Origin of the sequence: Sinomonas sp. ASV322, from assembly GCF_030908245.1 — a bacterium.
Taxonomy (GTDB): Bacteria; Actinomycetota; Actinomycetes; order Actinomycetales; family Micrococcaceae; genus Sinomonas.
In genome coordinates, this window is the sequence record NZ_JAVFJJ010000009.1 from 1 (window position 1) to 57671 (window position 57671).

Below are 57671 nucleotides of genomic sequence, written 5' to 3' on the forward strand. Positions count from 1 at the left end.
GCAGAGTCCCCTGCCCGGCCTATCCGACATGCGTGGGAGGCCCCGGTGTTCATTGAGCGTACGAGTGTTGGGCTGGATGTGCACGCCCGTTCGGTTGCCGCGGCGGCGATCGACGGCGTGACCGGCGAGCTGGTGCAGGCCAGGCTTGCCCCGTCGGAGCAGGCGATCAGGTCATGGCTGGCCTGCTTGCCAGGCCCGGTCGCCGTGGTCTATGAGGCCGGCCCGACGGGGTTCGGGCTTTGGCGGGCCTTGACCTCACGGGGGGTCAGGTGCGTGGTTGCGGCCCCGTCCCGGCTCCAGCGCCCGTCGGGGGACCGGGTGAAGACCGATGCCCGGGACGCGGTGCACCTGGCGAGGCTGCTGCGCCTGGACGAGGTCACCCCGGTGGCGGTCCCGACCGTGGAGCAGGAGTCCGCGCGTGACCTGGTGCGGGCGCGGGAGGACTGCCGCGGGGACCTGATGCGGGCCCGGCACCGGCTCTCGAAGCTGCTGCTGCGGCACGGGATCGTCTACGACGGAGGCGATGCCTGGACCGGGGCCCATGACACGTGGCTGCGCAGGGACGCGGCCCCGGCGCTGGGCTCGAGGGCGACCCGGATGGCGTTCGACTCCGACTACGAGGCCGTGCTGACGGTCAAAGCCCGCCGCGACCGGCTCGACCGCGCGATCGAGGAGCTCGCTGCGGGCAGCGAGTTCGCCCCGGCCGTACACCGCCTGGGCTGCCTGCGCGGGGTCAGCACGCTGACCGGGTTCGCCCTCGCGGTAGAGATCGGAGACTGGCACCGGTTCACCGGGGCCACCATCGGCTCCTTCGTCGGGCTGACCCCGTCCGAGCATTCCTCGGGCGCGTCCCGGGCGCAGGGGCCGATCACCAAGACCGGCAACGCCCACGTCCGCCGCCTCCTGGTCGAGGCCGCCTGGCACCACCGTGCCCGCTACGCGGTCGGGAAGACCCTTCGGGACCGGTGGGAGCTCGCCCCGGCCGCGGCACGGGCCCGCGGCGACGAGGGCAACCAGCGCCTGCACGCCCGGTGGGTGCGGTTCCTCGAGCGGCGCAAGCGCCCGACCGTGGCCAACGTCGCCGTCGCCCGCGAGCTGGCCGGCTGGTGCTGGTCCCTGGCAGTCATGGACGACGACTGACTCCCGAAGGCCGCTTCGCCACGGCGCAAGGTGCCGGCGGCAGCGCGTGGAGCCACCCGCGGCGCAACTATGAACAGACCCCCTCCTGGGGCCAACGTTCGCTCCTAGACACGCGGACCGACTCCAGCCGAACCACCGCCCTGCGGTAGCCAACCCGCGCATATCAGCCTGACCGCGCGTCGCCCAACGACACGCTCGCCGGCGCCCGCCACGCGAAGCACAGAGGCGCCGCCAGGACTCCCTCCCGGCGGCGCCTCGCCATGCCCACTTGACAGCGGACTACTCCATATCAGCTGCTGCGCCCTCCGGGCCGCGCGCCTTGCGCTCTGGGCCGGGCGTGCTCTAACGTGTTTTAGGCGCACCGAAACATTTGAATGAGGCATGGTAAACAATTCACGACGAGGAGTGGTGGGGCGTGAGCAGAACCTTGCGAGAGACAAGGGAACGGCCCGCCCGACGCGTCCGATGGCCGCTCGCCGTCGGTCTCCTCGGTCCCGCGTTCGTCGCCTCGATCGCGTACGTCGACCCGGGAAACGTCGCTGCGAACCTCACCGCAGGAGCGCGTTACGGCTACCTCCTGGTGTGGGTGCTCGTGCTCGCCAACGCGATGGCGATGCTCGTCCAATACCAGTCGGCGAAGCTCGGCATCGTCACGGGCCGCACGCTGCCCGAGCTGCTCGGCGAGAGGCTCAAGCCGGCCGCTCGGCGCCTCTACTGGGCGCAGGCGGAGGTCGTCGCCCTCGCGACGGATCTCGCCGAGGTGGTCGGCGGCGCCATCGCGCTCCAGCTGCTCTTCCGGGTTCCGCTGCCGCTCGGCGCGGTCATCGTCGGCGCCGTCTCGATGGCGATCCTGGCCATCCAAGACCGCAGGACCCAGCGGCGCTTCGAAATGGCGATCATCGGGCTCCTCGCGGTCATCACGATCGGCTTCCTCACGGGCATGGTCGTGAACCCGCCGTCACCCGCAGGCGTCCTCTCGGGGCTCGTCCCCCGCTTCGACGGAGCCGATACCGTCCTGCTCGCCGCGTCCATGCTCGGCGCAACGGTCATGCCCCACGCGATCTACGTCCACTCGGCCCTCTCCCGCGACCGCCACCGCGCGGATCCCCACACGCACGTGCCGCCCAGCGCCGTCGCCCGCCTCCTGCGCGGGACGCGCTTCGACGTCGTCATCGCGCTCGGCATCGCCGGCGTCGTCAATGTCGGGATGCTCCTGCTCGCAGCCTCGACCCTCGGCGGACGCGACGGGACTGACACGATCGAGGGCGCGCACGCGGCCATCGAGAGCGCACTCGGTCCGCTCGTCGGCACGGTCTTCGCGATCGGGCTGCTCGCAAGCGGCCTCGCCTCCACGGCGGTCGGCTCGTACGCGGGCGCGACGATCATGGAGGGCCTCATGCACCGGCGCATCCCCCTCGTCGCGCGACGCCTCGTGACGCTCGTACCGTCGGTCATCCTCCTCGCCCTCGGCTTCGATCCGACGATGTCCCTCGTCGTGAGCCAGGTCGTGCTGAGCTTCGGGATCCCGTTTGCCCTCATTCCGCTCATCCGGCTCGCGTCGGACCCGTCGCTCGTCGGCGAGTTCTCGATGTCCCGGCTGGTCGTCGCGGCGGCGTGGGCGAGCGCCGCCCTCGTCGTCGTGCTCAATCTCGTGCTCGTCTGGCTCACGGTGACGTGACGGCGGCGCCAACTGCCTGACAGCCGCGCGCGGGGGTGACGGTAGGCTAAAGGCGTGAAAAACCAGCCATCATCCTCGATCGAGGACTACGTGAAGGTCATCTACTCCTTCACCGAGTGGCAGGCCAAGCCCATCACCTCCTCCCAGCTCGCCGCACGCCTCGGGGTCGCGAATTCGTCGGTATCGGAGATGGTGCGCAAACTCAAGGACCAGGGCCTCGTCGACCACCGGCCGTACGGCGCCGTGCGGCTCACGGAGGAGGGCGAGCGGCTCGCCCTCACCATGGTGCGGCGGCACCGCCTCCTCGAGACGTTCCTCGTCGAGGAGCTCGGCTACAGCTGGGACGAGGTCCATGACGAGGCAGAGCAGCTCGAGCACGCGGTCTCGGACACGTTTGTCGAACGCCTTGCCGAGAAGCTCGGGCATCCCGAGCGCGATCCCCACGGGGACCCGATCCCCACGCCGACAGGTCGCGTCGAGCATCCTTCGGCGTTCCCGCTCGGCGAGCTCGACCCCGGCCACGCGGGTCGCATTACGCGGATCAGCGACGACGATCCCGAGATGCTTCGGTACCTCGCTCACGAGCGCATCGGCCTCGACACGGCGGTCCAAGTGGTGCGCCGCAAGCCCTTCGGCGGGCCGCTCGTCGTGCGGATCGGCGGCGGTGGCGCCGCGCACGAGTTCGACGTCCCAGACTCGATCGCGTCCTCGCTGTGGGTGCACAGCGACGCACCCCACGAGGGCTGCACGCTCAAGAACGCGTGACGCGCCTCAGCCCCTCCGCCTGAGCCAGAACGAGGCGACCAGGTTCGCGAAGGCGACCGCGATGAAGACCGCGCCGAGCACCGGCTGGCGGGCGACCACGACGGCGACGCCGGCCGCCGCGAACATCCCGAACGATGCGAGCGGAAGCCACGGCCAGCGGATCCGCCGGGCCGCCCGCGGTGCGAAGAACAGGCCCCACAGGACGACGACGGCAAGCGGGAGGCCGATCCCCAGCACGAAGTTCAGGGGCGGGTTGCCTCGGAAGCCCGCGTACGCCCACGCGGCGAGCATCGCGACCTCGAGCAAGAATGCGACGAGCGCTTGGACCCTAGCGAATGCGGGCCGCGCGGCGCGCGGCCGCGGCCTGCGGGCGCGCTCGTCAACGGTGTCCAATCCGTCCGGCATGAGGCGATCCTAGTCGTGCTCCTCGGTTCCGCCTACGACCGCCGAGCCCGCCCCAGCTGACGTCCCGTCCGCGGCCTTCGGGTTGCGGATCCAGGCCGCCGAGGTCGCGGCACTCGCGGCCAGCAGCACCGCCGTCGCGAGCATGCCGCGGCGGAAGCCGACGTCGTCGAGCAAGCCGCCCATGATGCCGCCGGCCGCCGCGATGCACACGAGGGAGGCGACGCGGGCGACGGCGTTGTTGACCGCCGAGGCGATGCCCGACGACGTGACCGGCACCGCGTTGAGCACCGCCGCCGTCAGCGGGGCCACCATGATGGAGAGGCCGATGCCGAAGAGGATGACGGGCGCGAGAATGTCCCTCCAGTAGTTGAGGGGCGGCGTCTCGAGGGCGATCCACGCAAACGCCGCCGCCCCGAGCCCTGGCCCGAGCGCCATGGGCAGCCGGGGCCCGATGCGCGCTCCGATGCGGGCGGCCGTCGGCGACAGGAAGAGCAGCGACAGGGTTGCGGGCAGGAGCCCGAGCCCTGCTTCGAAGGCTGTGAGGCGCATGCGCTGCTGGAGGTAGAGGCCGAGGATGAAGAACCCCACGCCGAGCGCGCCGTAGGCCCACCACGTCGAGAGGTTCCCCGCGGCGAAATTCCGCTCGCGGAAGAGGGAGAGCGGAAGCATGGGGGTCGCCGCCACGCGCTGGCGCACCGCGAACGCGATGCCCGCGACGACGCCCACCGAGAGGCATACGACGACGATCGGGTCCGCCCAGCCGCGCGCACCCTGCTCGATGAGCCCCAGCACGATTCCTCCGAGGGCGACGACGGCGAGGCCTGCCCCCAGCGCATCGAGCCTCCCCGACGGGGCCGGTGGCGGGACGGCCTTCCGGAGCTGGACGAGTGGCCGCCACATGAGCGCCGCAGGGATCACGTTGACAAGGAACACGAGACGCCACGTCGCGAGGTCCACCGCGGCACCACCGACGAACGGTGCGGCGACCGCCGCGGCCGAGGTCCACGCGGTCCACAGGCCGATCATGCGGGCGCGGACCGGGCCGTCGGAGGAGGCCGTGATAAGCGCAAGCGCGCTCGGCGTCACGACCGCGGCCGCGGTTCCCTGAAGCAGGCGGGCCGCAACGAGGACCCAGTCGTTCCAGGCGAAGCCGCACACGAGGGACGTCGCGGTGAACGCGATCACCCCGATGCCGAGCACCCGCGCGCGACCGTAGCGGTCGGCGACCGATCCGGCCGCGAGGATGAACGCGCCGAGGGTCAGAAGGTAGCCGTCCACGACCCATTGCTGGAACGCCAGCCCACCCCCGAGTTCGCGCATCATCGCGGGCAGTGCAAGGTTGACCGCGCTCGCATCGAGAATCACGAGGCAGCTCGAGCAAATGGCCACGAAGAGGACACGACGCTGCAGGGACGTCATCACCGGATTCTCAGAAGGCACGGCGGGTTGAGTCACACGCCCATCGTGCTCCCTCTGGGCCCGAAGGTCGAGGAGCGCCCGCGAGCCGTCAGGGGATCAACAGGAGTGGCGCGGACGATCGCAGTCACCTTGTTGTACGGGAAGTACCCTTCGAGAGAACTTCCCAAGCGTCAAGGGGACTTCCGATCCCATACAGCCGAAACTACGTCGGTATAACAAAACACCCCCGGTCCGAAGACCGGGGGTGGAATGTGGAGATGGGGGGAATTGAACCCCCGTCCGATGCGGCTTTGTCAGGGCTTCTCCGGGCGCAGTGCGCTTCGGGATTTCTCGGCCCCAGCCATCATGCACACAAGTGGCTGACCCGGGCCCAGTCATCTAAAAGTCCCAGCAGCCCCAATGACGAGGGCTGCCAGCAGTGGCTATCTAAACGACGCCAGGATCCGGAACGATAGCATTCCCGGGCTGACGGACTCGTTCGCTACTTAGGCAGCGAGAGCGAAGTCAGTGCGCTTAGAGTTGGCACTTATTGTTTTGCAGAGAGCGTTGACGAGATGACTCTGCATCCTCGGCCCGCTTCACCTGTCTCGACCAACACCGTCGAAACCGATCATCCCCTATTCGGTTGTCAACCGACCGGCACGCCTCGCGGCTTACCGGAACATCCAGTATAGCGCCCCTGAGGGCCTGGTGATTCCCGCGCTGGCCGCTCATCAGCGCGGGAGCAGGCCCGCCTTCCCCTTGGCCTCGAGCACGGCGAGTGCGGCAGCGTCCACCGCCCGCGCGAACGCCGGATCGGACGTCGCCCGGTCAACGATCCCCTGCCAGACGCGCGGGGCGAGCGCCTGGTCGGTGCAGAGCACCATCGTCCCGCCCGCGGCGAGGAAGTTGCTCCCGCGGTGCTCTGGCAGGAATCCGGAGAGCTGCGCGGCGTCGCACACGTCGTCCGAGACGATGATGCCGCGGAAGCCGAGGTCGCGACGGAGCATCCCCTGGATCACGGTCGGCGAGAACACCGCGTTGTTGTCTGGATCGATGGCCGGATAGAGCGCGTTCGAGACCATCATCCAGGACACGCCAGCCTCGACCGCCTTGGCGAAGGGCGCAAGGTAGGCGTCGGAGCGGGTCATGGCCGAGTCGGCAACATCCGTGCTCGTGTCGGTGTTAGCCGTGACGCGTCCGAGCCCCGGGAAATGCTTGGGGGTCGCCGCGACGCCCGAGTCGGCCATCCCCTGGGCGAACGCGACGCCGTGCGCCGCGACGGCGTCGGGCGTGAACCCGAACTCGCGCTCAAAGTGGCCGATCGGGATATTGCTCGGCGCAAACTCCGACGACGGCACGGTGTCCAGAACGGGCGCGAAGTTGACATCGACGCCCACGGACGCGAGTTCCTTCCCCCACTGCCCCGCGGCGGCCCGCAGCGCGGACGGATCCATGGATCCCTGGGCCAGCGCAGACGGCATGGTTGAGAATCCCGGGCCGCGCAGGATCTGAACCTGCCCGCCTTCCTGATCTGTCGCCACGAACTGTCCGACGCCGAGCGTCGCATCAGCGGTCGCCTCGGCGCGCACTTGCCCGACGCCGCCCGCGACGGAAGCCGCCCCCGCCGTCGTCATCCCCTTGAGGAAGACGTTGCCGATGTGGAGCCGCCGCAGGGCATCGAGCGTCGCCGGGTTCGGTCCCGCGGCTGGGGAGCTCACCATCATGACCTGGCCGACGCGCTGCTCGAGGCTCATCGACGCGAGGATCCGCTCGGCCTGGCTTTGCGGGGAGGCGCTCGGGCTCGAAGGCGAGGAGGGCGACGGCGGCGAAGCAGGCGACGGCGGGGCAGACGACGGCGAGGCGGGCGCCGTCGTCGTCGGGTCTGGCACGGCAGAAGCGGAGGACGACGGCGCCGCGCTGGGAGTCCCGGGAAGCCGTGCGACGATCACGACGGCGGCGACAACCGCCGCGAGGACAAGCGCCGCGCTGGCCGCTAGAACGGTCCTTGCCCGCGTGCTCCCGAGTGCCACGATCCTCCCTTACAGCCTTCCGCCGCTCGCGACATCGGACACGCGGCGAGCGGATCAGCGCCGGTTTCGTGCCCGCATCTCGCGCTGGGCCTCACGATGGTCCTGCTTCTCGCGGAGGGCCTGGCGCTTGTCGTATTCCTTCTTGCCTCGTGCAAGGGCGACCTCGACCTTGGCGCGCCCCTCGTTGAAGTACACCTGGAGCGGCACGACGGTGAGGCCCTGCTCGTTGACCTTGTGCTCGATCTTCACCAGTTCCTCGCGGTGGAGGAGCAGCTTGCGTCGCCGACGCGCCGAGTGGTTCGTCCAGCTTCCCTGGGTGTACTCCGGGATGTTGACGGCCTCGAGCCACAGCTCGCCGTTCGAGAAGGTGCAGAAGCCATCCGTGAGCGAGATGTGCCCCTCGCGCAGCGACTTGACCTCGGTGCCCATGAGCACGAGGCCCGCCTCCCACGTATCGAGGATGTGGTAGTCGTGCCGCGCCTTGCGATTGGTCGCGACAGCCTTGCGGCCGGTCTCCTTGGGCACGCCTATCCCTCCTCATTCCTGCGCGCTGGGTTTCGCGGTTTCCCCCGGGCCCAGCCCGGAGAACCCAAGAATTCTACCGCATTCGCTGATCAGAGCAGGGTCATCGGATCGACGGCCCTGCCATTGAGCCACGTCTCGAAGTGAGCGTGGCAGCCCGTCGAATTGCCCGTGCTGCCCGAGTAGGCGATGAGCTGTCCTTGCGCGACGTTCTGCCCCGGCCCCACGACGACACTCGAGTTGTGGTAGTAGACGGTCGTGAGCGAGTTCCCCTGGATGACGCCGTGCGAGATCATGACCGTCCACCCGCCGCCGCCGTTCGTCCAGCCGCCGACCGTGACGGTGCCGGCCGCCGCCGCGTAGACCGGGGTTCCGCACGGGGCGCCGAAGTCCACGCCCGTGTGCATGTAGCCGCCGGTGCCGAAAAAGTCGATGGTTCCGGGCGGCGTCGCGCGCCAGCCGAAGCCGGAGGTGATGGGGATGTCGGACGCGAACGGGTGCCGCAGTCCGAATGCCGACGGCGAGCCGATCTGCGTCGACTGGCCCGCGGCCGCCTGCTGCGCGAGCCATTGCTCGCGGAGGCGGCGGTCGCGATCGGCGATTTGCGCGGCAACGGCGTCCTGCTGGGATTTGAGGTCCGCGATCTGCTTCTGGATCTCGGGACGCTGCGCCGCCAGTTGCTGATTGAGCCGGTCGGTGTCCGCGACGAGCTTGTCCACCGCGGCCTTCTTCGCCGCTGCATCGTCGCGGGCCGCCTGCTCCCGGGCGAGGGCGGCATCGGCCTGGGCCTTGAGGTCGCGGATCTGCTGCTCGACGGCCGCGAGCCTCGCCTCGGCGTTGACGTTGGCCGCAGTCTGCTGCGTGAGCCGCTCGAGCGTCGCGTTCTGGGTCCGGAGGGCCTGATCGGCGAGGTCGATGCTGTCGGGGAGACTCCCGCCGCCGGCGCCTCCGAAGATGAGGCTCAGGTTCGACGGCACGCCGCCTGACTTATACGCCTGCGTCGCGATCTGCCCGATGAGCTTCCTGGTCTCCTCGGCCTTTCCGCGGTCCTCGGCGAGCTGCTGGGTGATCTTGGCCTTGTCCTGCTGCGCCGCGTCGACGCGGATCGCGAGTGCCTCGGCCTCCTTGGTCGCGGCGGCGACGCGTCCCTGCGCCTCGACGAGCGCCTGCTGGGCGCCCGGAATCTGGGCGCGATAGTTCGCAAGATCCGCCGCGGACTGCTGGATGCGGCCATCGAGGAATTCGAGCGACGACTGGACCTGCTGGGCCTGCTGGTCGAGCTGGGCCTTCTGGTTGTCGAGATCGTCGGCGCGAGCCGGGCCCGAGGCGACGAGGCTCAGAGCCAGGGCGACGACGGCGAGCGCGGCGGGGCGTCGAAAGCGAGCCGCGGCCCTGGACCCGTGCGTCGGCGTGCGATTCTCGGAAGCCATGTCAGACCTTCAGGTAGCGTCGGAGGGTCACGAGGGACGAGACGCCCGCGAGGACGACGCTCAGACCGATGAGCAGCGGCACGAGGATGAGAACCTGGGCCGGCGAGATGAAGGCCGTGTCCGGGTACTGCTTCGCGAGCACGTCGCCGAGGAAGAACTTCGCGACGGCCCACAGCGTCGCGGAGGCGAGCACCGCTCCGACGACGGCGGAGATGACGCCTTCGAGGACGAACGGCAGCTGGATCACCAACTTCGAGGCTCCCACGAGTCGCATGATGCCAGTTTCGCGCCGACGGCTGAATGCGGAAAGTCTGATGGTGGTGCCGATGAGAAGAATTGCGCACACGATCATGACGCCCGCGACGACGATCGCCACCACCGATGCCTGATTCATGACGGTGAAGAGCCGCTCGAGCAGCTGGCGCTGATCGATGACCGTCTCGACGCCAGGTCGCGACGAGAACGTCTCGCTGATGATCTGGTACTTCTCCGGGTCCTTGAGATTGATGCGGAAGGACGCGGGGAGCTGGTCCGGCGTCACCGAGTCGACGATCGGCGAATTCGCGAACTGTTCCTTGAAGTGCTGGTAGGCCTCGGTCTGGGATTCGAAGTGGTAGTCGTTGACGTATTGGGCGACGGCGGGCGACTCAAGGAGCGCCTTGATCGACTTCTGCTGATCCGGGGTGACGGGCCCGCTCGCGCAGCCCGCCGACGTCGAGCCTTGGCCGCACAGGAAGATCGCGACCTGGACCTTGTCGTACCAATAGCCCTTGAGCTGGCTGATCTGGAGCTGAAGCATTCCCGCTGCGCCCACGAACGTGAGGGACACGAATGTCACGAGGATGACCGAGACGACCATCGAGAGATTCCGACGGAGACCGCTCGTGATCTCGCCCAGGATGAAAGCGAGCCGCATCAGATTTCCTCCTCGCCGGCACCGGACGGGGAAGGCACGCGTTCACGCCGTTCTTCGGCGGCCGGCTCGCCCAGGCGGCGAGGCCGCACGGCGGGCATCATCGACGTGTAGAGGGCCTTCGCCTCGTCGCGCACGATCGTGCCCGAGCCGAGCTCGACGACGCGCTTGCGCATTGAGTTGACGATGTCGTCGTCGTGCGTCGCCATGACGACCGTCGTGCCGTTCTGGTTGATCCTGTCGAGCAGCTGCATGATGCCTTGCGAGGTGGCCGGGTCGAGGTTACCGGTCGGCTCGTCGGCGAGCAGGATTCCGGGACGATTGACGACGGCGCGCGCGATCGCCACGCGCTGCTGCTCGCCGCCCGAGAGCTCATGGGGCATGCGATGGCCCATTCCTTCGAGGCCGACCGTCTTGAGGACCTCCGGGACGGTCTCGCGGATCACGCCGCGATTCTTCCCGATGACCTGCATCGCGAACGCGACGTTCGCGAAGACGGTCTTCTGCGGCAGAAGGCGGAAGTCCTGGAACACGACGCCGATGCCGCGGCGCAGCCTCGGCACCCGCCAGCTCGAAAGCCGGGCGACGTTCTGGCCAGCGACATACACCGCCCCCGCGGTGGCGCGGTCCTCGCGCAGCACGAGTCGGAGGAAAGTCGATTTCCCGGAGCCGGACGGGCCGACGAGGAACGCGAACTCGCCGCGCTCGATCTCGATCGAGATCGAGTCCAGTGCGGGCCTGGCCTTCTTGTCGTAGACCATCGTGACGTTGTCGAAGCGGATCATGGCACTTCCGGCCCGGCGGGACGCGTCGCCGCATCCAACACCGGCGCACGGGCGCAGTCAGGGGGACGGAATGCGCCGGCTGCTCGACTATAGGCATGGAATGGGAGTTTCGTGGAGGTCCCCCGCGGCGTGTTGCCGAGTCCTTGGATAAGTCTTGGGAGAACTTTGCCGTCGCCAGCGGCGATTTGACGAATGTGACTCTTGGTGCGAGAGGGACCAAAGTTCTATCCTTCGGGAGGGGAGATACGGGGGGGAGCCTGCATGAAACGATGGGCGGCACGGGCCGCGGTCTTCTTGGCGTCGCTGGCGATGGTCACGTCATCGAGCGCTCTCCCGATCAGCTCCGGCACGCCGACTCCCCCAGCCGCCACGGCCCTGACGGCCCAGCCCGCCGACTCCGGGCCACCCGCCGTCGTCCTCGGCCCGTCGTCGTCGGCCGCCGCGGTGGCCGACACCGCGCACGCACCACTCGAAGCCTCCGTGACGAATATCCAGCCGCTCGATACGAGCCATCTGGTCCGCGACGACAATTCGCCGCAGATCACGGCAGTCTTCGACGCGATCAACGCGTATCGGGCCTCGCTCGGCCTCGGGAAGGTCTACTACCATCCGACGGTCGCTGGCATGGCCCAAGAATGGTCGGACAGCATCGCGTCGCGGGAAGTCATCGAGCACCGCGCCAACTTCTGGACCGATCCGCGCGCACTCTCGCCGAACAACGGCGCGGGAGAGGTCATCGCGGTGCGGTGGGACCGGGACGCCGCCCAACTCGTCGCGTGGTGGAAGACCTCGCCGCCCCACAACGCGATCCTGACGGATCCCCGGCTCAACGTCATGGGGATCGGGATCACGTTCACGGACGGCAACTGGGCCACCACGCCCAACCGGTACACGATGTGGGGCGTCGTCGACTTCTTCGGCTACACGAAGCTTCCGAGCGGCACGCTCGCGGCGCCGTCGTCACCCGCTCCCCCAAGCCCGCCCTCTCCCCCGACGACGCCCTCTCCCCCGACGACACCCGCGCCGCCCGGAACTGCGGCGAACCCGGGATCGATCGCCTTCACGCCGACCATGTGCGATCCGATCGCCCGGCACATGCCCCCCACTCAGGACCTTCGCCGCGCGTCCGTCCGCGGTCCTGCGGACGCGGTCGCGGTCGACGCGTCGGGCACCGTGTGGGACTACCCGGCGACCGGGGCTGGCGGCCTCGGCCCGCGCACCGCCATCGCAACTGCTCCCCCGGGGACAGTGCGCGTCCTGACGACCGACTGGGACCGGGACGGCGTCTACGATCTTCTCGCCCAAGGCCCCGACGGGCGGATCACGCTGCTTCCGGGCAAGGTCGACGGCGGATTCGGCGCCGGGATCGTCCTAGGGCAGTCCGGCTGGGCCCCGTACGGCCTGGCGGTGGGCGAATGGTGCGCCCGGAATCGCCTGCCCCAGCTCCTCGCCCGCGATTCGTCGGGCACGGTGTTCCTCTACCCGAACCGTGGCCTCGGCGACCTCGCGCAGCGCACGACGGTGACGGCCGTGTCGTCGTCGTCCACTCTTGCCATGGCCGACGTCGACGGCGACGGGTTCGCAGACCTTCTGACGCTCGACGGCGGAATCCTCACCATGCGCCGCGGCACCGGCGACGTCACCCTCGCCGCCGACGCGCCCCGGACGCTTGCGACGGACTGGGCAAACGTCCAATCGTTCCGCGTCGTCTCAGGGTTCACACCTGGAAGCGGACCCGGGATCGTGGCCGTTCGGAGTGACGGCTCGGCGTTCTACGCCGGACTTGTCGGTGGCACCCTCGGAGCCGCCGTCCCGCTCCCCGGAAACTACGCGGGGCTCACGCTCGCAGGTTAGCTCTCGGCTGCCTGGCGCTGTGACGCGCGCCAGCGGATGCCAGCGTCGATGAAGTCGTCGATCTCCCCGTCCAGCACGGACGCGGGGTTGCCGACCTCATGTTCCGTCCGGAGGTCCTTGACCATCTGGTATGGATTGAGGACGTAGGAGCGCATCTGGTCGCCCCACGACGCCTTGACGTCTCCCGCGAGCGCCTTCTTCTCGGCGTCCTCCTGCTCCTTCTTGACGAGGAGGAGCCTCGACTGGAGCACGCGCATCGCGGCGGCACGGTTCTGGATCTGCGACTTCTCGTTCTGCATCGATACGACGATGCCAGTCGGAAGGTGGGTCAGGCGCACGGCGGAGTCCGTCGTGTTGACCGACTGTCCGCCCGGGCCCGACGAGCGGAAGACGTCGACGCGGATCTCGTTGTCCGGGATCTCGATCGAGTCGGTCTGCTCGATGAGCGGGATCACCTCGACCGCGGCGAAGGACGTCTGGCGGCGACCCTGGTTGTCGAAGGGGCTGATGCGCACGAGGCGATGAGTGCCGGCCTCGACGGAGAGCGTCCCGTAGGCGAAGGGCGCATTGACCTCGAACGTGGCCGACTTGATGCCGGCCTCTTCGGCGTACGAGGTGTCCATGACCTTCGTCGAGTAGCCGTGCCGCTCGGCCCAGCGGAGGTACATGCGCATGAGCATCTCGGCGAAGTCCGCGGCGTCCACGCCGCCGGCCCCCGAGCGAATCGTCACGACGGCCTCGCGCTCGTCGTAGTCGCCGTTGAGGAGAGTCACGACCTCGAGCTCTTCGAGTGACTTGCGGATCGACTCGAGCTCCTTGGCAGCCTCCGCGAGGGAATCGGCGTCGCCCTCTTCGTTGGCGAGCTCGACGAGGACCTCGAGGTCATCGATGCGAGTTCCAAGCTTCTCGACCCGCTCGAGTTCCGACTGACGGTGCGACAGGCGCGACGTCACCTGCTGGGCCTTGCTCGGGTCGTCCCACAGGTCGGGCGCTCCGGCGGCCTCGCTGAGATCGGCGATCTCCGCGCGCAGCGCCTCGACGTCGGTCACCTGCTCGATGGACCCGTGGGTGGTGCGAAGGGCGCGGATTTCTGCGGGAAAGTCGATCTCAGCCATAACCCTCCAAGATTACGCCATCGGCTAGCGGGTCAGGCGCGCTCGGGCCGTCGACGTCGCCTCGATCTGGACGCCGTCCGGCATGAGCATGCTTACGAGGGGCACGCGAGCGACGGCGGAGAGGGTCACCTGGGCGGTGCGCGCGTCGGGCGATCCCGTTGTGCCCTCGACGGCGAGACCCTCGAACCCCGCGGCGGCCATGTCCGCCGCGAGGTACGTGTTCACGACTGCGCGCACCCGGTCGGTGCCGAGCGCTGCGGCAGGCGGCCCCTCCCCTTGGGACGCGTCGGCCAGAGTGAAGCTGTCCGCGGCCGCCTGCGCTGCGCCGTCGGCGACGGAGAGGAGCTTCTTGTGCTCGATATGGATTGCCGATACCCCCGTCACGACGCCGGCAACGAGCAGACAGAGGATCGCGTAGCCGATGATGAGGATCGTGAGCTGGCCGGATTCGTCGACTCTCGCCGTGCAGTTCAACGGAACCTCCCGACGATCTGGGTCGCGCTCGAGCTCACTCGGCCAGCCGTGAGCTGGCTGTCACCGAGCGACGGTACGAGCGGGAGCGGCGCCTCGACGACTACTGTCACCGTGACAGCTGTTCCGGATTCGAGGCACACGGCTCGGTCGCAGGAGATCTCAAGTGACGCCCTGGACTCGGCCATGCCGAAGTCCGCGACAGCCATGCGGAGCGCGGCCTCTGCGGCTGCGTGGCCGGATCTGGCGTCATGGGCCCGCACGAAGACCTTCGCTGCGTGATCGGCCGCTCCTGCCGCCGCGAACGAGGCACCTTGGAGGACCCCGACGCCGAGGACGAAATACACGATCGGAACCAAAAGGAGCCCGCCCAGCATCACGAATTCAACCGCTGCGCTCCCAGACTCGCGGTGTTCATCTGCTCTGAAGCTGGCCGACGCGCCTGCGCTGGCCGACGCACCCCCGCCGGCCGGTGTCTCACGATGCCGGCGCATGGCCAGCCACTTCGATCGCCCCACCCGGACCAAGAAGTCCGATGACCGGGAGTGGCGCACGGATTCGCACCTCTATCGCATCGATGCCCCCGATGTTCGCCTCAAGCACGGAGATGTCCGACGCATAGGAAGGGCCGATCGAAGAGCTCACGAGGTCCGCGGCCCGCTCGCGCGCGTGCTCGCGGCTCCGGTCTGCGAGCGCACCGTAGCGGGCCGCCGACGCCGCCGCGTCGACGAGGCAGTTCCGCACATGCAAGATCAGTGCCAGCTGAACGATGCCCAATGCGAGCAACGTGGCAAGGCTGCCCACGAGCACGAAGTCGGTGGCAGCCGATCCCCGCTCCCGTTCCTCTCGTTCCACCGGGGAACCCATATCCGCCTACTTGCTGACCTTGCTGATGGCCTGCCTGAACAGGCCCTCGAGCGCCGGCGAGGCAATGGCAAGGAGCCCCATCACGAGGACAGCGCTCATCAAGGTGATCATCACCCATCCCGGCACGTCGCCTCGTTCGCGTTCATTCCGCCGGGCCCAGGCTCGCTGAACAAGCGCGCCGACGATCCAGTGGTACGCGTTCGCAGCCTGCAGGCTGATCCTGTTCATTTCTCCCCCAATGTGTGTGGTGTTCTAGGTCGCAATGGTGATCGCCGCGATGCCGGGAAACACGGCGAAGAGCACGGTGAGCGGAAGGATGCCGAACACGAGCGGCGCCATCATCCCGATTTCCTTACGGCCGGCCGCCTCCATGAGCTCTCGCTTGGCGAGGTCGCGGACGTCCTGGGCCTGCGCCCTGAGGACGTCCGCGAGAGGGGTCCCGCGTTCGACGGCGACAACGAGGCCGTCCACAAAGCGCGTGATCGGCGAGAGACCGACTCGATCCGCCATGCCGTGGAGCGCGCGAGCCAGTGGCGTGCCGGAACGTACGTCGGCCAGTGCGCGACGGAATTCCTCGGCGAGGGCTCCGTGCGTGAGCCGCGACGTCCGGTCAAGAGCGCCGGCTGCAGTCTCGCCGGCCCCAACCGCGAGGGCCATCATGTCGGCAACGGCGGGAAACTCGGCGAGGATGCGCTGCCTCCGGCGTTGGATGGCTGAGCTGAGGACGTAGTCCCGCACCATAAATCCCGCGGCCGTGGAGGCCAGAATCATGAGCAGCCCTGCCAGGATGTTGATCCGCCCCGAGAGCCCGAGCCACACAACGGTCGCCGTCGAACCGGCGAAGCCCACGCCTGACCAGACAAGTTGTTCAGCACGGAAATCAAAGGGAGTCTTGACCAATCCTGCTTCGGCAAGTCGTTTCGCAAGCGCTGCGCTCCCGACGTTGAAGCGAGACAGCCACGTCACGGCCTCGCGGAGGAGCGGTTGCGCTATCCGCTCAAGCGGCCCGAAGGGCACGACGGGGCTTGTCGCTTCGCGCAGCAGTCGCGACGAGGCGTCGAGCGAACGCAGCTGGGGCGCCACCCGTTCTGTGAAGGTGGTCCGCCGCATGGCAGGTAGGCGAACGTAGACAAGCCACAAGCCAAATCCCAGCACTCCGCCAGCCAGAACGGCGAGCGCGGTGAGTCCGCTCATCCGAGAACCCTCTGTTCTTGGGGCAGGGCACCGATGCGCAGCATGAGCCGGTAGCAGACGACCGAGACGGCGAGTCCTCCGCCGAGCACGGCCATACCGAGCGGCGTGGAGTACGCCACCATGGCTTCCGGGCGTGTCGCCAGCAGGAGGAGGACCGCCCACGGGGCTGCGACGGCGAGCCTGGCCCCGTTGACGGTCCATGACTGACGGGCCTCGAGTTCGCTGCGGGTCCTTGCACTCTCTCGCAGGAACTCGGCGAGGGTGCCGAGGAGGCGCCCAAGATCCGATCCCCCGACTTCCCGCGTGAGTCGAAGGGCCTCGACGATGCGGTCGGCAACGGGATCGGCGAGCCGTTCCTTGAGGTTGTCCAAGGCTGCTCCGAAGCGTCCGCCGGCCCGGTAGTCGGCCGCGAACTCAAGGAACACCAACCGAAGCGGAACGGGCCCCTTGTCGCCGAGCTGGATGAGGGCCTCCGGAAGCGGAAGACCCGCGCGAATGGCTGAGCGAAGGTGATCAACGGCGTCGGGCCAGTGCTCGCGAAGGAGCGCCGCGCGCCGTCGTGCCTGCCATCTGACCAAGGCGACGGGAAGCCACGACGCGAACAATCCGAAGCACACAGCAACGGGCCAAGCCGACGTTGCCACGAAGAGCCCCAAGGCCACAAAGGCGCCGAGGCCAATTGCCGAGGCAACGAAGCCAACCGGCGTGACCCGATCGATGCCCGCGCGCCTCAAGAGGGCGGCGATCCTTCCGTCGCGGCGCGTCCTCCGAGCACGCGCAGGCGTATCCCAGCATGACCACCACACGAAGAACAGGCCGATCCCGCCGATGAAGCCGATAGCCGCTGCCATCAGGCCGCCTCAAGAAGAGCCGCCACGTCAACCCCTGCTCGGGCGAACTTCTCGGACTTCGGAACGCCGACCGAATGGGGCCGCAGCGTCCCTCCTTCGAGCACGAACACCGAAGCCATCTCGATGACGCCATTCTCGACCCGAGAGCCGACCGCAAGGATCTCTTCGACGTAGCGCCCACCGTCGCGGCGTCGGGCACAATGCACCACCAGATCGATGCACGCCGCAACGGTCGGAACGACGAAGGAACTCGAAATGTTCTCGCCCGCGAGAAGCGGGAGCGTGCAGAGCTTGGTCACAGCATCCCTAGCCGAGTTCGCGTGCACCGTGCACATTCCGGGCATGCCAGAGTTCAAGGCAATGAGCATGTCGAGGCTCTCGGCCTCCCGGACCTCGCCCACGACAAGCCTGTCCGGGCGCATTCGCAGCGCTTCCTTGACAAGACGCCGCAGCGGGATCTCCCCCGTGCCCTCGAGATTCGGCTGGCGGCACTGCAGCCCCACTACGTCCCTCAGAGGAAACTGGAGTTCAAAGATCTCCTCCACGGTGATAACGCGCTCCCGCGAGCCGATCGATGCTCCAAGGCAGTTGAGCATGGTGGTCTTGCCCGCTTGGGTGGCCCCGGAGACCAGGACATTGAGCCCACCGGAAACTGCTGCCGCCAAGAAGCGCGCCGACTCCGCAGTCAAGGAACCCAGCTCGACAAGATGATCGAGGCGGGACGCCCGGGCAATGAATTTCCGGATGTTCACCGCCCAATGGCGCCTCGTGACGTCTGGAATGACGACGTGGAGGCGTGACCCGTCCGGCAGTGAAGCATCGACGAACGGGCTTGAAAGATCCAGCCGTCGGCCCGAGGTCTTGAGCATCCGCTCGACCAGATTGCGAACCTGCTGGTCGGTGAGCGTCACCGACGTGAGTTCGGATTCGCCATTTCGGGCCACGAAGACCTCATGCGGGGCGTTGATCCAGATCTCCTCGATCGTCGGATCCTCGAGAAATGGCTGGAGGGGACCGTACCCGGCCACCGCGTCGAACACCTGCTTGCGTGCCCGTTCGAGAGCGCCGACCGGGGGGACGGCGCCAAGGAGAGCCCTTTCGTCGTAGTCCGCGACTGCTTCATCGATGAGCCGACGGACCTCGGCTGGATCGTGGAACGGATCGATGCCGCGCACGCGAATGAGCTCGCGCACCTCTTCTTCGACGATCTGTATGGCGTTCATGCAACCCCCAACGCAGCGCCATGCTGCTCCCCCACGCTGCGGACGGTGCAAGGCCGCGGCGTGCCGGCCCCCCCGGCCGACTCGATCAGCCTAGCGGATTGTTGGGCGGTTGTTAGGCAGGACGAGCCAGTCTGTGGATAACTCAGGTAACCCCCACGACAAGATATGAGGTGTCCAGGAGATGGCAAACGGCTCAGCCACAACGGTCCGCCGTTGCTGTCGTACGCGTTCGAGCGCGGCGTCCTCCACCGCATGCTACGGGCTCGGGTAGGACGTCGGCCATGTGTTGGGGATGACAGTGGGTCGCGCGTCGATGTTCACAACGCACGCATGGGCTTGGGCATCCGCGTCAGCGTACTTCGCCCCGACCTGGTTGAGCTGCAAGGACCAGATGTTCAAATACTTGTAATCCGTCGACGACATATAGGCCGAGAGAGTCATCGTTCGACGCTGACCGCTGGCAAATCCCACAACCGATTGCCCGGGCGCTCCGTCGAAAGAGCCCGACAGCGTTACGGGGTGGCGCTCCGGGATTCCGGGACCACTAGACAGGACGACGCCGTCAACTGTTGGGACCGGCAGGAGCACCTCTTCGCTCGTGAGGTTCGCCGCCGAACCGACAACAACAACGCGCAGCCAGCCTTCCCCGTCGGAGGTGGCCGATTCCTGTGTGATTCCAAGTCTGAATGTTCCGGTGGGGCATTGGTAAGCCGGGGGCGGCTGAGGGACCGCCTTGACCCCAGGTTGTTCAGGACTGGGTGGTGGGAGTTGGACTTCTGGTTGATCAGCAGTCGGTGGCGGCGAACTTGCATCCGGCGATACGGTTGGAGTTTCCGTCGCAGAGGTGGGCTTCACAGTCATCGGAGAACCGGGCTCCGATGAGCCCGCAAATCGCGAGGACGTGGTCCCAGGGAGCAACGGCGCCTGTGCCTGACCGACCACGAAAGTGGCTCCAAAAACGCTAGCAGCCAAGAGGAATAAGGCGACCGAGGCCACCGCGATCCAAACTAACCGTCTCCCTCGCGGTGCTTGAGGATTCGCCTTGCCCACGAGCCACCCCCCGACGTCCTACTGGTCAACGACCAAGTTCCTTGACGCCTGCTCACCGAGCGTCAGGTGCGAGCCTACCCCCCCCGACGCAACGCGACGGACAGGTGCTAATCGAATCGGAATCAGGCATGCGGGGCGTAAAGGCATAGCCGCCTTAAGGGTCCTCTCAACCACAAGACAGGTTCAGCAACAAGCCTGCGATTCTCGCCTTCGCACGCGATCAAACGGCTGTCCTCCCCGATGAAAAGTGCATGACGTGTGTGCCGGGCTCAATTTTCTCAGCTTGCCTGACCTGCATAGTCCCACGACGGAAGAGGCGCAGATGCCAGTTCCCGATAATCTTCGTCGCACCCACGGAGCGCACCGTCCTCGGCACCCAGCAGACGGACGACGTCGTCCTCCGTGACACCCCGAAGCCGAATCGAATCGATGAGCCAGAGCTCAAGCTGCCAGCAGTCATTGAGCGCCCCAAGGGCGTCTTGGCGCTGTCGCGCCGCGTCGGCGAGTTGGCTCGCGCTGTCTTCCGCCCAAGATTCAAGGGCCTCCGCCATATAGCGGAGCCTCTTGAGAGCCTTGCGCTCGAGGTGAAGATGTGTCCATCTCGCGGCCCCGGGCGAGAAGGCCTCGGCGTCCGTCCTGAGTTGCTCGCAGAGATCCCACTGGCGCCGGAGGAGTTCCACAACCGAATCGTTGCCGAAATCCGACGATTCGACCCGTAGTCCCTTGGCAGCATCACGCGAGCGACGCCGAAGCTGCTTCGGACGCAGCCGGTTGAGCCCGACGCTGGCCCGGTCAACTAGAGCCTGCTGCAAGGCAGGGAGGCTCGCGACGTCCTGCGGCAGGGGAGGCTCGGACAGCCTTTGCAGCGCAACCTGAGGATCCCGGACAGATCCAAGATGGCCGACGACGGCGCTCGCCACCTTGAGATTCTTTCTCGGCACCTCGAAGAGTTCGCCGCCGTATCCTCGGTGCACGGAAATCACCCGCCGAAGCGCCGCTCGCGCGTCGTGAACCGCATCGACGTCGCCTTGTGCCGCGGCGGGGATCAGCTCGAGGAGCTTGTCCAAATAGCGATCGACGTACTCGCGAATCGCTTCAGCGGCGGTGGAAGCCGGTTCCATACCACTAGTCTCGTCGGCTCGAGTCGCCGCGGCAATGCGTCAGAGCGTGGCGGCAAACTCCTTCAGCCAAGGCCGCAGCTCGGGCCCGAGATCTTCGCGTTCGACGGCCAAGGTCACGACTGCCTTGAGGTAGCTGAGCTTGTCCCCGGTGTCGTAGCGGCGGCCACGGAAGATCACGGCATAAACACCCCCACCGTCGCCGTCACGCGCTGAGAGGGTCTGCAGCGCATCGGTGAGCTGAATTTCGCCGCCCCGACCGGGCGCGGTCTCCTCGAGCACGTCGAAGACGGCCTGATGCAGCACGTACCGGCCGATGACAGCAAGGTTCGAAGGAGCGTCCTCCACCGCGGGCTTTTCAACCAGACCATTGACCCTCACGAAATCCTCGCCGTCGACCGGGGTCACGTCGGCGCAGCCGTAAGCCGAGATCTTCTCTGGTTCGACCTCCATGAGAGCAATCACCGAACCGCCGGTCGCCTGCTGAACCCGGATCATCTCGCTGAGGAGTTCATCGCGTGCATCGATGAGATCGTCGCCCAGAAGCACAGCAAACGGTTCGCTGCCGACGTGCCGCTTCGCACAGAGAACAGCATGTCCGAGGCCCAAGGGATCTCCCTGGCGGACGTAATGGATGTCGCCGAGATTGCTTGCTTCCTGAACCGCTGCCAGCCGGGCCGTGTCCCCCTTCTTTTCGAGAATCGTCTCGAGAGTTGGGACGCGGTCGAAATGGTCTTCAAGCGCCCTCTTGCTACGCCCCGTAATCATCAGCACGTTGTCGAGCCCGGCCTTAGCGGCCTCGGCCACCACATATTGGATCGCTGGCTCGTCGACGACGGGCAGCATTTCCTTCGGCATCGCCTTTGTCGCCGGAAGGAAGCGCGTGCCGAGGCCTGCGGCGGGGATGACCGCCTTGGTGATCCGTGAAGTCTGAGGCATGCCGGTAGCTTACGGGAGGGGACGCCAGACTCGTCCAACTCGGTTCAAGGGTTGACAAACGCGCGGAGCCTGTCCTCCCAACGTCCTGGGACGAACCCGGCTGCCTCGATCCTCCGCAAATCGAGGACCGAGCGGGCCGGACGCGGAGCCGCGTCCGGCTTGTCCGCGAAATATGCAGCACTCGTCACAGGCACGACATCGGCGGGGTGCCGGCCCATCACGGCGAATACCTCGCGGGCGACATCCGCCCAGCTCGATCGTTCCCCCGAACCGCTGAGGTTGTACACGCCGAACGGCGCATTCGTGTCCAGAAGGTGCTTGATGCCCGCCGCAATGTCGCCCGCAAAGGACAGACGCCCGATCTGGTCGTCAACGACTGACGGGCTGACTCCCCTCTCCGCCAACGCCGCGATCGTCCGGACGAAATTGTTGCCATCGCCGACGACCCACGACGTGCGCACGACGTAGTGGCGGGGCACCACCGACACAACCGCGTCGCCTGCGGCCTTCGTCTGGCCGTAAACGCCGAGCGGGGATAGCGGCTCGTCCTCCGAATGGACCTCGACCGTTCCGTCGAAGACGTAGTCGCTCGAGACGTTGACCAGGGTCATTCCGTACTCAGTCGCAATGCGGGCCAAGCGGGCCACGGCTGTCACGTTGACGGCCCAGGCCGCGCGCCGGCCCTCGGGCGTCTCGGCCTTGTCGACGGCCGTGTAGGCCGCCGCGTTGATGATTGTCGAGTAGTTCTTCCAGTTTCGGTTCTCGAACGACGCCGCGTCGGTGAGGTCGAACTCGGCGCGGGCTGCGTACTCGACGCTCGCGTCGCCGTCGTACGCCTTGCGCAGTGCCCGGCCAAGCTGCCCGTCGGCGCCGAGCACGAGCGTCTTGCGCGGGGCCATCGGGACGACGTCGGCGAGGCGAGGGTGGGCGCGGTCCTTGTCGGACAGCTCGGCCTGCTCGAGCGGGATCGGCCACGCGATCGCCGACGACTCGTCCGCGAGGTTGAGGAAGGTGTATTGGCTCTGGGCGTTGGCCGACCAGTGGTCGTTGACGAGATAGGCGTACGCCGTGCCGTCCTCGAGCGTCTGGAACGCGTTGCCCACGCCCCGCGGGATGAAGATGGCCTTCGACGGATCGAGTTCCGCGGTGAACACGGCGCCGAACGTAGGGCCTTCGCGCAGGTCGACCCACGCGCCGAAGATCCGGCCGGTCGCGATGGACACGTACTTGTCCCAGGGCTCGGCGTGGATGCCGCGCGTTGTGCCCGCCTTCTCGTTGAACGAGATGTTGTTCTGGACCGGGCCGAAGTCCGGAAGGCCCAGCGCCAGCATCTTCTCGCGCTGCCAGTTCTCCTTGAACCAGCCTCGGTTGTCGCCATGGACGGGCAGGTCGTAGAGGACGACGCCGGGGATCGGCGTCTCGTGCGCGGCGAGGGGCTTGGAGAATTCGATCCCGCTCACTGGCCCTGCTCCTTGTACTTCGCCTCGGTCGCGGCCTTCTGCGGCCGCCACCACGCCTCGTTGTCGCGGTACCACTGGATCGTCGCCTCGAGGCCGGCCTCGAAGTCCTGGAACTGCGGCTTCCAGCCGAGCTCCGTGCGGAGCTTTGTCGAGTCGATCGCGTAGCGCATGTCGTGGCCTGGGCGGTCCACCACGTGGTCGTAGGCGTCGGGGGCCAGGCCCATCGTCTTGAGGATGAGCTCGACGACCGACTTGTTGTCCTTCTCGCCGTCGGCGCCGATGAGGTAGGTCTCGCCGATGCGGCCCTTTTCGAGGATCGTGAGAACTGCCGAAGAATGGTCGTCGGCGTGGATCCAGTCGCGCACGTTCTCTCCCTTGCCGTACAGCTTGGGGCGTACGCCGTCGATGACGTTTGTGATCTGGCGCGGGATGAACTTCTCGACGTGCTGGTAGGGGCCGTAGTTGTTCGAGCAGTTGCTGATGGTGGCTTGGAGCCCGAATGAGCGAACCCACGCTCGGACGAGGAGGTCCGAGCCAGCCTTGGTCGACGAGTACGGGCTTGAGGGGCTGTACGGCGTCTGCTCCGTGAAGCGGGCGGGATCGTCGAGCTCGAGGTCACCGTAGACTTCGTCGGTCGAGATGTGGTGGAAGCGGACGCCATGCTTGCGCGCGGATTCAATGAGCGTGTACGTGCCGATGATGTTCGTGTCGAGGAACGGCCGAGGGTCGCGGAGTGAGTTGTCGTTGTGGCTTTCAGCGGCGTAATGGACGACGGCGTCTGCCGAGCCGACGAGGTCGTCGACTACTGCGGGGTCGACGATGTCGCCTTTGACAAAGCGGAAGCGCTCACGAGAAATCCCCTTGAGTGACTCAAGGTTTGCCGCATATGTCAACTTGTCAAGCACGACGACGTGGTGATCTGAATGCCGCAACACGTATCGAACGAAGTTCGAACCGATGAAACCGGCTCCGCCGGTGACGAGGAGTCGCATGATGCGAATCTATCGGCTTGTCAACCGTGTGCGAAACCCTGAAAGATGAGGGCATGAAGGGCATCATCTTGGCCGGGGGAACCGGATCCCGCCTGCACCCGATCACGCTCGGCGTGAGCAAACAGCTTGTCCCCGTGTACGACAAGCCCATGATCTACTACCCGCTCTCGACGCTGCTGCTCGCGGGGATCCGCGACATTCTCGTCATCACCACACCCAACGATGCGTCCCATTTCCATCAACTGCTCGGCGACGGCAGCCAGTTCGGCATATCTATCCGGTATGCCGAACAGCCGTCGCCCGACGGCCTCGCACAGGCCTTCCTCTTGGGCGAGGACCACATCGGCACCGACACCGTCGCCCTTGTCCTGGGGGACAACATCTTTTATGGACCCGGGCTCGGCCGACAGCTCCGCAAAAACCATTCAATTGACGGCGCATTGATCTTCGGCTATTGGGTCAAGGATCCACGCTCCTATGGCGTGGTCGAATTTGACGAGCGCGGGCGGGCGGTGTCCCTCGAAGAAAAACCGAAGGAGCCAAAGAGCAATTACGCCGTCCCCGGACTGTATTTCTACGACAACGACGTCATTGAAATTGCGAAGGGGCTCAAGCCATCGGCACGCGGAGAACTTGAGATAACCGACGTCAACCGAACTTACCTGGAGGCCAACAAACTTCAAGTCAACGTGCTTCCACGCGGAACCGCATGGCTTGACACCGGAACGTTCAGCGACCTGAATGACGCCTCGAACTTCATACGAACGGTAGAGGGCCGCCAAGGGCTCAAGATCGGCGCCCCTGAAGAGATCGCCTGGCGGCAGGGATTCCTCGACGACAATGGCCTCAGGAGGCTCGCGGAAAAGTACGAAAAGAGCGGTTACGGAGAGTATCTCCTCCACCTGCTCCCATCGTGACACTTTCGTAACCGAAATACCTCAAACCACATCAGAATCTCCAACATCACCAGTCACATCTGTGCTATGTTGGGGTGGCAGCCTGTGCCCCAATGCAGGCCGGCCCATCCCCTGGAGATTTCATGGTGTTCCACAAACTCGCCAGCAAGGCAGGGCGCGGCATCGGCGTACTGTCCGCCATTGTCGCGCTGACTGCAACGTCGTTTGCCGTCGGCACGTCCGCATCCGACGCTTCGCCCACCAGCCCTTCGCCGTCCGCAACGACGGTGTCAGGGCAGCCAACGCCTTTGCCGCCCAGCAGCGCCTCGCCCCAGAAGACGACACCCTCTCCCATGCCCTCGGCGTCTCCGTCGGTAGGCAGGAATGGCATGTCGCCCAAGCCCGGGGACGATGCTCGTCTGCGCGACCTCATGCGGCAGTCCGTCGGGCGCGGGGCCAAAATGGGCCAGGCTAATCCGGATACCCACGAGCCAACAGGCGGCCCCGGCCGAACCATGGCAGTGCGCGTCCCCCTCGCCAGTACGTGGCAGCCGTCCTGGGGCGTCAGCGGAATCGACGTCAGCGCATACCAAGCATCGCAATCGGGCAGCACCTGGACCGACACCACGAATTGGTCCAGCCTTGCCAGTCAGGGCGTTCGGTTCGCCTACATCAAGGCCAGCGAAGGCAACTACTACACAAATCAGGCGTTCTCGCAGCAGTATGGAAATTCGCAGAACGCAGGCATGATTCGCGGCGCCTATCACTTCGCAATCCCGAATTGGTCGTCGGGCGCAGACCAGGCGAACTACTTCGTCCAGAACGGCGGAGGCTGGTCCCCTGACGGAATCACGTTGCCACCGGTCCTCGATATCGAGTACAACCCGTACGCCGGCAAGATCATCAACGGCGTCAATATGGGCGACACGTGCTACAGCATGAACGCTTCCCAGATGGCCGCGTGGATCAGCGACTTCAGCAACACGATGCTGTCGCTGACAGGCCGGCGCCCGGCTATCTACTCGACGACTGACTGGTGGACACGGTGCACCGGAAACTCGAGCGCGTTCTCCGCAAATCCTCTCTGGATCGCGGCTTACAACCAGTCCGGCCCGAGCACTCTTCCGGCGAGCTGGACTCAGTTCAGCGTCTGGCAATACAGCTCGACGGGACCGTTCCCCGGTGACTCGAACGTCTGGAATGGTGATTATTCCTCGCTCCAGCGTTTCGCAACATACGGGGACACTGATCCCAGCGCCTCAATCGGAGTAGCCGCCGGCAGCGCGAATCTCGGCACCCAAACGTCGGGAATCCTGTGCACGCTGTCCAACGGAGGCTGTTACCAAGGCTTCGCGAATGGCGCGATCATCTGGTCCCGGGCCACCGGCGCCCAACCATCTCCCAACGGCCCCATCCGGACCGCCTGGGGACAGAGCGGGTACGATTCCGGGCAGTTTGGCTATCCCACCTCAGGCATTGTGTGCACGCTGACCAACGGCGGGTGCTACCAAGGCTTCCAGAACGGCGCGATCATCTGGTCGCAGGCCACAGGCGCCCAGCCATCCGCCAACGGCCCCATCCGCACCGTTTGGGGCCAGACTGGATATGATTCCGGTCCTCTCGGCTACCCCACCACGGGAATCGTGACCGGCCTCCTCAACGGGGGCACATACCAGAACTACCAAGGCGGCGCGATCATCTGGTCGCAAGCCACCGGAGCCCAGCCCTCGCCCAACGGCCCCATCCGCACCTACTGGGGCTCAACCGGCTACGAGGCCGGCTCATTTGGCTACCCAACCTCAGGGGTTGTCTGCACCCTCGCGAACGGCGGCTGCTACCAAGGCTTCCAGAGCGGGGCCATCATCTGGTCCCAGGCGACCGGAGCCCAGCCATCCCCCAACGGCCCCATCCGCACGGCCTGGGGGCAGACGGGCTACGAATCTGGTCCCCTCGGCTACCCGACCTCGGGCGTTGTCTGCACTCTCACGAACGCCGGCTGCTATCAAGGCTTCCAGAACGGCGCGATCGTCTGGTCCCAAGCCACCGGGGCCCAGGCCTCTCCCAACGGCCCCATCCGGACGTTGTGGGCCCAAACCGGCTTTGACTCGGGGCCTCTTGGCTACCCCACGGCCGGGGTCGTGTGCGGTCTCAGCAATGGCGGCTGCTACCAGAACTTCCAGAACGGTGCCATTGTCTGGACCCAGAGCACCGGCGCCGAGCTCTCCCTCAACGGGCCCATCCGAACTGCTTGGGCTCAGTCTGGCTATGAAACCGGCCCCCTCGCCTACCCGACGACGGGTATCGTGACCGGCCTCATCAACGGGGGCACATACCAGAACTACCAGAACGGCGCCATCATCTGGTCGCAAGCGACCGGCGCGCAGGTCTCCCCCAACGGACCCCTCCGCACGGCCTGGGCCCAGACCGGATACGAGACCGGCGTCATGGGATACCCGACGTCGGGCGTCACCTGCACACTCACCAACGGGGGCTGCTACCAAGGATTCCAGAACGGTGCCATCGTCTGGTCTCAGGCCACCGGCGCACAGCTTTCCCCTAACGGGCCTATTCGCACCGCTTGGGCCCAGACCGGCTTCGATGCGGGTCCTCTCGGATACCCCACGACCGGAATCGTTGGTGGCCTCATCAACGGCGGGACGTATCAGAACTACCAGAACGGCGCCATCATCTGGTCACAAGCGACCGGAGCACAGGTCTCCCCCAACGGACCCATCCGCAACTACTGGGCCTCAACCGGTTACGAAACCGGTCGATACGGTTACCCGATGGGCGGGCAGGTATGCAACGGCGCGAAAACCAACTGCTCGCAGGCATTCCAAAGGGGCACGATTTCTTGGGACAGCGTAAACGGGATCTACTGAGGAACTGACGGGAGTCGCCGTGTGCTCCACGCGTGCTCCGGTCTCCCCTCAAGCGGACGCCTCAAGCATAGACAGAGCCCTGCCTCAAGCAGTCAGGAACTTACGGAGGTCCTCTTACGCATGAGATATCCGGCTGCGAGGCCGACGAGGACGAGGCCGCCGACGAACTGCGCGGCGGCGCTCAGAATATTGATTGGCGCGAGGCCCAGCAACGAGATCACGCCCGCGTGAACCACGGACAGGGTGCATGCGAGGACAACGAGTGAAAATGCCTTCCGCCGGAATGCGACGCCGGCGGTCACAAGTCCCAGAACAACGAATCCGAGGGCGTGAACCACCGCTACTCCCTCGAGGCGGTGCGACAACGCGAATGGCAGAGCCGAAACAAACGCCAACAACAGCGTGAGCGGCGAGATCAGTCCAAGGACTCGCGTCTTGGCGACGACATAGAGCTCGTTCGAACCTACCAAGAACAGCGCGTACCCTACCGACAGGAGAGGCAGCGTTCTTGCGATCGGCCCGAGAATATCCGGGGCCGTCGACAAGACGATGCTCCCAACCGAACCCGCGCTCGAGGCAAGCACGCCGACCAAAAACCCAATCGCCACAGCACTCCGCGTGATTCGGCGCATGGTGGCATCTCTGTTTGCATGAGACGCACCCATCATGTCGGTCGTCCAGGCGTTGTTGAGGGCGTTGAGGACAGTGATGGGACCGAGGGCAAAGATCAGAACAGCGCCGTATTGCCCGGCATCCGAAACCGACGCCGACAAGGCCAGGAGCCACACGGCGCCCTGCGTGAGCAGCATGAGAGCACCGGTGTGCGGGATGAGGGGCAGGGCGATGTGAGCCGCGTGGCGGCCTATTCCAAGTGCTGATCCGAATGGCACCGGACGAACGAGCGATTGCGACCATATGGCCGTCAGCGCCACCGCAACCGTGTAGGCACCCAGATAGACGCTCGCGCTTGCGCCCCACCACACGATGGCGAGAAATCCCGCGAAGTTCGCGACGACCGACGACCCAATACTCAGGCCAACGAAAGCGGTGGGTCGCCCTTGGGCCCGAAGGACCGCTTGAGCGCCGAGAACCGAACCGGTGAGGCCAATGCAGATCAGTGCAAAGATCAGCGGAAGCGCATCGCTCGAGGCACCGCTAGCGGCCCAGAGAATTGCAGCGCCTACAATTCCGATGAGCAGCGTGGCACACGAGAGAATAGTGTGGAGCGACCGAGACCGGATCCTGCCCCCAGCTGGCTCGAACCAAAGCCGAGTGATCTCAAGAGGCAGGCCCGAGGACAGAAGGACAACGACAACCTGAATTGTGACGACAGAGGTCGACACGAGGCCCCATTGAGCAGCCGGCAAGATCCGAATAGCAAAGGGCTGGATGACAAGTAGCCCCAGACCTTGGAGCAGCGATCCAATCAAATAAAGAACGGCGTTCCTGCTGCCGGTGTCGAGCGTCCGGGTATCAGTCACTCCTGCACTGCCTATGGCCGCAAAGCGTGAACCGTGAGCTTCTTGAGACCGGGCCACATGCGCTTCTGGACGACCTTCGGGGTCAGAGAGGCGGCATTGAGACGCGAGGTGAGGTGAAGGCGGGCGGCCCGGGCCGCCTTGGTCCAGCCAAGACGCGCGAAATCGACGGCGCACTCATCAAAGAATGCCCGTTCCTCCGCGAAACGACGGCCGTCGAGGGCTCGCACCGAAGAGTCCGACTCCCGGTGACGACGGTACTGGAAGCACACAGTGTCCGAGACGAGCATCTTGCCGCCGTCCATGATGATGTCCATTGCAAGCGCCAGATCCTGCACAACGTTGTACTGCTCGCGGAAGTCGTGCTTGAGGATCGCCTGTGCGCGCCACGCAACCGACGGAAAGTAGAGCCAGTCCCCCGTGATGAGGCTCTCGGCAATAGGCTCACCCTGAATAATCGCCTCCGATGAACCGCCTACTGCAAGGCGGCGCAGGAAGGTCTTTACACGGTCGCCGAGCGGCTCGTACACGTTGCCGTTCTCATCGATCACCTCGACGCCGGGCTGTACGATCCGAACCTCAGGGTTCTGGAATGCGCTGCGGATCGTGCCGATGTAGTTCGGCAGCATAATGTCGTCGGCGCCCATGACCACGACGACATCATGTTCGACAAGCGAAAGACACTTCTTGTAGTTGCCGTTCGCACCGAGATTAGTCTCGTTGCGAAAGTATCGGACGCGGTCGTCGGCGTCGATGAGCCCTTGGAAATACGCGGGGAGTGAATCGTCAGGGTAGCCGTCGTCGACGATCGTCAGGCGGAAATCCTTGTCCTCCTGAGCGAGCACCGAGGCCACAGCGGCCTTCATCATGGCCACATCCCCGTAGTAGGGGAACATCACGTCAATGGTCACGGTCAACCTCTTTTGGGATCGTCTGGGGTGCAGGGTGGACAGGACGGTTGGCATCGTGCGATGCGCTCGGCGCCATAGCGACGCTGTTCCTCAGGGACTCAACCGATTGCCGCAAAATGGCCACTTCTTCCGCGAGGGTACGGCTCTCTTCCTCGAGCACCGTGAGTTCGCGGGAAACATGAAGCCCCACCCCCACGAGGAGGACGATTGACAGTGCGAAGAGGAGGTTTGCCGGCACCTTGATGCCCGCAAGCGAGGCCGCCAAGTCGAGGAGCCCCGGGAAAAGCCCGAGGACGATCGTGAGACCGCCGACGACGAGCCACAGGATCGCATACTTCTCGCGAAGCTTGCCCGACCTGAGCATCAACAGAACGACGACGACCATGACAACCGATATGACGAGCGAGAACGCGACGCTGCTCATAGGGTGGCCCCCCTCTCGCCTGCGATGTCGCCAGATTTCGGGAGCGACGCCGCAGATTGTGGTTTTGACCGAGGCCGCGCAAGCGCAAAGCACAGGACGAGGCCCGAGCGGGCCAAGTAAACCGTCGCTTTCCAAGGGCTGTGACTCGGAGTCCCCGCTTGGCGCGCCTTCATTTCCACTGGGACCTGGACGACCCGGCATCCCGACTTGATCGCCACCACGAGGGAGTCGATGGTGTCGCCTAGGTACTCGGCTGGAAAATGATCCATGTACTGGTACAAGGCCCGCTGATTAGCTGCGCGGAAGCCCGAGGTGACGTCGGTCAGCTTCGAGCGTGCGACGGCGGAGATCACCTTGGCGAGCGCGACCATAGCCCAGCGGCGCGGTCCCTTGGCGTCGTAAGTGCCACGGCCTGCGAATCGGGCGCCAATCGAGATATCGGCTTCAGCAAGACCCGCGAGCACCCGGTCGATGTCATGCGGATCATGCTGCCCGTCGGCATCGACCTGTATGACCCGCGAGTAGCCATTGCGCAGCGCGTACTTGAATCCGGCACGCATCGCCCCGCCAACACCGAGGTTGAAGGGAAGCCGCAGGACGGCGGCACCCGCGTCGGCCGCGATGCGGGCTGTCTCGTCGCGCGACCCGTCGTCCACGACCAGTATGTCGTGCTCCGGCACCACCGCATTCACTTGGCGAATGGTGTCGCCGATTGCTTCGGCCTCATTCCAGGCGGGCATGATGATGAGAGCGCCAGCTCGCCTCGGTGTTCCCATGATTCGCCACTATACCAAGCCCGCCAGGGACGCCACGCAAGGAGGTGCAATCTGAACAAGGCATACTTAGGACGTTGACTTGATCGAGGAGCGTTGATTGATGAGCTGGTGGCAGACGATCCCCTACTTCGCCGCGACCCTCTTGCTTACGTTCGGCCCGGGGGCTGCAGCGTTGGCGGTCGCGGGAGTTCGTGGGCTCAGCCTCGCCGCTCTGGCGGCACCGCTCTCATACACTCTGGCCAGCTGCTTGGCCGTTGTGGCGCCGTGGATCGGGCTTCCGTTCCAGCCAATTGCGTATCTTTCGGCCGGTGCCATCCTTGTAGTCCTCGTCGCCGCCGTGCGACTTTTCGTTGCTCGGCGATCAGGAGCATCGTGGTCGGCGCCGCTGCCGCTCCTTGCTGCGAGCGGGCGACTAGGCACGAGCGACCTCGCACGGTTCACGGCACGCATCGCGCTGCCCGCGGCGCTCGTCGTAGCCGGCGGCATCATTGCATATCGCTACATCACCGCTTTTAGCGACCCCAGTTTGTTCTCCCAGACTTTCGACAATGTCTACCATCTGAATGCGGTCCGTCGAATTGTCGACACACAGAACGGGTCATCCCTTACGCTCGGGAACCTCACCGATGCCTCAAAGGGGTTCTACCCTGCCGCAATGCACGACATGATGGCGCTCGTCGTAAGCCTTGCAGGCGGATCGGTCCCCGTCGCCGTCAACGTCGGGACAATCACAATCGGCGCCATAATCTGGCCCCTTTCGTGCCTGTTCCTCGTGGCACGTGTAGTCGGGTTCCGGGCTGTGCCGATGCTGATCACCGGTGCCTTTGCCTCGGCGTTCAGCGCGTTCCCCTACCTCATGGTCGCCTTCGGAGTGCTCTACCCGAACCATTTGGCCATTGCGCTGCTCCCCGCCGTGCTCGGGCTCGCGGTCGAGGCGATCGGTGTTGCGCAGCCCAAAGCGCCGCAGCCTTGGGCCGCATTGACCGTCTTCCTATGCTGCCTGCCTGGGCTGTCGCTCGCTCATCCCAGCAGCACGATCGCACTTCTTGCGTTTGCGACGCCTGCTCTGTTCTTCCGGTGTGCGTCGGAGATTGCACGAATGCGTCGAACGCGGAGTACCCCGAAGCACGCGCTTCTGTGGATCGGCGGAACTGTCGTGTATCTTGCGGCGCTCCTCGTGGTGTGGCTCAACCTTCGGCCCAGCCTCAGTTCGGCGCCTTGGGCCCCGTTCCAGACCAACGCTCGCGCCATCGGAGAGATCGTGTCGAACGCGCCCATGGGGACGACGGTCACATGGATCATGACACCATGCACCGTCCTGGGCCTTTACGTCCTTGCGCGACACATCAAGCGCTTGTGGTGGATCCTGGGCATGTACCTCGTTGGCGCCGCCCTCTATCTCGTCGCATCCAGCTGGAGCCAGGGCGGATTCCGGACCTTCCTCGTAGGCGTCTGGTACAACGACAGCTTCCGCCTCGCGGCATTGCTGCCTGTCGTCTCGCTCCCGGTCGCCGTGATGGGAGCCGAATGGGTGGTCTGGCGAGTCAGGTACATCACTTCCAGGGCGCGCGATGCCGCGTTCACGTCAAAGTCACCTCTTCTGGCCCGCGCAGGACAACTCTTAGCGCCTTCGGCCGTCGTCTGGGCCGTCGTCGTCGTCATGGCCCTCGCCTCGCAAGGTGGCACGCTGTCGAACGTCCAGAACAGGCTCAATGAGGTCTTTGCCCTCACGGATCATTCGGCCCTCGTGACAAGCGACAAGCTCACCCTGATGCAGAAGGCCAAAGAAATCATTCCGGCGGGCGACACCGTGGTGGCCAATCCCTACATGGGAGGCTCGCTGATCTATGCCCTCGAGAACGTCCACACTGTTGCCCCGCACATCTTCGGCGAGCGTAGTGCGACCGAGCAGACCGTCCTAAACCACTGGGACGAAGCCGCCTACAACACTTCGGTCTGCCCCGCTATCCGGCAATTACGTGCCTACTGGGCCCTCGACTTCGGAACCGATACCGTGATCCCCACCGACGACCCAAACCTTGGCATCAACGACCTCACGACGAATCTTGCCCCAGGGGTCAAGGTCGTGGCACAGGCCGGAAAAGCACGCCTCTTCCGAATTACGGCCTGCGGCTGAGAGGGGCAGAGCACAGCGAAGGTCCCGCTCCGATAGAACTCTCGCACTGAGCTAGCAGCTTGGAACCCCAAGGGACTCATCGCATTTCGGGGTCCGGGTAGTTTCCGAATCTGTCAGCTTCGGGCGAGCGGCGCGCGATGTAGTTGGTGCGGTAGCCGAGGGCGGGGCCCCGGAGGTGCTTGATTCGGTCGTTGATTCATCCACGCCAGGACGGCGACCCGGCCGAACCGAAACGGATCATCGATCGGCGCCGACCTCCCCTCGGCGAAGTTCGAGTCGCTCGCGGTTGCGAGGACAGGCCGAGCCGGGCTCGTCGAGCCGCAGAACGTGGTCAGATTGGACCCTTCGAACCTAGCGTGGAGCACCTTGGGGTCTTCCAGGTGGCGAGCGTGAGAAAAGATCTCAAAGCCTACTCGTCCACCGACGCGCCCCCACAGCTATGGCTGGTTCGTTCTGCCAGGCACACACCTACTCCCTGAACCGCTGCTCGTTCCACGACGCAATATGATTCCCGGAGGTTACGCCCGCAGGCTCCAAAGACCACGGCGATGCCCACAGCGAGCACCACACGCGCCCATCCCCTGCCGTGCAGGGCCGCGAGCCGGCCGACGGCGCTCGGAATCACGCCCACGAGCATGATGCTGAAGGGTCGGATAGCGGAGCCGTAGAAGCCCGCGACGGCACACAGGCCGCTGACGGCGCCGCCCATTCCGGCCAGACACCGACGCCGACGCCTAGCCTCTTTGGCTCGTCGTGACTGACCGCGCTCATGACCTCACGGCCGCCCCGGCGAGGCCAAGAGCCTGTACCCGCGAAAGGCCTCGACGCCCACCCGGCAGCGGGCCACGCATGCCGGAGGGAGCTACACAGTCATACGCGATGGGCCCGCTATGGGGCTCGTGGGCACCGTCGATCCAGAGACCAAACGCCTGCTTGCTGCACACCATCCGTGCAAAGACCGAGGTCTGATCGTCACGGGCGCCACGGCCGACAGAGTCGGTGCGAACAGCCCTGCGATCAAGAAGACGTCTGTACTGGCTCCGATCGCGCGAACGCGACAAGCTCAGTCCTCCGTCGACCAAGACTCGATTGCCAGGCCGAAGCCCTACAGAACGGCCAGCCCCGCGTAGCGGCGGATCAGCTCAGGCGTGAGCGACCGGATATAAGTCCGCGTCACATGGTCCTTGTCGTAATAGACGTGGACCCCGCCAATGACCGCATAGCACATGCTGTCGGGGCAGAAGAAGTCCGACAGATCCAGTACTCGCGCCCGCTTGTCATTCATGGCCGCGACGGCCGCGGTCATGGGATCGACGGGCAGTGCATCGCTCTTTTGGTTCGCGCATACGAGTGGCTTGTCGTGGTTCAAGGCTACGCATTCCGGCGATGAGTGGTCCAATGTCATGGGAGTATCACGCAGGCTGATAACCTTGGCTCCACCGTCGATCCACGACCCGAAACGCGTCTTCACCGCGCTTTCGTACTGGGCCTGCTGAGAACGGCCGCTTCCGTCGTCGATCTTCTCGCCCGAGCCGAATCCGGAGACGAAGATCAAGTCAGGCTTCTCCGACAGGATCCGCTGAGAGAGCTGTGAACTCCAGTTGAGGCACTTGGACTGAACTGAGGGACTGGTCGACGGAGCCCCCATGAAGGCAACTCGCTTCACGTCGACGAGCGGACACCCTCCGACGAGGCTCTCAGTGAGCTGCCATCCTTGCGCTTTGGCCAGTTCGTGAATGCCGACCTTCCATTGCTCGGCATGGGAGTCGCCGATCAGCCACACTCTACGCGTCGCGGGACGTCCCCCTGTGAAGTCACACCGAACAAGCACCTTCTGGTCGTCCGCCGTGACAGGGTGTGGATCCCCCATGCACTCGGGGCTGTCGAACCAAGGAGCTTCGTTCTCCCCGACATTTGCCAGCCTCGGCGGCCCGAAAGGGTCCGGACACTCCGATCTGCTGACAAGGCTGCCCGCTCCGAAGCACGCATCCGACGCCATAGCCGCCGCCTTGTCCGCTTCAGCCTTCCCCGCGAAGAACGCTCCAGCCACAAGTGACAAGGCCACGAGTCCCACCGCCGCCATAGCTCCAGCCGTGCCAAACAGCACCCGCCGTGCTGACCACGCGGCCATCGCAGTGGTCCTACAGGGATCCTCCACGTACCGCTTGGTGATGGCAGCCAGAACAATCGAGAGGACCCCCAGAGCAATCTTGCTGACGGCTGACAGCTCATGACCCAATATCGACGGAGCCAGAATAATAAGTGGCCAATGCCACAGATAAACCGAGTAGGAAATGTCTCCGACGTATTGAGCCGGCCGCCACTCTAGGAGACGCCCGAAGGACCAAGACGGCCGGTCCGGCCCAGATGCAACGACGAGTACGGTCCCCGCGACCGGGAGCAGAGCGAAGAGGCCGGGGAACGGGGTGCTTTCGTTATAGAACAGTCCTGACAGCACTATCGCCAGCAAGCCCGCAGACTGCATAATGCCGCGCAGGAACGGGCCGAGGACTGCAACGCCACGAGATCCGCCCACGGTGATCTCCAGAGCGGCAAGAACGCCACCTGCGGCAAACTCCCACGCGCGCCCGGGGGTCACGAAGTATGCCTGGCTCGGCTCTGCCGCGGTGAACAGCACGCAAAAGATCAGCGAGACGGCCGCTAATACCGACATGCCGACGACGATGATGCGATCGGACCGAAGGATGAAGCGGCGGGCCAGCCAGAAGAGCCCGAGCAGGAGCAGCGGCCAGAGGATGTAGAACTGCTCCTCCACCGAGAGCGACCAGTAGTGCTGCACGGTCGATGCCAGCTGGCTGTGCGCCGAGTAGTTGACGGACTTGGCAGCGAGTACCCAGTTCTCTACATAGAATGCTGCACCGATCGTCTCCTGTCCGATGGCGACCCACCGATCGAACGGAAGGAAGGCAAAGCTCAGCGCAAGCCCGACGATTGCTACGAGGAGCGCCGCTGGAAGGAGTCGCTTGGCTCGGCGAGCGTAGAACTTGCCGAGGTTGATCGATCCGCTCCGATTCAGGTCATTCAGCAAATGATTGCTGATCAGATACCCCGAGATGACAAAGAACACGTCAACGCCGACGTACCCGCCGGGCAGCCGATTTGGCCACAGATGATTGAGAACAACGAAGATGACCGCCAAGGCCCGGAGCCCCTGGATGTCCTTTCGCGGCCTCTTCGCCTGGGGCGCTCGCCTCTCGGCCGAGGCGTGTCTCGGGCCCCCCGCGTAGGCTTGGATCAGGCCCGTAGGTTCAGACATTGGCTTTTGAACGATAGGCGCAACGGGCAAGCTCGGGCATGAGAGTCTTGAGGGTCCACCGCACCGAGGCCGTCGACGGAGCCACCAGGGCGTACAGGTCGAGGTCGGTTGTAACAATGGTCGTCGCTCCCCGGGCGTGCGCAGGGATCGGACCCAGGACGTCGTTCTGCTCGATGTCATGCCGCTCTTCGGGGCGAACCGATACCACTATGACGTCGGCGTCCAGCTGACGCGCCCGCGATGCGTCCCACAGGAACGTACGGGGCCCCTTTCCGGGATCCACGGCTCGCCCTTCCGCTGCAATCGTCCTCAATGCGGGAGCAGGTCTGAGCCCGAAATCCTTGAGCACGCGCATCGGATTCGATTCCTCGGCATATACCTCGAACGAGGCGCCAGGAGCAGACCGGGCCGCGAGACAAAGGACAGTTGCCCCATTCAGATCCGGATAGGTGGCCAGGGCGGCTGCGATCTCCGTCTCCACCGCCTTCACCAGGCCGTCGCCCGCGCCGGGGCGCCCGACGGTCTTCGCAATGAGCGATGTTGCGGTTCGCCAATCCGTATCAGCAGGCCGCCCGGGCCAGGCAACGGTCGGAGCGATCTGGCTGAGGGTCGGGAAGTCATCGGCGTCGAACGAGGCGTTCGCCGCTAATATCACATCAGGCTTGAGTTTTCGCAGTTCGTTGAGCGGCAAGCCTGTATCTTCGCGGTACCCAGGCGGCAGGGGAACATTGAGCACGCCCGCAGACTTCAGGAGCCATGGGGACAAACCCTCTCCACGTTCCGGCGCGAGCGGGTATCCAACGGGCATCAACGCCAAGTCCGTACAGATGTCTGTGGACGACCACCCGAGCGCTGCGATTCGCTTAGGGACGCGCTCGATACGCGTCGTCCCCAGGGCGTGCTTGATATCGAGGGGGAAAGCATCGGTGTCCGCGTCAGCTGGCCGAGCTGCCACCGACTTGTCGAGGCACCCGGTTAGGAGGAAGGGCAGAGCAGCGGCGCCCACAAGAAGACCGCGCCTCGTCCAACCCTCACGTTCATTGTCGCTGCCGACCGCCATTGCTCCCTCTCGTGTGGCTTCCATCTGATCCCGAACATGGTACCGTTGCGGCCTCTCGAGCCACACGCTCGCGTTCTCTATCGAGCTTCTTCCTGACTCCGACGGCGCAGTTCGCGGACCACGGCGTGGACCTCGCCATCCATGACAATTCGACCATGTTCGAGCAGGACTCCCCGTTCACAAATCGTCGACACCAAATCGAGGTCGTGACTTACGACAAAGAGGGTCTTGCCAGCCGCGGAGAGCTCCTTGATCTTCGCAATGCACTTCCGCTGGAAAGGCTCATCCCCCACCGCGAGGATTTCGTCGATCAAGAACACTTCGGGATCGGTGTGAACCGCGATACTGAAGGCAAGCCGAAGATACATACCCGACGAGTAGAACTTGACCTCGGTGTCGATGAACTCGCCAATTTCGGAGAACTCGACGATTGAATCGAACATCTCGTCGATCTGTTGCTCACTCATGCCGAGGATCGCGCCGTTGAGATAAACATTGTCTCGGCCGCTCAGATCATGATGGAAGCCGGCCCCGACTTCAATGAGCCCGGCCACTCGCCCTCTAGTCCGAACTGACCCGCCGTCGGGCTGGAGGACCCCGGAGATGAGCTTGAGCAGAGTCGATTTCCCAGATCCATTGAGACCAAGGAGCGCAACGGTCTCGCCTTCCTCTACGTGGAGCGAGATGTCCTTAAGCGCGTCAAACTTCCTCGAAATATCCCCGCGCCGACCGCGGATCACCCACATGAGTGCTTCCTTGAGCGAGCGCGTGTGCCGCAGGACAAACTCTTTGCGGACGTCTTCGACCGTGATGGCGGTCTTCATGGTGACGGCGTGCTCAGCCACTCACAGCTCCTGGGCGAACTTGACGGACAAGCGAGCGAAAACCCACTGGCCGAGAGCCAAGGTCAGAAGGGTGACGACAGCCGCGAGCGGCAGCCACAAGGTGAACAAGTCAGGAACCTCAGCAGCCGCCGGTGAAGCGAGCTGACCGCGGTTGAGCGTCGACCTCCAGAACGCCCAGTGGAACACTTCGACGCCCACTGTCATCGGATTGACCTGATAGACATTGAAAGCTGGCCCAAGAACGTGCTCAACCTGACTCCACAAATAGAGCACCGGAGAGGCCCAGGTAACCATCATGATCAGCAGATCGACAAGATTCTCTGAGTCCCGGAAGTAGACGTTCACCGCGCCAAAGAACAGTCCCAGACCGACGGCAAGGACAGAAACCATCGCGAAAGCTGCGACCAGAGCCAGAACGGACCAGACCGTGGGCAGCCACCCAAAGAAGAGACACACGACGACGAGGATCAGCACCTGCGGAAGGAAATGAGCCGCCGAGACCCACACGCTAGCCACCGGAAAGAGCTCACGCGGAAGGTAGATCTTGCGGATCAAGTCTCGGTTCCCGACGATCGATCGTGTCGCATTGCCGAGAGCCTCGGTAAAGAAATTCACCAGAACGATGCCTGCGAAAAGATAGATCGGATAGTTCGGTGTGGAACCCTGCACATTGAGGAACAGGCCGAGGGCGACATAAAACACAAGAAACTGCAGTCCCGGCTTCATGTAGGACCACAGGATCCCCAGAGCCGATCCTCGGTAGCGGACTCTGATTTCCTTGCGGACAAGAAGCTTGAGAAGGAACCGATTCCTATAGACGTCTTTGAGTCCGCCACTTCGACCCGGGAAAGTGAGGCCAGCCTCAGGATCCATCGTAGACGGCACGGTCATGCCTCGGCCTCAGCGGCCACGGCCGCTTCTCCACCAGAGTCGGCACGACCGGTGTCGAAAACAGTGTGCTTGGTGAAGGTCTCGCGCCATGCGTCAATCGAGGTAACTTTCGGCATGCCTGCGCGATAGCGCTCCGCGAGCTGCTCCCAGTCCCGGTAAAGCCGCGCATGAAGCCTTGTGGCTTCGGCCAGCATGCTGCGCAGCAGCTCGGGCTTCCTCTGGTACCACGACGCGCCAGTGCCCTCCGCGTTCGAGACAATCACGCTGTCATACCCGGCAAGGCGCCACCACTTGTTGTCGCGGTGCGCCAAGAAGCCCTGGGGCCGCACGGTCGAGTCCTCGAGCGGTGCTCGCAGCAACTGCCGGCTTACCGTCTTGAGTGCCCACGGCACGAGCTGCTTCTTAGACGGAGCAATCGCGGGTCCGCCTGTCAGACTGCGGCCTGCCTTGGGCGACGGGAAATCATCGACGTCGCTTCTGATCTGCGCATCAGAGTACTGGGCTCGCACCGCATTGATCTCGGGAAGCTTGGCCGCGAGTTTATTGTGCAGCCCTTCCGGTCCGTCGAACAGATCCCGGAGCGCCATGATGCGTCCGTGCTGAGTGAAGTACTGCATGGAAACTAGATGCTTGACGTCGTTCTGGACGGACTCACGCAGGACTCGTCCGCTCTTAGCAAATTCACTGTGGAGGAGTGCGGTAATGGTGCGGTTGCGCTCATGGAAATACGCCTGCCAACCGACAAGGTCATCCTTGTCGACCCACGACACGTGCCACACCGCAGCGCCCGGGAAGCTCACCGTGTTGAACCCGGCGTTCCGTGCCCTGAGCCCGTATTCGGAGTCGTCCCATTTGATGAACACTGGCATTGCGAGACCGATCTCCCGCATGACCTCAGTGGGGATGAGGCACATCCACCAACCGTTGTAATCGACGTCCGTACGACGGTGAAGCCACCGCGTCTGGCGGAGATTCGATCGGCTGAAGTCGTGGCCGAGCTCCATGTCTTCATGCGGCGGCGCAGGCTGGACTCGGTGGAGGTCCACGACTTCGCCGAACGTGTGGAGGGTCGTCCGGTTGTAGAGGTCGAACATGTGCCCACCGACGATGGTCGGCTTCCGGCACAGATCAGCGAATGTCACAAGGCGCGTGATGCTCTCAGGTTCGATCACCACGTCGTCGTCAAGCAGGAGAGCGTAGTCGTGACCACCTTCTAGCGCCTCAAACATCCCCCTAGCGAATCCGCCGGAGCCTCCAAGATTTGTCTGTTCGATGACACGCAGGCGTCCGCCGAGCCCGGCCTCGATCTCCAGAAAATCGGGATGGTCGCGGACCTTATCCGTACCTTGGTCGACGATGAGAATTTCGCGCACCGCGTCAAGTCGATCGAGGCTGTCCGCGAGAATACGCGCATTGTCGATACAGAACTGAGGCTTGTTCACCGTCGTGATCTGCAAGGTGATGGACGTCTCACGAACGCGAGGCGGAACGAGTCCCTCCCATCGCGCCGACGTCAGTTCAAGGCCGTCCACACTCGCGTTTACGTCGAACCAATACCAGCCACCGTCGCCGAACGGCTTCAGAGTGAGATCGAATACTGTCGCCGTCCCGTCGCCGTCGACCCTCTTCCCGGCGACGCGCTGGATGGCACCGCGAGCATTCGTCTTATAGACGACGACGGCGCCTCGCCCCTTAGTCTCGACGACCAGCCGGATCTCGCGCACCGACGTCCACCGACGCCAATAGCTGGCAGGAAAAGCGTTGAAGTACGTGCCAAACGAAACGTGCTGTCCCGGGCGGACCGCCATGGACTCCCGAGAGAGAAAGTCCTCATAGTGCGCCTCAGCCTCGCTCGAACTCACAAGATTGAGCTTGTCCTCACGGCGCTTGGGGACGCGATACATTCCGTCGTCCTCCACCAACCGAACGCCGTTGGCCGAGCCCGCATCGACATACAGCGGAACAACGTCCGCCTGACCCTCAAGCGGCAGAATGGTGCGCTGAAGGAGGCCCCAGCGAAGCTCCACAGGAGCCTCCGCCGTCGTCACTCGTCCACTCCTCCGCTCACAAGGGCCGCGTTCTCGGTGAAGTGTGGCCCGATCTTGTTGTCGAACATGCTCAGGGCAGAGCCAATTGCCATGTGCATGTCGAGGTACTTGTAGGTGCCGAGGCGACCGCCGAACAGGACCGACTTCTCGGTCTTGGCGAGATCGCGGTAAGCGAGAAGCTTGGCGCGATCCACCTCAGTGTTGATCGGGTAATACGGCTCGTCGCCCTTCTCCGCAAAGCGCGAGAACTCTCGCATGATGACCGTCTTCTCGGTCTGGTAATTGCGCTCGGGATGGAAGTGGCGCGGTTCGATGATGCGCGTCCATGCAACGTCGTCGTCGTTGTAGTTGACCACTGACGTGCCCTGGAAGTCGCCGACGTCGAGCACTTCCTCTTCGAAGTCGATCGTGCGCCACGAGAGGTCGCCCTCGGCGTAGTCGAAGTAGCGGTCGACGGGCCCGGTGTAGATCACCGGCACATTGCCGACTACGTTCCCCTTGCTGATGGGCTGCGACTCGTCGAAGAAGTCAGTGTTGAGCTGGACCGTGATGTTCGGGTGGTCGGCCATGCGTTCGATCCACGCGGTGTAGCCGTTGGTCGGCAGGCCTTCGTAGGTGTCGTTGAAGTAGCGATTGTCGTACGTGTACCGCACTGGGAGGCGCGAGATGATGCCGGCGGGCAAGTCTTTCGGGTCCGTCTGCCACTGCTTGCCCGTGTAGTGCTTGATGAACGCCTCGTACAACGGGCGTCCGATGAGCTGGATGCCCTTGTCGTTGAGGTTCTGCGGGTCGGTGCCCGCGAGCTCGCCCGCCTGCTCCTCGATGAGGGCGCGAGCCTCCGACGGCGTGTAATTGGCGCGGAAGAACTGGTTGATGGTGCCCAGGTTGATGGGGAGTGGGAAAACTTCGCCCTTGTGCACTCCGTAGACGCGGTGCACGTAGTTGGTGAAGCTCGTGAACTCGTTCACGTACTCCCACACACGCTGGTTGGACGTGTGGAAGAGGTGGGCTCCGTAGCGGTGGACCTCGATCCCCGTTTGCGCATCATCTTCGCTGTACGCGTTGCCACCGATGTGATGGCGGCGATCGATCACGGTGACCTTGAGGCCCAGTTCCTTGGCGGCCCGCTCGGCCACCGTAAGGCCAAAGAAGCCAGATCCGACGACGACGAGATCAGCGTCCACAAATTCTCCTGTAATCGGGGCATGCCAGCGCTCAGAGCACGGGTCTTCCTGCGGTCCAAGACTACCGGACACAGCCGCCTGCCCCGCGAGAGGGCAGGTTATCCACATAGCCCGGTCCCGGGTGGCGAAATGTCGGCACCCCTCCATAGCCTTGATTGCGGGACAAGGTTGGGGGCCATGGAACTTCACTTCACACTCATCTCGCCCGGCGCGACACGACGGGACGTCCGCGAGGACTTCGTGGCCGAGGTCGCCGAGGGCGAGCCAGGACGCGAGCTCGCCGACCTTCTCGCTCGCACGCGCAACGCGACGAGAATCACAGTCGAAGGCGAGCCGCTCGGATCGCTTGTCGTTGGGGTCCCGCCCCTTCACGACGGTGCACTGCTGCTCGCGAACGGCGCGGCTCCCCTTCGCCACCCAGACTCGCGTCTCGACCTCGTTGTCCGCACGGGGCCAGCCGCCGGCACGTCATTCCCCCTCGCGCGTGGGCTCCACGTCATCGGACGCTCACCTGGTTCAGATATCTCAGTCGACATCCCCCTCCCCGACCCCGACGTATCGCGCCATCATGCGAAGCTCATCGTCAGCGAGACCTCAGCGCGCGTCATCGATGCCGGCAGCGCTAACGGCACGTGGGTTGGCCGTCGCCGGACGAAGTCCGCGACGCTGCGAACGGGCGATCGCGTGAGGATCGGCTCCTCAACGCTCTCACTCGAGTTTCCTGAAGCGACCGCCCTCGACGAGACGGCGGGGGACCACCACGGGCCACCCCTGCGCGTCGAGCAGTCTCAGACTCCGCGCCGCGGTGCCGCGACCGCGATGATCGTCCTTCCCCTCATCGTCGGGATCGGAATGGCAGTCGTGACGGGCCAGTGGACGTTCCTTGCCTTCACGGGGCTTTCCGTTGTGACTGCTTTCGCCGCCGGGCTCGGCGCCCGCGGGGCACGCGGCTCCTTCCGAAGACGGCTTGCACGGGCCGTCGAAAGGGACTTGGAGCGCAGGACTCTCTCGGCCCCGGACGCAATCGAACTGTGCAGGGCAGCGGGCTCCCCCGCACGGAATGGCCCACCCCGCGAGAACCTCGTCGTGCGCCTCGGCACTGCCCGTCAGCCCGCGGACCTCAGCCTCGAACCGACGGACGGAACGGACATCCCGCACCATGCAGCCGCGCCGGTGACCGTTGCCGTCCTGGGCTGTATCTCGGTCCGCGGACCGGGGAACGCTGTTGAAGGCCTTGTCCGATTCGCCCTGCTCCAACTCGCCTCGACGTCCGCGGCATCGGGGCTCCACATCGTCGTTGCTGGCGGTTCGCCGACGCTTCGGCTTGCCGCACGCTTTCTCCCCCGGATCAGGGTGCTCCCGGATGCGAAGGTCGCGCGCGCAGCGGCGGCCCACCCGGACCTGCCCCGGGAACGCGGCGTCGTCGTCCTTCTCCCGCCCCTTGACCGGGAGCCGGCCGCCCAGCTTGCCGCGGCGGCGGCCTCCCGAGGTCTCGGAGTGATCGACGGCATCCGGGTCGGCGCCGCAAACACCGAAGTCGATCTCAGCGGCTCAAGGGCCGCGCTCACGACGCAGGGACAACGCTCCGAATTCGTGGCCGACTTACTGCCGGCACGGCCCTTCGAAGCCGCAGCCCGGAAGCTTGGGCAGCGAAAGTCAGCGAACGACGGCGGCGCCGTGCCTTCGCGGTGCGGCCTCGCCGAAATCCTCGGGGTCGAGACGGACGACCTCCTCCTAAGCTGGAGCCCACCTAAGACGGCACCTGGTCAAGGCGAAGCCCCAATGTGGATCCCATTAGGGCGGAGCGCGGGGGGAACAGCCGGCTTGGACCTCGTAGCCCACGGCCCGCACCTCCTCGTGGCCGGCACCACTGGCTCAGGCAAGTCCGAGCTGCTCCGGACCCTCGTGTGCTCGGCCGCTGCAGCCCACTCACCCGCCGCGCTCACGTTCCTCTTCGTCGATTTCAAGGGCGGCTCAGGCCTCGCACCCCTTGCCGGTCTTCCGCACTGCGTCGGCCTCGTCAGCGACCTCGAAGGCAGCATCAACCGGACCCTCAGATCTTTGAGGGCCGAGCTTGCGCGGCGCGAACGCCTGTTCGCCGAGGCAGGCTGCGCGGATATCGCGGGGTACAGCTCCCGCGAACGCAGGGAGTCAGTTCCGAGGCTCGTGATCGTCGTCGACGAGTTCCGGATGCTCGTCGACGGCGCCCCCGAATCGCTCGCGGAACTCCTTCGCGTGGCAACCATCGGCCGGTCCCTTGGCATTCACCTCGTCATGGCGACCCAGCGGCCGCAAGGTGCCATCAGCACGGACATCCGAGCCAATGTCTCATCGATGATCGTCCTCCGAGTTGCCAACGAGTCTGAGTCCCGCGACGTGCTCGGAACGCCCGACGCCGCGCGGATCCCGGCGGGCGTCCCGGGACGGGCGTTCCTCGCCACGCCGGGAGAGGGGCTCGTCGAATTCCAGACTGCCTCGCTCGGCTTGGCGCCCGCTCGGGCGCACGGAAGTCGACTCATCACCGCACACAAGTGGCTGCAGTGGGGCACCTGGCGAGAGGACAGCTCGCGCACCTCGCCCGAGGAGGCAGCGGCCCCGTTCGTCGCCTCAGCCCAGCACGCCTGGCGAGAGCTGAGGGGTGCTCGGCCGCGGCCCCCGGTGGCGGAGCCGCTCCCCGACCGCGCGGGACCCGCTCCCTTGGCCCGAGGCCGGCGGGTACCTCTCGGGATGGCCGACTTTCCCCACGAACAGCGCACCAAGATTCTGCGCTGGTCCCCCGACGAACAAGGCCATCTCGCATTCATCGGTGCTCCGCAGTCGGGCTCCCGCGACGCTCTCGCGGCCTTGGCCTTCCACCTCGCCGAGGCTCCCGCTGAATGGCACCTGTACGTCCTCGACGCCGACGGCACGCTCGCTGGCCTGTCATCGCACCCGCGGGTGGGGGCCTACGTGAGCCTCGACGACCTGCGCCGCGGGGCACGAGTCCTCGATCGGCTCGCGGAGGAAGTTGGCCTTCGCCGTGCGACCGGAGGCGCGGCTTCGACCGACGCACCACCTCGTCTCGTTCTCATCGTGTCCGGGTGGGGCAGCTGGGTCGCCGCATGGCGCCAGAGTCCCCAGGCCCGCGCGGAGGAACAGCTTACGGACCTCGTACGGGACGGTGGCACGAGCGGTCTCGTGATCGCCGCTTCGGGCGAGCGCGATCTCGCGGCGTCTCGCGCGTTCGCGGGCATTCCATGCCGGCTCTTCTTCCCGTGGGGATCACCTGACGAGGCCCGGCTCGGCTGGCCTCGTCTCATTCCCGAGGGCAATCGCCCGGGGCGAGCGATCGCGGCGGGGACACTCTCCCCGGACACGCCGGTCGCCGTTCATTGCTTCGAGCCACCGCTGGACCACTTCGGCGCCTCGCCCCGCCGCGCGGCGCAGGAACCGTTCAGGGTGCGGGAGCTTCCGGCCGTGGCGGCAGCGGGCAGCATCGTGGCGGAAAGCTCCGCGACCAGGGTCGTCGACGGGCCACGCTCTCCGCAACCGCTCCCTTCCCCGCCGATCGCGGCTTCCCGCCGTGTCCAGCTCACGATCGGACTGCACGGCGACGAAGCATCGCCGCTCTCAATCCCTCTCAGTCCGGGTGGCGTGCTCCTCGTGCTCGGGTCGCCAGGCTCCGGCAAGAGCTCGTTCCTCGAGGCCCTGCCGGTCATGAATCCCGGCGCGGCCACGTGGCACACGGGCTCGGGAGCCGCACACAAGTGGACCGAGGCCATCACCAGCCCCACAGCGACACCCGATTCGGGAGGCCTCCGCATCCTGCTCGTCGACGACGCCGACCGCTTGAACGCGTCGGAGAATCAGAAACTCCGTTCAGCCCTTGACGCGGGCGCGGCGATCGTGGCGACGGCGAGTTTCAGCGCCAACCTCTACGCCCAATGCCCGCTGGCCCTCTGGGCCCGATCGTCCGGCGTGGGAATCGCTCTTCGACCCCGATCACCGTCCGATGGGGATGCGTTCGGCGTCCGCCTCGATCCGCCCATCGCGGCTCCGCCAGGGCGCGCCGTGGCGGTCGTGGAAGGCCGAGCCGTCGATGTCCAGCTTGGATGGGCCGCGCCCACCCAAGTCATTCGGGAGGCGTCTCCCGGGCAGAACGCTGCGTGACCGCGAAAACGGGCCTGCTGAACAGCAGGACGACGGCGGCTGCCGCGGGGACGAGAATGAGGAGGCCGTAGGCGATCGATCCACCCGTGAGTGCAGGGAATCCGATGGTGGCGGCGAAAAGCTGCACGACGAGGACGACAGATCTCGCCCAGCGATAGCCACGCCACAGGAAGATCCCGGCCGTCGCGACCCCCACGCCGAACACGGCGAGGAGCACCATCATGAAAGCGGCCCCCGCGGGAGAAACCTCAGCCTGTCCGGACACCAGGCCAACGGCGAAGAAGACCGCGAACGCCAACAATGCGACGGCTTCCGTCAGGACGATGCCGACGAGCACGGCGAGCTGAACCGGCCTGCCCCGGAACGGCCCTGAAGGGGTCGATGACTGCACAGCCTGAGACTACTCGCAGTCTGCAGAACGACCCGACGGATCGAGCCCGCCGAACGGCTCAAATGTGATAAATCCCTCTCTCGTTCAGGCCCAAATCCTCGTCCGAACCCCTTGTTTACACACAGTTAACGTGACAACCTTAATGAAGTTGACCGCGGGGCCCCACAGGCCCCTTTGCTTTGGGACGACTCGTGAAAATCTTCACAAGGCTGGTCCCCCTGAACACGGAGTACTTCTAGAACTATGGATTGGCGTGATCGAGCAGCCTGCCTCGACAAGGACCCCGAGCTTTTCTTCCCTGTTGGGAACACGGGCCCGGCGCTCCTCCAGATCGAGGAAGCCAAGAGTGTCTGCCGCCGCTGCCCGGTGATCGATACGTGCCTGCAGTGGGCCCTTGAGTCGGGTCAGGACGCCGGCGTTTGGGGCGGCATGAGCGAGGACGAGCGCCGCGCCCTCAAGCGGCGAGCCGCCCGCGCACGGCGCGCTTCCTGAACCCACCCGTACTGCGAACGCAACGCCCGTCGAGCCCACGGCTCGGCGGGCGTCGTCGTTGGCCGAGCCTCCCCGGCCCAGCCCAGCCGACAGCGGTGCGCGGCCTCAGCTCCGGCCCAGCTGCAGCGTGATGGTGACCTCGGTCCCGCCGCCGTCGCGTGGACCCCAGTGAATCGAGCCGCCGAGCTCGCTCGTCACCAGGGTGCGCACAATTTGGAGGCCCAGCCCTTCGTGCCGGTTCTGCTGCCCCGGCATGCCCACGCCGTCGTCCGCCACCGTGACCTCAAGCGTCTCCTCGCCCGCTTCGTCCTGCCCGCGGCGGGCGATGAGCCACACCGTGCCAGAACGATCCTCGAGCCCGTGCTCGACGGCGTTCGTCACGAGCTCGTTGATGACGAGCGCCAGCGGGGTCGCGAGGTCACTCGGCAGATGCCCAAACGTCCCCTCCCGCTCCGTCGCGACATGCTGATTGCCAGTCGCGACCTCGGCCGAGAGCCTGAACTGGCGGTCGATGAGCTCGTCGAAGTCGACGTTCTGGGCGAGGCCCTGCGAAAGGGTCTCGTGCACGAGCGCGATCGTTGCGACGCGCCGCATAGCCTGCTCGAGCCCCTGCCGCGCCTCTTCGCTCTTCATGCGACGTGACTGCATGCGGAGGAGCGCAGCCACCGTCTGGAGATTGTTCTTGACTCGGTGATGGATCTCGCGGATCGTGGCATCCTTCGTCACGAGCTCCATCTCGCGCCGGCGCAGCTCGGACACGTCACGGCACAGGACGAGGGCGCCGAAGCGCTCGCGCTCGTCGCGCAGCGGAATCGCCCGGAGGGACAGGCTCACCCCACGCGACTCGATCTCGCTGCGCCATGGCATGCGGCCCGTGACGACGAGCGGCAGCGTCTCATCGACGAGCCGGCGGTCCTTGAGAAGGTTCGTCGTCAGCTCGGCGAGCGAGCGGCCTTCGAGCGTGTCGATGCCGCCGAGCCGCCGGAACGCCGAAACGCCGTTCGGGCTCGCATACTGGACGATCCCCTCCGCGTCGAGGCGGATCAGTCCATCGCCGACGCGCGGCGCGCCGCGCCGGGAGCCCGTGGGGGAAGCGAAGTCCGGCCACAGGCCGAGCGTGCCCATGCGGAGGAGGTCATACGCGCACTGCCGGTACGTGAGCTCGAGGCGCGAGGGCATGCGCGAGCTCGACAGGTCCATGTGCGAGGTGACGACTGCGAGCGTGCGACCGTTGCGCACGAACGGCACGGCCTCGACGCGAAGCGCCATCTCGGCGCTGAAGCTCGTCTCGTGGCTGCGCTCGATCGTCTGGCTCTCCCAGGCACGGTCCACGAGCGGCTTGAGGTCGCCGCGAATCCTCTCCCCCACGATGTCCTCGTGGAAGACCGTGTGCGTCGTCGAGGGACGCACATGCGCGAGCGCCGTGTAACCGTCCTGGGGATCTGGGAACCACAGCGCGAGGTCCGCGAAGGCCAGGTCCGCGATGAGCTGCCAGTCGCCCACCAGAAGGTGGAGCCACTCGGCGTCGCCCGGACCGAAGTCAGCCTGTTCCCGGATGGTGTCCGTGAAGAGCGCCACCGTACCGCCTTGTCGAAGAGAGAACGCGCCGACCGCGGGGAACAACGTTCCCCGCGGCCTCCGGAGCGCGCGTCAACAATACAGACAGCCCGTGAGGAAAGATGCCTCAGTGGCGCACGATGGACCGGAGCAGCCTCAATGCTACCGACAGGGACGCCATGTCGTCGCTCTCGAGCGCGTTGACCTCGCGGAACATGGTTGCTGCCCTGCCCAGAGACTCTGCGTTCTCCGCCTCCCACGCTGCCAGCCGCTCCTCGGGGGCGGTGCCCGCCGGCGACATCTCCATGATCGAACGGGTCATGTCCGCAACCGTGCTGTAGAGGTCATCGCGGAGGGCCGCGCGCGCGAGCGCCTGCCAGCGGTCCCTGCGGGGAAGCGCCGTGATCCGCTCGAGGAGCGCGTCGACGGTAAAGCGGTCGAACACCGTGTAGTACACGCCCGCGATCTCTTCGACGGACTCGTCCGAGGTCTGGGCGATCCGGGCGATGTCGAGAAGCGCGTAGCTCTCGAACAGCTCGGCCCAGCGGTGCGCGAGTCCCTTCGGGAGGCCCCACTCGTTCGCCCGCTCGAGCCAGCTCGCAACGCGCACAGCGTCCTGACCACGCAGGAACTGCAGGAGTCGGGCTCGAAGCGCCGCCGTCGGTCCCGCGTACAGCTCGACGACCTCGCCGATCGTGCGGCCGCTCGTGCCCTGGTGGATAAGCCACCGGACGGCGCGGTCAAGGAGGCGGCGGATGTCGTGATGGATCGCGGTCCAATGCTCGGTGGGGAACGACGCCGGAAGCGCGTTGAGCGCGTCGGTCATCTCGTCGAGCTTGTACACCTCGCGGAGCGCGACAAAGGCCTTCGCGACGGCCGCGTCGGTCGCGCTCGTCTCCTCGATCGCGCGGAACGCGAACGTGATGCCGCCAAGGTTGACCATGTCGTTCGCCACGATCGTCGAGATGATCTCGCGACGCAGGGGGTGCGTGTCGAGCTCGGACCCGAAACGCTCCCTCAGCTCCGCCGGGAAGTAATTCCGCAGAGTGTCCTCGAACCACGGATCGTCGGCGAGATCGCTCTCCAGAAGCGACTTCGCGAGCTCGATCTTGGCATAGGCCGCGAGCACCGAGAGCTCGGGCGACGTGAGGCCCTGACCCTGTTCGAGGCGGCGGTGGAGCTCCGCCGTCGTCGGAAGCGCCTCGAGCTCGCGGCTGAGATCAGCGTTGACCTCGAGCCAGTCCATGAGCCGCTCGAGCGCAGGGCTGAGCGGAGCCACGAGAGCCCTGTCGTTGACGAGCAGGATGTTCTGGTCGATGTTGTCCTCGAGCACCAGCCGGCCGACGTCGTCCGTCATCGATGCCAGGAAGCCCGCGCGCTCGCTCTCGGCAAGCTTGCCCGCCGCGACCATGCGGTCCACGAAGATCTTGATGTTGACCTCGTGGTCGGAGCAGTCGACGCCGGCAGAGTTGTCGATCGCGTCCGTGTTGAGGATGACGCCCTGAAGCGCGGCCTCGATGCGCCCGCGCTGGGTGAAGCCGAGGTTGCCGCCCTCCCCCACGACCTTGACGCGCAGCTCGCGGCCATCGACGCGGATCCCGTCGTTGGCCTTGTCGCCGACCTGAGCATGGGTCTCGGTGCTCGCCTTGACGTACGTGCCGATCCCGCCGTTGTACAGGAGGTCGACGGGCGCGAGCAGGATCGCGCGGAGAATCTCATTCACGCTCAGCTGTTTGGTCTCCTCGGGCAGCCCGAGCGCCTCGCGCACCTCTGGCGAGACCGGGATCCACTTCGCCGTACGCGGGAACACCCCGCCGCCCGGGCTCAGGAGGTCCTTGTTGTAGTCGTCCCACGACGAGCGCGGCAGGTCGAAGAGCCGGCGGCGCTCCGCGAACGACGTCGTCGGGTCCGGATTCGGATCAAGGAACAGGTGGCGGTGGTCGAACGCCGCGACAAGACGGATGTGCTCGGAGAGGAGCATGCCGTTGCCGAAGACGTCGCCGGACATGTCGCCTACGCCGACGACGGTGAAGTCCTCGGTCTGGGTGTCGACGTCGAGCTCGCTGAAGTGCCGCTTGACCGATTCCCACGCGCCGCGGGCGGTGATGCCCATCGCCTTGTGGTCGTAGCCGACCGAGCCGCCCGACGCGAAGGCGTCGCCGAGCCAGAAGCCATACTCCGCAGAGATGCCGTTCGCGATGTCGGAGAACGTGGCGGTGCCCTTGTCCGCCGCGACGACAAGGTAGGGATCGTCGTCGTCATGACGGACGACGGCGGCGGGCGGCACCACGCGCTCGCCCTCGCCGGGGGCCGTCACGCGGTTGTCGGTGAGATCGAGAAGGCCTCGGATGAACGTCTTGTAGCTTTCGATGCCCTCGGCGAGCCACGCGGCGCGGTCGACGGCCGGGTTCGGCAGACGCTTCGCGAAGAAGCCGCCCTTCGCGCCGGTTGGGACGATGACCGCGTTCTTGACGACCTGGGCCTTGACGAGGCCGAGGATCTCGGTGCGGAAGTCCTCGCGGCGATCGGACCAGCGCAGCCCGCCGCGGGCCACCTTTCCGAAGCGCAGATGGACGCCCTCAACGCGCGGCGAGTAGACCCAGATCTCGAAGAGCGGCTTCGGCGACGGGAGGCCCACGATATCGGCCGGACGCAGCTTGAGGCTCAGGTACGACTTGCCGAGGTAGAAGTTCGTGCGCAACGTCGCCTCGATGAGGTTGATGAACGTGCGCAGGAGGCGATCGGCGTCGAGCGTCGGGACCTGCTCGAGCGCCTCGACGAGCTCGGCGCGGAGCCGCTCGGACGCGGCGGTCCGCTCGTCCTCGGCGAGGCTCGGGTCGAAGCGGGCTTCAAACAGCGCGATGAGGCGCCGCGTGACGGCAGAGTTCGCGAGGAGCGTGTCCGCGATGAAGCCCAGCGAGTTCGTGTTCCCCGTCTGGCGCATGTACTTCGCATAGCTGCGGAGAATCACCACCTGGCGCGAGCTCATGCCCTCGCGGAGAACCAGACGGTCGAGCAGATCCGATTCGGTCTCGCCGGCGAGCGCGGCGCCGAAGGCGTCCGCGAGAAGATCACCGGTCGCAAGCGGATCGACCTGCGCGGGATATTTGAGGCCCAGATCGTAGAGGAAGAAGTCGCGTGCGTCCGCGGTCTCGATCTCGAACGGCTTCTCGTCGAGGACCTCGAGGCCGAGATTGTGGAAGTACGGGAGGATCTGGCTCAGGCTCTTCGGCTCAAGGAGGTAGAGCTTGACTCGCGCGTCCTCCTCGAGTTCGGCGCCAACGCCTTCGGGGACGTAGACCCGCACGGCCGGGCGCTCGGGCATTTCCTCGCCCTCGGCCTTTTCTGCGGCCTCGCGCTCGGTCGCGTAGTCCTCGAACCACTGGATATCGTCGAGCGCGTCCTCGATGCTGTAGTCGACGCGATACGCGGCGGGGAACGCCTCGGACCACACCGCGGCGAGATGCTCGGCCTCGTCGAGCGTCCGATTCTCGTGGAGGACCTGGGCGATCCCCTCGGCCCACGAACGCGTTGCCGTCACGAGCCGCTGCTCGAGGGCATTCATGTCGACTTCCTTGGCGGACGCGCCCTTGGGGAGTCGGATGCGGAAGTACAGGCGCGCCAGCGCGGACTCGCTCAGATGGGCGTCGTAGTCGATCTGGTCGGAATGGAACTCCTTCTCGAGCTCGACCTCAATCCTCCGGCGGACGGCGGTGTTGTAGCGGTCCTTGGGGAGATAGACGACGGCGTTCATGAAACGCCCAAAGAGGTCCGGCCGGAGGAAGAGGCGCGTCCGACGGCGTTCTTGGAGGAGCTGGATCCTCATGACGGTGTCGAAGAGGAGCTTCGCGTCCATCTGGAAGAGCTCGTCGCGCGGGTACGTCTCGAGGATCGCGAGGAGGTCCTTGCCCGAGTGGGAATCAGCAGGGAAGCCCGATTGGCGCATGACCGACTCGATCTTGTCCTTGACGATCGGGACGCTCCGCGCCGACTGCGTGTACGCCGACGAGGCGAAGAGGCCGATGAAGCGGCGCTCGCCGTCCACCTGGCCCTCCGCGTCGAAGCGCTTGATGCCGACGTAGTCGAGGTAGGCAGGACGGTGGACGGTGCTGCGGGAGTTGGCCTTGGTGACGTTGAGGGCGCGCCGTTCGCGGGCGTGGGCCTGGCCCTCTGCCGTGAGGTGTTGGAGGGCGTGGGCGCCGTCGCCGCGCAGGAGGCCGAGGCCGCTGCCCTCGACGAGTTCGAGGACGTCTTCGCCGTTCTCGGTCTTGAGGTCGTATTCGCGGTACCCGAGGAAGGTGAAATTGCCTGCCTCGAGCCAATGGAGGAGCTCTTGCGTGGGCTTGAGGTCGGCGATGTCCTCGCCGCCGACCACCTTGTCGAGGCTGCGCGCGATCTCGAGGGCCTTCGCTCGCATAGGCTGCCAGTCGTCCACGGCGGAGCGGACGTCCCCGAGCACACGCCGGATGCCTTCGCGCAGCTCGTTCTTGCGAGCGGCCGAGATCCGATCCGTCTCGATCGTGATCCACGACTCCATGTGCGTCGTCACGTCGCCATCCGACACCAGGTGGCTTAGCTTCGGGAGCGCCGCCGTGTCGCCGCTCGCGAGGCCCCACTGCGCCGGCACACGTTCGACGCCGACGAGGACGCCGTCATCGCGGCGCCGCGTGACGACGAACATCGGGTGTACGACGAGGTGGATCGCGCAATGCGCGCGGATCAGTTCGGCACTCACGGAGTCGACGAGGAACGGCATGTCATCCGTGACGATGTAGACGATGCTGCGGCCGCCTTCGTCGACGATTTCGATCTTGGCCGTCCCGGCGTTCCGCTGTTCGGCGAGGTTGCGATGGCGCCTCGCGCGCTCGGCGAGCGTTTCAGTGGAGTAGGACTGGCGGTCCTCGTCCGCGAGATGCTCGTAGTAGTCGGCCAGGAAACGAGGCTCCTGCTCGGAGGTGGGGAACGGGGTCTGCTGCGCAGTTCCGGTCGACACGGTGAAAATCGCCTCCACGGGACGGACTGTCCGCGCTGCCGCTTTGCAGCGCTGCCCCGAGCCTAGCGCGGCCGCGCGACGAGTGCCCTAGCACTTGCTACAGCGGTTTTTCGATTTTGCTGTTCATCTGAACAGACCAGATTGGCGACGGCGGTCCTGAGCTGCGATTGCGGGGCGCATTCGAGCAGAAGCGATCCCCCGAACAGCGCCGCGTCGGCGGCGTCGGCGTCGTGCGGCACGAGCGCCGAGATGGGCCGGCGCGGCCCGAACCGCGCCCACGCGTCGCGCAAGGCGCGTTCCGGAAAGCGCCCGAGCGCACCCTTGCGGACCTTGTTGAACACGACCTCGGGATTCGCGTGCGGCACGGCCTGCTCGAGCTCGGCCAGCGCACGCACAAGACGCGGCATTCCGACGGCATCCGCCGCTCCGACCGCGATGACTCGATCGGCGAGTTCAAGGGAACGCAGCGTCGCCGCGTTGCGACGAGGCGCCATGGTGTCAAACGAGAGCTCCTCGTCGGCCTCGAGGCAGAACCCAGCATCGACGACGACCACATCGGCGATCTCCCGGGCCCGCTCGAGCACGGCGCCGAGCGCAGGCGCGCGAAGCTCAGGCCATCGGTCGGCACGGGTGATGCCCGTGAGGACGAGGAGAATCCCGGCTTCCGTCACGACTGGCGTCGCGAGCCGTCGAAGGGCGGGAGCGTCAAGCGCTCCTTGATCTGCGAGACGACATGCCTGAGCGAGGCCGGCTGCTTCGTCGAGGAGCCCGAGCTGCGCCGCCACGCTGGCGCCGTACGTATCGGCGTCGACGACGAGCACATTCTTCCCCGTGCGCACGAGCTCCGCGGCAGCGTTGACGGCGAGGGTCGTGCGGCCTGGCGACCCGATGGGCCCCCAGAAGGCCACGATGTCCCCCACGGGCGAGGGCTCGCCGTCGCCCCCTTCCGGGGTCTCGTCCGGCGTAGGCGGCGCGTCGCCAACCGCACGTGCGCCGGCCAGCGAGAACGACGACGTCGCCGCCTGAGCGTCCGCGAGGCGGGCCGCGTGGGCGACGAGCTCGGCGAGCTCATCGGAGGGCACCCCCTCGGAAGCCGAGCTGACGCCGAGGCCTCCCAAGCGACGCCGCTCGCCGTCGTCGTCCGAGAGGCCCACAATGCCCACGCCGACCACCGCGAGCCGATCAACGAGGGTGATCGTGATGTCGGAGGTGTCTCCCGCAACGATCGCAACACGCGCGAGCCCGCTCTGACAGGCTGCGATGAGCTCTGCGAGCTCGGCGCAGCGTCGCACCACGGTGACCGGCCCGTGAAGCCGCTCGAGCCCACCGACGAGCTCGGCCTGCTCCCGGCCGACAGTGACGACGGGAATGCTCATTGGGCCCGCCCCGCTGCGGGATTCCACACGACCGACACCTTGGCCTTGTTGGCCTGGGCTCCGAGCAGCTGAGGAAGCCGCGCGTCGTCGACGAGCACTTGGACGACCGTCTCGCGAGTGCCCCCGAAGGCCGATTGCGCCGTAGCAACATGCGCAATCTCGGCGGCGGCGACGACGAGCTTCGGATCCGAGAAGCCGTTCCGCCCGTCGGGTGCCGCAACCCAGACGTCAACGCGTGCCCCGGCGACGGCCTCGGCCGGAAGCGCGTCGGCCACGTTGATCGTGACCGGCTTGCGGCCGAGGGCACCGGGCGGGCCGAGGCTCGACGCCGGCACCAGATCGCCCTTCGCGATGCGCTGGATGGCGACCTTGCCGTCGGCCAATCCGCCGGGAACGATATATCGGCTCTCGACCCCACCAAGCCGGACATCGACGGCCACCAGCCGGTCCGCCGTGATCGGCTGGCCAACGGCGATGTCTTCCTTCGCGGCGAAGACCGCCGTGCTCGTATCCGCTGCGCGGACCAGCGCCACGACGCCGGCGATCGACGCGAAGACCAGAAGTATGCCAACCAAAAGCCGCGGATCCTTCCACGACGGCTTCTTGAGGCGCATGGCGCCGGGCATGTCGACAGAACTCATCAGGTGCACTCCCCCCTGTGTCACCGCCGACTCGACGCCGGCCTTGAGCGTCATTGTGTCTCACATATGCCCAAGAGCCAACTCCGAGCACCAAACGGCATCCGTATGTGGATAACTGGGTCATTCGGTGTCAACTGATGGCACAATAGTGTCATGCCTCGCTTCCTCACGCTTGCCGACGTCTGCGAACAGCTCCAGATCAGCTCGGCTCAGGCCTACGCCCTCGTGCGCAGCGGCGAGCTCAAGGCGATCCAGGTCGGCGGCCGGGGGCAATGGCGCGTCGAGGACGTCAAGCTCGAGGAATACATCCAGGAGAGCTACGCCAAGACGGAGAAGATGCTCGCCGAACACCGTTCGAGGCCCACTGTCGGCTGAACGCGGGCTCGGTTCACCTCATCTGAGCGAGGCGACGGCAATGAGTGCTTCGAGCGGCACGAGGGTCGTGGACCGAGGCCGCTCGTCGCCGGTCGATGTGAGCTCGAGATAGTCGCGTCCGACTCCGTCGATCGTTCCGGTGGCGAGTCGCGGCTCGCCGCCCTGTGCGTCGAGATGGCACGCGACCGGTGAACGATCCCGTGCCAACGCCCGTAGAGCGGACGCGATGCTCAGGGTGCGACGAACTCCGATCGGCTCGTGGCGAGAACGCCGCACGACACCGCCGACCCGCATCACGCCGGCAAGGGGAATCAGCATCGCGCGAGGTCCGGACTCGACCGAACACCATGTCTCGGCGACGGTGACGATCCGACCGCTGACCCTCGTGTTTCCGCGCAGCTCGAACTCGAGCAAGGCACCAACCTGTCCACGAAGGCGGTCAGCAAGGGTCACGGCCGACTGCTCAGCTCGCGCCAATTCGCCCACGTGAGCCTCAAGCTGGGCGCGCTCAGCTTCCGCCATCTGGGTCTCGAAATCGTCGAAGAGCGCCTCCCACCGCATGGGCACATGCTAGAGCGGCGAGTCCCTCTGTCGCGAATCGCCAGCAAAAGTGACCTCGACTGGACAATCACTGCCTAAGATGCTCAAACTAGCTGCACAACATCAAACTGCATCAAATGACATG

Annotated in this window: 46 protein-coding genes and 1 other RNA gene; 10 read left to right on the plus strand and 37 right to left on the minus strand. The window is 65.7% G+C overall.

Going from position 1 to position 57671, the window contains the following annotated elements; translation table 11 throughout:
* Positions 1-45: 45 nt before the first annotated feature.
* The 3 genes from RBS12_RS12930 (at position 46) to RBS12_RS12940 (ending at position 3583) form a co-directional block, all read left to right on the plus strand.
* On the plus strand, positions 46-1140 hold the full coding sequence (locus RBS12_RS12930; RefSeq protein ID WP_307964926.1) for an IS110 family transposase: 1095 nt from the start codon (positions 46-48) through the stop codon (positions 1138-1140).
* 415 nt (positions 1141-1555) lie between these two features.
* Complete coding sequence (locus tag RBS12_RS12935) at positions 1556-2818, plus strand: Nramp family divalent metal transporter (protein ID WP_373886519.1); 1263 nt, start codon at positions 1556-1558, stop codon at positions 2816-2818.
* Positions 2819-2872: 54 nt separating this feature from the next.
* Positions 2873-3583, plus strand: a complete 711-nt coding sequence (locus RBS12_RS12940) for a metal-dependent transcriptional regulator (RefSeq protein WP_307966529.1) — start codon at positions 2873-2875, stop codon at positions 3581-3583.
* A 6-nt stretch (positions 3584-3589) separates the two neighbouring features.
* Here the strand turns inward: RBS12_RS12940 and RBS12_RS12945 are convergent, their stop codons facing one another.
* The 8 genes from RBS12_RS12945 to ftsE all read right to left on the minus strand — a co-directional run bounded on the left by RBS12_RS12945 (position 3590) and on the right by ftsE (position 11069).
* Complete coding sequence (locus tag RBS12_RS12945) at positions 3590-3988, minus strand: YrdB family protein (protein WP_307966530.1); 399 nt, start codon at positions 3986-3988, stop codon at positions 3590-3592.
* A gap of 9 nt (positions 3989-3997) precedes the next feature.
* Entirely contained in the window at positions 3998-5407 is a 1410-nt protein-coding gene (locus RBS12_RS12950; RefSeq protein WP_307966531.1) for an MFS transporter, read from the minus strand.
* A 249-nt stretch (positions 5408-5656) separates the two neighbouring features.
* Positions 5657-6025: a transfer-messenger RNA gene (ssrA, locus tag RBS12_RS12955) on the minus strand.
* A 95-nt stretch (positions 6026-6120) separates the two neighbouring features.
* Positions 6121-7419, minus strand: a complete 1299-nt coding sequence (locus RBS12_RS12960; RefSeq protein WP_307966532.1) for a glycoside hydrolase family 3 N-terminal domain-containing protein — start codon at positions 7417-7419, stop codon at positions 6121-6123.
* 54 nt (positions 7420-7473) lie between these two features.
* Positions 7474-7944: an SsrA-binding protein SmpB gene (smpB, locus tag RBS12_RS12965; RefSeq protein WP_307966533.1), complete on the minus strand. Its 471-nt coding sequence runs from the start codon at positions 7942-7944 to the stop codon at positions 7474-7476.
* 89 nt (positions 7945-8033) lie between these two features.
* Positions 8034-9371 (minus strand): peptidoglycan DD-metalloendopeptidase family protein, encoded by a 1338-nt coding sequence (locus RBS12_RS12970; RefSeq protein WP_307966534.1) that lies wholly within the window; start codon positions 9369-9371, stop codon positions 8034-8036.
* Position 9372: 1 nt separating this feature from the next.
* Positions 9373-10287 carry a permease-like cell division protein FtsX gene (gene ftsX, locus RBS12_RS12975; RefSeq protein ID WP_307966535.1) on the minus strand — a complete coding sequence of 305 codons (915 nt, stop codon included), beginning with the start codon at positions 10285-10287 and terminating at the stop codon, positions 9373-9375.
* Positions 10287-11069, minus strand: coding sequence for a cell division ATP-binding protein FtsE (gene ftsE, locus RBS12_RS12980; protein ID WP_307966537.1), 783 nt, complete (start codon positions 11067-11069; stop codon positions 10287-10289). The genes ftsX and ftsE overlap by 1 nt, the downstream gene beginning before the upstream one ends.
* Positions 11070-11330: 261 nt before the next feature.
* Between ftsE and RBS12_RS12985 the strand changes: the two genes are divergently transcribed.
* Positions 11331-12923, plus strand: a complete 1593-nt coding sequence (locus tag RBS12_RS12985; RefSeq protein ID WP_307966538.1) for a CAP domain-containing protein — start codon at positions 11331-11333, stop codon at positions 12921-12923.
* Here RBS12_RS12985 and prfB read toward each other — a convergent pair.
* The 13 genes from prfB to rfbB form a co-directional block, all read right to left on the minus strand.
* Entirely contained in the window at positions 12920-14038 is a 1119-nt protein-coding gene (gene prfB, locus RBS12_RS12990; protein WP_307966539.1) for a peptide chain release factor 2, read from the minus strand. The genes RBS12_RS12985 and prfB overlap by 4 nt on opposite strands.
* 24 nt (positions 14039-14062) lie before the next feature.
* Positions 14063-14512 (minus strand): pilus assembly protein TadG-related protein, encoded by a 450-nt coding sequence (locus tag RBS12_RS12995; protein ID WP_307966540.1) that lies wholly within the window; start codon positions 14510-14512, stop codon positions 14063-14065.
* Entirely contained in the window at positions 14509-14886 is a 378-nt protein-coding gene (locus RBS12_RS13000) for a hypothetical protein (protein WP_307966541.1), read from the minus strand. Before RBS12_RS13000 ends, RBS12_RS12995 begins: the two co-directional genes overlap by 4 nt.
* 100 nt (positions 14887-14986) lie before the next feature.
* Complete coding sequence (locus RBS12_RS13005; RefSeq protein ID WP_373886520.1) at positions 14987-15376, minus strand: TadE/TadG family type IV pilus assembly protein; 390 nt, start codon at positions 15374-15376, stop codon at positions 14987-14989.
* Between the two features lie 6 nt (positions 15377-15382).
* Positions 15383-15604: a hypothetical protein gene (locus tag RBS12_RS13010; RefSeq protein WP_307966543.1), complete on the minus strand. Its 222-nt coding sequence runs from the start codon at positions 15602-15604 to the stop codon at positions 15383-15385.
* Positions 15605-15628: 24 nt separating this feature from the next.
* Positions 15629-16570, minus strand: coding sequence for a type II secretion system F family protein (locus RBS12_RS13015; protein WP_307966544.1), 942 nt, complete (start codon positions 16568-16570; stop codon positions 15629-15631).
* The gene (locus RBS12_RS13020; protein ID WP_307966545.1) at positions 16567-17421 is read right to left on the minus strand and encodes a type II secretion system F family protein; all 855 of its coding nucleotides are present in this window, start codon (positions 17419-17421) and stop codon (positions 16567-16569) included. Before RBS12_RS13020 ends, RBS12_RS13015 begins: the two co-directional genes overlap by 4 nt.
* Positions 17421-18644 (minus strand): ATPase, T2SS/T4P/T4SS family, encoded by a 1224-nt coding sequence (locus tag RBS12_RS13025; RefSeq protein ID WP_307966546.1) that lies wholly within the window; start codon positions 18642-18644, stop codon positions 17421-17423. Before RBS12_RS13025 ends, RBS12_RS13020 begins: the two co-directional genes overlap by 1 nt.
* A 255-nt stretch (positions 18645-18899) precedes the next feature.
* Positions 18900-19085, minus strand: coding sequence for a hypothetical protein (locus RBS12_RS13030; RefSeq protein WP_307966547.1), 186 nt, complete (start codon positions 19083-19085; stop codon positions 18900-18902).
* An 887-nt stretch (positions 19086-19972) separates the two neighbouring features.
* A complete protein-coding gene (locus RBS12_RS13035; RefSeq protein WP_307966548.1) occupies positions 19973-20815 on the minus strand; it encodes a CHAD domain-containing protein in 843 nt (280 codons plus the stop codon).
* A gap of 39 nt (positions 20816-20854) precedes the next feature.
* Positions 20855-21751: a UTP--glucose-1-phosphate uridylyltransferase GalU gene (gene galU, locus RBS12_RS13040; protein ID WP_307966549.1), complete on the minus strand. Its 897-nt coding sequence runs from the start codon at positions 21749-21751 to the stop codon at positions 20855-20857.
* A gap of 44 nt (positions 21752-21795) precedes the next feature.
* The gene (locus RBS12_RS13045; RefSeq protein ID WP_307966550.1) at positions 21796-23211 is read right to left on the minus strand and encodes a bifunctional dTDP-4-dehydrorhamnose 3,5-epimerase family protein/NAD(P)-dependent oxidoreductase; all 1416 of its coding nucleotides are present in this window, start codon (positions 23209-23211) and stop codon (positions 21796-21798) included.
* The gene (gene rfbB, locus RBS12_RS13050; RefSeq protein WP_307966669.1) at positions 23208-24206 is read right to left on the minus strand and encodes a dTDP-glucose 4,6-dehydratase; all 999 of its coding nucleotides are present in this window, start codon (positions 24204-24206) and stop codon (positions 23208-23210) included. Before rfbB ends, RBS12_RS13045 begins: the two co-directional genes overlap by 4 nt.
* A gap of 50 nt (positions 24207-24256) precedes the next feature.
* Between rfbB and rfbA the strand changes: the two genes are divergently transcribed.
* Entirely contained in the window at positions 24257-25120 is an 864-nt protein-coding gene (rfbA, locus tag RBS12_RS13055; RefSeq protein ID WP_307966551.1) for a glucose-1-phosphate thymidylyltransferase RfbA, read from the plus strand.
* Between the two features lie 122 nt (positions 25121-25242).
* The gene (locus RBS12_RS13060) at positions 25243-27981 is read left to right on the plus strand and encodes a GH25 family lysozyme (protein ID WP_307966552.1); all 2739 of its coding nucleotides are present in this window, start codon (positions 25243-25245) and stop codon (positions 27979-27981) included.
* Positions 27982-28073: 92 nt separating this feature from the next.
* Here RBS12_RS13060 and RBS12_RS13065 read toward each other — a convergent pair whose 3' ends face one another.
* Genes RBS12_RS13065 through RBS12_RS13080 form a run of 4 tightly spaced genes read right to left on the minus strand, consistent with a single transcriptional unit; the run spans position 28074 to position 31570 of the window.
* A complete protein-coding gene (locus tag RBS12_RS13065; protein WP_307966553.1) occupies positions 28074-29462 on the minus strand; it encodes a hypothetical protein in 1389 nt (462 codons plus the stop codon).
* A gap of 11 nt (positions 29463-29473) precedes the next feature.
* On the minus strand, positions 29474-30370 hold the full coding sequence (locus RBS12_RS13070) for a glycosyltransferase family 2 protein (RefSeq protein WP_307966554.1): 897 nt from the start codon (positions 30368-30370) through the stop codon (positions 29474-29476).
* The gene (locus RBS12_RS13075; RefSeq protein WP_307966555.1) at positions 30360-30794 is read right to left on the minus strand and encodes a DUF2304 domain-containing protein; all 435 of its coding nucleotides are present in this window, start codon (positions 30792-30794) and stop codon (positions 30360-30362) included. Before RBS12_RS13075 ends, RBS12_RS13070 begins: the two co-directional genes overlap by 11 nt.
* The gene (locus RBS12_RS13080) at positions 30791-31570 is read right to left on the minus strand and encodes a glycosyltransferase family 2 protein (protein ID WP_307966556.1); all 780 of its coding nucleotides are present in this window, start codon (positions 31568-31570) and stop codon (positions 30791-30793) included. The genes RBS12_RS13075 and RBS12_RS13080 overlap by 4 nt, the downstream gene beginning before the upstream one ends.
* Positions 31571-31670: 100 nt before the next feature.
* Between RBS12_RS13080 and RBS12_RS13085 the strand changes: the two genes are divergently transcribed.
* Positions 31671-33707 carry a DUF6541 family protein gene (locus RBS12_RS13085; RefSeq protein ID WP_307966557.1) on the plus strand — a complete coding sequence of 679 codons (2037 nt, stop codon included), beginning with the start codon at positions 31671-31673 and terminating at the stop codon, positions 33705-33707.
* Between the two features lie 1105 nt (positions 33708-34812).
* Here RBS12_RS13085 and RBS12_RS13090 read toward each other — a convergent pair.
* From RBS12_RS13090 to glf, 6 genes are all read right to left on the minus strand, one after another.
* Positions 34813-36984, minus strand: coding sequence for an acyltransferase family protein (locus tag RBS12_RS13090; RefSeq protein ID WP_307966558.1), 2172 nt, complete (start codon positions 36982-36984; stop codon positions 34813-34815).
* The gene (locus RBS12_RS13095; protein WP_307966559.1) at positions 36977-37720 is read right to left on the minus strand and encodes an ABC transporter substrate-binding protein; all 744 of its coding nucleotides are present in this window, start codon (positions 37718-37720) and stop codon (positions 36977-36979) included. Before RBS12_RS13095 ends, RBS12_RS13090 begins: the two co-directional genes overlap by 8 nt.
* A gap of 401 nt (positions 37721-38121) precedes the next feature.
* Positions 38122-38868 (minus strand): ABC transporter ATP-binding protein, encoded by a 747-nt coding sequence (locus RBS12_RS13100; protein WP_307966670.1) that lies wholly within the window; start codon positions 38866-38868, stop codon positions 38122-38124.
* Between the two features lie 21 nt (positions 38869-38889).
* Positions 38890-39780: an ABC transporter permease gene (locus tag RBS12_RS13105; protein WP_307966560.1), complete on the minus strand. Its 891-nt coding sequence runs from the start codon at positions 39778-39780 to the stop codon at positions 38890-38892.
* Positions 39777-41828, minus strand: coding sequence for a glycosyltransferase (locus RBS12_RS13110; protein WP_307966561.1), 2052 nt, complete (start codon positions 41826-41828; stop codon positions 39777-39779). Before RBS12_RS13110 ends, RBS12_RS13105 begins: the two co-directional genes overlap by 4 nt.
* Positions 41825-43012, minus strand: a complete 1188-nt coding sequence (gene glf, locus RBS12_RS13115) for a UDP-galactopyranose mutase (protein WP_307966562.1) — start codon at positions 43010-43012, stop codon at positions 41825-41827. The genes RBS12_RS13110 and glf overlap by 4 nt, the downstream gene beginning before the upstream one ends.
* 177 nt (positions 43013-43189) lie before the next feature.
* Between glf and RBS12_RS13120 the strand changes: the two genes are divergently transcribed.
* Positions 43190-47161, plus strand: a complete 3972-nt coding sequence (locus tag RBS12_RS13120; RefSeq protein WP_307966563.1) for an FtsK/SpoIIIE domain-containing protein — start codon at positions 43190-43192, stop codon at positions 47159-47161.
* Here the strand turns inward: RBS12_RS13120 and RBS12_RS13125 are convergent.
* The gene (locus RBS12_RS13125; RefSeq protein ID WP_307966564.1) at positions 47124-47552 is read right to left on the minus strand and encodes a hypothetical protein; all 429 of its coding nucleotides are present in this window, start codon (positions 47550-47552) and stop codon (positions 47124-47126) included. The genes RBS12_RS13120 and RBS12_RS13125 overlap by 38 nt on opposite strands.
* Before the next feature lie 243 nt (positions 47553-47795).
* Here RBS12_RS13125 and RBS12_RS13130 point away from each other — a divergent pair, with 243 nt between their 5' ends.
* On the plus strand, positions 47796-48044 hold the full coding sequence (locus RBS12_RS13130; protein ID WP_043127419.1) for a WhiB family transcriptional regulator: 249 nt from the start codon (positions 47796-47798) through the stop codon (positions 48042-48044).
* 105 nt (positions 48045-48149) lie between these two features.
* Here RBS12_RS13130 and RBS12_RS13135 read toward each other — a convergent pair whose 3' ends face one another.
* From RBS12_RS13135 to RBS12_RS13150, 4 genes are all read right to left on the minus strand, one after another.
* Positions 48150-49622, minus strand: coding sequence for a histidine kinase N-terminal domain-containing protein (locus tag RBS12_RS13135; RefSeq protein WP_307966565.1), 1473 nt, complete (start codon positions 49620-49622; stop codon positions 48150-48152).
* Positions 49623-49728: 106 nt separating this feature from the next.
* Positions 49729-54594 carry an NAD-glutamate dehydrogenase gene (locus RBS12_RS13140; RefSeq protein ID WP_373886523.1) on the minus strand — a complete coding sequence of 1622 codons (4866 nt, stop codon included), beginning with the start codon at positions 54592-54594 and terminating at the stop codon, positions 49729-49731.
* A gap of 62 nt (positions 54595-54656) precedes the next feature.
* Positions 54657-55970 carry a chromosome partitioning protein gene (locus tag RBS12_RS13145; protein WP_307966566.1) on the minus strand — a complete coding sequence of 438 codons (1314 nt, stop codon included), beginning with the start codon at positions 55968-55970 and terminating at the stop codon, positions 54657-54659.
* Positions 55967-56611 carry an SAF domain-containing protein gene (locus RBS12_RS13150; protein WP_307966567.1) on the minus strand — a complete coding sequence of 215 codons (645 nt, stop codon included), beginning with the start codon at positions 56609-56611 and terminating at the stop codon, positions 55967-55969. Before RBS12_RS13150 ends, RBS12_RS13145 begins: the two co-directional genes overlap by 4 nt.
* A 153-nt stretch (positions 56612-56764) precedes the next feature.
* Here RBS12_RS13150 and RBS12_RS13155 point away from each other — a divergent pair, with 153 nt between their 5' ends.
* Complete coding sequence (locus tag RBS12_RS13155; RefSeq protein WP_307966568.1) at positions 56765-56986, plus strand: helix-turn-helix domain-containing protein; 222 nt, start codon at positions 56765-56767, stop codon at positions 56984-56986.
* An 18-nt stretch (positions 56987-57004) separates the two neighbouring features.
* Here the strand turns inward: RBS12_RS13155 and RBS12_RS13160 are convergent, their stop codons facing one another.
* Positions 57005-57547 carry a hypothetical protein gene (locus RBS12_RS13160; protein ID WP_307966569.1) on the minus strand — a complete coding sequence of 181 codons (543 nt, stop codon included), beginning with the start codon at positions 57545-57547 and terminating at the stop codon, positions 57005-57007.
* Between the last annotated feature and the right edge of the window lie 124 nt (positions 57548-57671).

Excerpts from the sequence above, each read along its gene's own strand:
- ftsE (WP_307966537.1), bottom strand. The coding sequence starts at position 11,069 with ATGATCCGCTTCGACAACGTCACGATGGTCTACGACAAGAAGGCCAGG.
- RBS12_RS13100 (WP_307966670.1), bottom strand. The coding sequence starts at position 38,868 with ATGAAGACCGCCATCACGGTCGAAGACGTCCGCAAAGAGTTTGTCCTG.
- RBS12_RS13035 (WP_307966548.1), bottom strand. The coding sequence starts at position 20,815 with ATGGAACCGGCTTCCACCGCCGCTGAAGCGATTCGCGAGTACGTCGAT.
- RBS12_RS12950 (WP_307966531.1), bottom strand. The coding sequence starts at position 5,407 with ATGACGTCCCTGCAGCGTCGTGTCCTCTTCGTGGCCATTTGCTCGAGC.
- RBS12_RS13060 (WP_307966552.1), top strand. The coding sequence starts at position 25,243 with ATGGTGTTCCACAAACTCGCCAGCAAGGCAGGGCGCGGCATCGGCGTA.
- ftsX (WP_307966535.1), bottom strand. The coding sequence starts at position 10,287 with ATGCGGCTCGCTTTCATCCTGGGCGAGATCACGAGCGGTCTCCGTCGG.
- RBS12_RS12985 (WP_307966538.1), top strand. The coding sequence starts at position 11,331 with ATGAAACGATGGGCGGCACGGGCCGCGGTCTTCTTGGCGTCGCTGGCG.
- RBS12_RS13030 (WP_307966547.1), bottom strand. The coding sequence starts at position 19,085 with ATGACTCTCTCGGCCTATATGTCGTCGACGGATTACAAGTATTTGAAC.
- RBS12_RS13120 (WP_307966563.1), top strand. The coding sequence starts at position 43,190 with ATGGAACTTCACTTCACACTCATCTCGCCCGGCGCGACACGACGGGAC.
- RBS12_RS13020 (WP_307966545.1), bottom strand. The coding sequence starts at position 17,421 with ATGGCAGCGGCTATCGGCTTCATCGGCGGGATCGGCCTGTTCTTCGTG.
- RBS12_RS12970 (WP_307966534.1), bottom strand. The coding sequence starts at position 9,371 with ATGGCTTCCGAGAATCGCACGCCGACGCACGGGTCCAGGGCCGCGGCT.
- prfB (WP_307966539.1), bottom strand. The coding sequence starts at position 14,038 with ATGGCTGAGATCGACTTTCCCGCAGAAATCCGCGCCCTTCGCACCACC.
- RBS12_RS13160 (WP_307966569.1), bottom strand. The coding sequence starts at position 57,547 with ATGCGGTGGGAGGCGCTCTTCGACGATTTCGAGACCCAGATGGCGGAA.
- RBS12_RS13075 (WP_307966555.1), bottom strand. The coding sequence starts at position 30,794 with ATGAGCAGCGTCGCGTTCTCGCTCGTCATATCGGTTGTCATGGTCGTC.
- RBS12_RS13085 (WP_307966557.1), top strand. The coding sequence starts at position 31,671 with ATGAGCTGGTGGCAGACGATCCCCTACTTCGCCGCGACCCTCTTGCTT.
- RBS12_RS13145 (WP_307966566.1), bottom strand. The coding sequence starts at position 55,970 with ATGAGCATTCCCGTCGTCACTGTCGGCCGGGAGCAGGCCGAGCTCGTC.
- RBS12_RS13150 (WP_307966567.1), bottom strand. The coding sequence starts at position 56,611 with ATGAGTTCTGTCGACATGCCCGGCGCCATGCGCCTCAAGAAGCCGTCG.
- RBS12_RS13155 (WP_307966568.1), top strand. The coding sequence starts at position 56,765 with ATGCCTCGCTTCCTCACGCTTGCCGACGTCTGCGAACAGCTCCAGATC.
- RBS12_RS13010 (WP_307966543.1), bottom strand. The coding sequence starts at position 15,604 with ATGAACAGGATCAGCCTGCAGGCTGCGAACGCGTACCACTGGATCGTC.
- RBS12_RS13130 (WP_043127419.1), top strand. The coding sequence starts at position 47,796 with ATGGATTGGCGTGATCGAGCAGCCTGCCTCGACAAGGACCCCGAGCTT.
- RBS12_RS13000 (WP_307966541.1), bottom strand. The coding sequence starts at position 14,886 with ATGCTGGGCGGGCTCCTTTTGGTTCCGATCGTGTATTTCGTCCTCGGC.
- RBS12_RS13090 (WP_307966558.1), bottom strand. The coding sequence starts at position 36,984 with ATGTCTGAACCTACGGGCCTGATCCAAGCCTACGCGGGGGGCCCGAGA.
- RBS12_RS13015 (WP_307966544.1), bottom strand. The coding sequence starts at position 16,570 with ATGAGCGGACTCACCGCGCTCGCCGTTCTGGCTGGCGGAGTGCTGGGA.
- rfbA (WP_307966551.1), top strand. The coding sequence starts at position 24,257 with ATGAAGGGCATCATCTTGGCCGGGGGAACCGGATCCCGCCTGCACCCG.
- RBS12_RS12945 (WP_307966530.1), bottom strand. The coding sequence starts at position 3,988 with ATGCCGGACGGATTGGACACCGTTGACGAGCGCGCCCGCAGGCCGCGG.
- RBS12_RS13080 (WP_307966556.1), bottom strand. The coding sequence starts at position 31,570 with ATGGGAACACCGAGGCGAGCTGGCGCTCTCATCATCATGCCCGCCTGG.
- galU (WP_307966549.1), bottom strand. The coding sequence starts at position 21,751 with ATGCCTCAGACTTCACGGATCACCAAGGCGGTCATCCCCGCCGCAGGC.
- RBS12_RS13025 (WP_307966546.1), bottom strand. The coding sequence starts at position 18,644 with ATGAACGCCATACAGATCGTCGAAGAAGAGGTGCGCGAGCTCATTCGC.
- RBS12_RS13105 (WP_307966560.1), bottom strand. The coding sequence starts at position 39,780 with ATGACCGTGCCGTCTACGATGGATCCTGAGGCTGGCCTCACTTTCCCG.
- RBS12_RS13005 (WP_373886520.1), bottom strand. The coding sequence starts at position 15,376 with ATGGGTTCCCCGGTGGAACGAGAGGAACGGGAGCGGGGATCGGCTGCC.